Genomic DNA, 55,470 nt, shown 5'->3' on the forward strand with positions numbered 1-55,470 from the left:
TCTGACCTGCGGTTTCTTACTCCGGGGAGTGGCGGAGGATACGAGATTCGAACTCGTGAGGGGTTGCCCCCAACACGCTTTCCAAGCGTGCGCCCTAGGCCTCTAGGCGAATCCTCCAAGCGGAGAGGATACGCGAGACGGCTCGGGAACCTGAAATCGGGGGCGTGAACCTTGTGGGGGCGCCGCGCGACTGTGTGGGTGGGAGGTGAGCGTGGAGCGGGAGTGGGTGGCGGTGGTGGTGCGGGCTCAGGTGGGTGACCGGGAGGCGGTTGCCGAGCTGGTGCGGGGCTGGCACGAGCCGGTGTGGGGCTACGTACGCCGCATGCTCGCCCGGGACGACGTCGCGGACGACGTGTCGCAGGAGGTCTGGCTGGCCGTCGTACGCGGGCTGCCTCGGCTGAAGGAGCCGGAGCGGTTCGCGGCCTGGCTGTTCACCATTGCCCGCCGCGGCGTGGTCAACCAGCTCCGAGGCCAGTACGCCGACCCAGTGCAACAACCGCCGTACGACGAGCCGGACCCGGCGGATCAGGTGGTCGACAGGGTCGACGTACGGCGGCTGGTCGACCGGGTGCCCGTGGTCGAGCGGGAGGTGCTCGTGCTATTCCACCTGGAGGACCTGAGTCTGGAGGAGTGCGCCGAGGTGCTCGGCGTACCCGTCGGAACGGTGAAGTCTCGCCTGCACCGAGCCCGGCGGATGCTGCGGGAAGGAGCGGAGTCGTGATCTCAGCAGAGCAGACGATCGCCGGCCTGCAGGACGCCCTGTCACTCCGGCGCCGGGTCCGCTCGCTGGTGCAACTGACCGGCGTGGCGGCCGTGGTCACGCTCGTCACGATCCTCTGGTTGACCGAGGACGGCCTGCCGGTCCGGGCGCAGGTCGGATTCGCCGTCATCGTCGTCATCGGATTGCTGACGATGCTCGGAGCGGCGCGCACACTCCGCCGCCGAGGGCACCTCTTTGCCCGGGACCGCGTCATCGCCGGCTGGATCGCGGCTGGTTTCGCCGTCCTGCTCGCGGCCGGGCTGGGGCTCGCCGGCCGCGGCCTGCTCGGCCTGCCGATCGCGCTCGCCGCGCTCGGATTTCTAGCCCTCACCTTGCACGCCAGACGACGATTGGAGCGACGAGGATGAAACCGATCGGTCCCTTGGGGATTGCGCTGCGACGGTTCGGCACGAAGCGGGGAGCAGTGGTGGTCGCGGCGGCGCTGATCCTGCTGCTGGTGGTCGGGTTGCTCATCTAGGGTCGGTGTCAGTGGACGGAGCGCCGGATCCGAACGTCGTACACCCGATGCCCGACGTCGAGCGGGTGGTGCTGCTGAAGGCGGTGGTGAAGTCGCCGCTGATCGAGGTCGGGGACTACTCGTACTATGACGACCCCGAGGATCCGGCCGCGTTCGAGACCAGGAACGTGCTGTACCACTACGGTCCCGAGCGGCTCCGCATCGGCAAGTACGGCGCGCTCGGTGAGGGCACCACGTTCATCATGAACGGCGCCAACCACCGGATGGACGGCCCGTCGACGTTCCCGTTCCCGATCATGGGCGGCGCGTGGGCCGAGCACTTCGACCTGATCACCGATCTGCCGGGCCGTGGTGACACGGTGGTCGGCAACGACGTGTGGTTCGGGTACCGCAGTCTGGTGATGCCCGGCGTGACGATCGGGGACGGCGCGATCGTTGCATCCGGTGCGGTCGTAGTGGACGACGTACCGCCGTACGGGATCGTCGGCGGGAACCCGGCGAAGCTGATCCGCACCAGGTTCCCGGCGGCCGACGTGGAGCGCTTGCTGCGGATCGCCTGGTGGGACTGGCCCGTCGAGCGGGTCACTGCGAACGTCCGGGCCATCATGTCCGGCAGCATCGAGGAGTTACCCCAGTAGCGTGCTCGCTAGGGCTCGCCACTGCTCTACTGGCTGCGGTCCGGTGACGCCGGTGATCACGTTGATGGCTACGTGGTCGGCGCCGGCGGCCAGGTGCTCGCTCAGCTTCGCCTTGATGTCTGCTGGCGTGCCCCACGCGGCCAGTGCGTCGACCATGTGATCCGGCAGCTCGGCCTGCTCCTTGGCAGTGAACCCCTGCCGCTCGAGCGATGCGGCGTACCCAGGCAGTCGTGGGAAGAAGCTGATCGTGTCCCGCGCGATCGCCCGTGCCCGCTCCGGATCGCTCTCCATAACGACCAGGTGGCTGACTGCGAGCAGCTTGTCGGGGCCGAGCACCTTCCGTGCTTCGGCGGAGTACGACGGCGTGATCAGGAACGGGTATGCGCCGGCCGACCGGTCCCGCGCCAGTCCGAGCATCCGCGGCCCCAGCGCAGCGAGCAGGCGGTGCTCTACCGGTACGGCGTCCAGCGTGTCGAGGTAGGCGTTGAGTCTGGCGATCGGCTTGGGCCCGTGCGCGCCACCGAGGCCCACCGTGAACCGGCCCGGCGCGGACGCCTCCAGCGCGGAGTACGTCGTACTGACGTCGTCGGCGCCGTACTGGTCGACAGAGAGGATGCCGCTGACGAACTTGATCGACGAGGTCGCACCGACCAGGTCGACGACGGTCTGGAGCCCGGGCAGCGGACCGCCGGACAACCAGATCGCGGGGTATCCGAGCTCCTCGGCCGCAGCGGCGGCGGCCAACGACTCGGGGCTGCTGGTCAGGCCCGTGGTGATCCCGAAGGGACCGAATTGATGATTCGTCACCCAACCAGCGTAGGCCGCTCGATTTCGGACCGCACGCGGGCATCACGTACACTTCTGGCTGGTTCCCCGCGTGGCGGTATCTCGCCCAACTCCCCCAGGGCCGGAAGGCAGCAAGGGTAAGTGAGCTCTTCCGGGTGCGCGGGGAATCCTCATGTCTAGGCTGGTGCGCGAGACCCCAGCCCGTGAGGAGCCCGATGAGCGAGGAACGCCGCTACCTGCAGGAACTGATCATCGCCGAGCTCGGCGTCCCAGCGTCGTTCGACCCGGACACCGAGATCGAGCGCCGGGTCGAGTTCCTCGCCGACCAGCTCCGGCGGACCGGCGCGACGATGTACGTGCTGGGCATCAGCGGTGGCGTCGACTCCGGTACGGCGGGACGCCTTTGCCAGCTCGCGGTCGAGCGAGTCCGGGCCGAGGGCGGTCAGGCGACGTTCGTCGCGATGCGGCTCCCGTACGGCGTCCAGGCGGACGAGGCGGACGCACAGCGCTCGCTGGAGTTCATCAAGCCGGACGAGACGCTTGTGGTGGACGTGAAGCCGGCCACCGACGCGATGGTCGAGTCCGTCCGGCATGCAGGTCTCGGTGACCGCGAGGACTTCCACGTCGGCAACATCAAGGCCCGGCAGCGGATGATCGCGCAGTACGTCGTCGCCGGCGCCCGCAGCGGTCTGGTCGTCGGCACGGATCACGCCGCGGAGGCGGTGATGGGCTTCTTCACCAAGTACGGCGACGGCGCCTGCGACCTGACCCCGTTGTCAGGCCTGACCAAGCGCCGGGTCCGCGCGGTCGCCACCCGCCTGGGTGCGTCGGACGAGCTCACCGGCAAGGTCCCGACCGCCGACCTGGAGACCAACAAGCCCGGCCTCCCCGACGAGGTCGTCCTGGGCGTGACGTACGACGAGATCGACGACTTCCTCGAAGGCCACGAGGTCTCCGAGAAGGCCGCCGCCACCATCATCGCCACCCACCGTCGCACCGCCCACAAACGCGCCGTCCCACTGGCGGTCTGATCCTGCCTCAGTCGACCAGCCGGAGTTGACCGACACAGTCGGCCAGGCGCTCCAGCCGGACGGTCGCGATACCGCGGTAGGCGGTCCGCAGGAGTGCCGCGAGCGGTCCTGCCTGCGTGAAGCTGTGTCCGACCAGTCCGGCTTCGCCAATCGTCCAGGTCCCGGTCTCGCGGAAGCCCGGGACCTCCCACCGGAGCTCGATCCGGTCGGGCTCGATTGCCGTGTACTCCAGGCGGCCGCTGAGGCCCGGTCGGACGCGGAGGGTGTACTGCTGTCCCACTGCGGGATGCGGCGGCCCGTCGACGCCGAGGAACGCCTCGTTCCACAAGGGCAGCGCACGGGGGTCGAGAAGTACGGCGCGGATCCGGTTCGGGTCGGCTGGGATGACCAGGGTCGCTCGTTCCATGTCAGCTCTCCTTGGTGTCGGCGGGGCGGCGCCGGGCGAGGGCTTCGCCGGCGGGGAAGGCTGCAGCCAGCGCGCGCAGGGTTTCGATGGTCTGATCGACTGGCTGACCGGCGATGCGGTCGTCGATCGCCTCATGCAGCACGTTCTCCGCAGCGACGATCCGCCGGCTGACCTTGCGTCCTTCCGCGGTGAGGCCGAGGGTCAGATAGCGGCGGTCTGCCGGGTCGGTGTCGCGTTGGACCAGTCCTTGGGCCACCAGCCGTTCGACCAGCCGGCTCGGGCTGTTGCCGGTCTCGCAGACCAGCAGACCGCCGAGCGCGTTGAGGGTCAGCGGGCCGTGGTCCCGCAGTACGCGCAGCACCTCCGCCTGCGAGGGGGTCACTCCGATCGGCCGCAGTTCGGCGGCCAGCAGGCGGTTCCCCTCGCGCTGGATGGCGAGGATCAGGTACCGCAGCTCCTCCGCGGCCCTCATCGTGCGGCAGCCGTCGCCAGCGCCGACGCCGCGGCCGGGTCATGCGCGGCCAGTACGACGAGGCCCGGGTGGGCCGCTCGCAACTCGTTGACCTGGGCAATGGTTTGACGGAGCGCCGACGGGGAGCCGACCCCAGGGATCTCGCCGGCCGCCAGCAGTTCGGCGTCGTAGGTGAGGTCTCCGACCATCAGCAGCGGCGGCGCGTCCGGACGCCGTACCAGCAGGGACTGGGAGCCGGGGGTGTGGCCGGGCGTCGGCAGCAGGACCAGGCTGCCGTCTCCGAACAGATCGTGACCGCTGCCGAACGGCGCGAGGACCGGATCACCGAGGGGCTCCGGCCGGATGAGCTCCCAGCGCAGGCCGGGCAGCTCGATGTGTCGGCGCAGGAAGCCACGGGCGGCCGCCAGCGGCCGGCGCATCGACGTCCACTCAGGCTCGCTGATCACGATGCGCGCGTGCGTCAGCTCGGGCAGTCCGCCGATGTGGTCCTGGTGGAGGTGCGACAGGACTGCGGTGTGAACGTCGCGGATGTCGTACCCGTTCGCCGCGAGCTGCCGCGTCAGCGTCTGCTCCGGCCCGATCTCGAACTTCGCCAGTCGGTCGTAGACCAGACCGTTCAGTCCGCCGGGGAAGTAGTCGGCGTCGGTGACGGACGCGCGGTCCTGGCCGGTGTCGAACAACACCAGGCCCTCGGAGTGCTCCACGACGTACGCATTGATCGGCCGCGGGGCCGTCCACTGGCGCGAGGTCGCCAGCCAGACGTAGGTGTTCTTCTTCGTCGGCCCGACGTGCTCGGGCCGGATCTGAACGGTGCCGGTGCTCACCACGGACACTCGGGAGATGGTCGTCATGGGTAATACATTACACGACATGTATGTCGTGTCATCTGTCTGTCCGGAATGCGTGAAGAGTGCGTGAGAAAGTCCGGATGAGGTCATGGTCAAGGCGTCGTCGCGGCTGGCAGAGTGTCGGCATGAAGGGTCTGATGCAGGACTACCAGCTGTCCCTGGACACCATCTTCCTCCGGGCTGAGCAGTTCTACCCGGACAAGACCGTCTACACCGGCGGTCCGGCGCCGTCGAAACTGACGTACGCCGAGTGGGCCACGCGGACCAGACAACTGGGCGGTGTGCTGGACGCCCTCGGGATCAGCGCGGACGGCCGGGTGGCGACGTTCGCGTGGAACTCGGGGCGCCACCTCGAGCTGTACTTCGGTGCGCCCTGCACCGGCCGGGTCCTGCACACGCTGAACATCAGGCTCTTCCCCGACCAGGTCGTGTACATCGCGAACCACGCCGAGGACGAGGTCGTTTTCGTCGACCGTTCGCTGCTCGGTCTCTTCCTGCCGCTGCTCGACCGGTTGCCGCTGGTCAGGCACGTCGTCGTGATGGACGATCTGCCGGCCGGCGCGCCCGGGGCGGAGGTGCCGGACGATCCACGGTTCCACGACTACGAGGAGTTGCTGGCCGCGGCGGATCCGGTCGAGTTCCACGTCGAGGACGAGAACCAGGCCGCCGCGATGTGCTACACGAGCGGTACGACGGGGCATCCGAAGGGAGTGGTGTATTCACACCGGTCCACCTGGCTGCACTCCATCGGCGTCCTGACCAACGCGGGGATCGGGTTGGCGGAGACGGACACCGTGATGCCGGTCGTGCCGATGTTCCATGCGAACGCGTGGGGTCTCGCGCATGCGGCGCCGATGGCCGGTGCGTCGCTGGTGTTCCCGGGGCCGGACATGAGTCCGCAGGGGATTCTCAAGCTCTTGCAGGAGCAGGAGGTGACGCTGGCTGCGGGTGTGCCGACGATCTGGCAGGGATTGTTGCCGTTGCTGGACGGGGTCGAGTTGCCGAAGCTGCGGCGGGTTCCTTGTGGCGGGTCCGCCGTACCGATGGCGCTGTCCGAGGCGTTCCGGGAGAAGCTCGGCCGGCCGATCCTGCAGGCGTGGGGGATGACCGAAACCAGCCCGGTGGCGACGGCGGCGCACGTGCCGGCTCGGTACGAGGAGCTGGCCGAGGACAAGAAGGCCCGGCTGCGGGCACGGCAAGGTCAACCACTGCCCGGTGTCGAGGTGCGGATCGTCGAGCCCGGGTCGATCACGCCGTTGCCGTGGGACGACGAGGCGACGGGTGAGCTGCAGGTGCGCGGGCCGTGGATCGCGGCGGAGTACTACCGGCCCGATGCGGGTGTCCAGCTCAGCACGGAAGACGGCTGGATGAAGACGGGCGACGTGGCGGCGATCGACCAGTTCGGCTCGGTGCGACTGGTGGACCGCACCAAGGACCTGGTGAAGTCCGGAGGCGAATGGATCAGCTCGGTCGAGCTGGAGAACTTGCTGATGGCTCACCCGGCGGTGAAGGAGGCCGCCGTGATCGGTGTGCCGCACCCGAAGTGGGACGAGCGTCCACTGGCCTGCGTGGTCCTCGCCGAAGGCGAAACCGCCACCGCGGAAGACATCCTGGAGTACCTGCGACCTCGGGTAGCGAAGTGGTGGCTCCCCGACGCTGTCGAGTTCATCGACGAGGTCCCCAAGACCTCCGTCGGCAAGTTCTCCAAGAAGGACCTCCGCACCCGCTTCGCCGACTACCACCTCGACTAAACGGCTGCCTGGTGTCGTGGTCGAGGAGGTCCTCAGGCGATGCGCAACTCCTCCAGTCCGGCGGCGAAGGTCACGCAGGGCTGGTAGTCCAGATCGGTGCGGGCGTTGGAGATGTCGTAGCTGCGGTCGCGCCCCATGACCGCAACCAGCCAGTCGTACAGCGGCGGCGGAGTACGGCGACGCAGCAGTCTCCAGGTCCGGTCCAGAGTCCTGGCGACTGGCGAGGCGACGGCACGCGGAACGCTTCGGGCGCGGCTGACATCCGCGCCCATGGTCTCCAGGAGCGGGGTGAAGAAGGACCGGACCGTCATCGGAGCACCGTCGGTGACGTAGTAGACCCTGCGGTCGTAGCCGCGGCTCAGCGCGGCCGCCGTCGCGGCTGCGAGATTGTCGACGTGGACGAAGTCGATGACGTGCCGTCCGTTGTCGATCCAGGCCCATCGGCCGGCAGCGGCCGCGTTCGCAGCCTCGAGCATGGTCGCCATCCCTTGGCCCCAGATGAATGGCGGACGCAGCGTTATCAGCGTCATTCCGGGGGTGGCGATGTCTGCCAAGGCACGCTCGGTCGCAAGCTTCACCCGGGCGTAGGCGATGATCGGCCGACCGGTCGGCGTCGCCTCGTCGACCACGGCAGGCGTGCCGCCGCGGTCGGTCGACACAGCGGCGGCGCTGATCAGCACGAATCTCTTGACGCCGCCAGCCGCCGCGGCAGTGAACAGGGAAACCGTCGGCCGGTGGTTGTCCCGCTCGAATCCGGCGTCCGGTCCCCAGAACTCCATCCGGGCAGCCGAGTGGATCACCGCTTCGCATCGGTCCAGAACTGCCAACCAGGCCGGCGCCGGTCGCGATGCCGATGCCGATGCCGTGCCGACCGTCGTTCCCGTGTGCGTTTCGCCGGAGTGCGCGCTCAGTTCCGCGAGATCGCCGAGGACGGGCGTCGCTCCGGCTTGCTCCACCCGCCGGGCGGCCTCAGCACTGCGCGCCAGTGCCCACACCACGTTGCCGTCGGCCACCAGACGTGCAATGAGGTGTTGTCCGACGAAGCCGCTGCCGCCGGTGAGAAATATGTCCATGCCAGCTCCCAATGCCATCGATGACGGACGAGTCGATTCGGTGCCGCGGGCGGCAATCGCACCAGGACCGCGACTGAGCTCGATGGTCAGCCTGCGGGCAGCTCCCGGAGAAGCCACAGATCTTCCTGGTACAGCTGGTACCAGCCACGAGAGGCAGGCGCGCGGGAAGATGGCTCTATGAACGAACTCGGTGTCGCGTTGCGAGCCTGGCGAGACCGGCTCGACCCCGGCGCCGTCGGGCTGCCGCACTACTCCCCGCGCCGAGTCGCCGGCTTGCGGCGGGGTGAACTGGCGCAACTAGCGGGCATCTCGGCCGAGTACGTCGTACGGCTCGAACAAGGACGCGCATCGACGCCGTCGGCCCAGGTCTGCTCCGCCCTCGCCCGCGCGCTGCAACTGTCCGACGACGAGCAGGCCCATCTCCTCCGCCTGGCCGGCCATGCCGCGGATCCGGACCGGATCCCACGGTTGGTCCCCACCAGCGTGCACAGGATCGTGGATCAGCTCGCCGACATCCCGGTGGCGGTGTGCGACGCTGCGTGGCAGATGCTGCACTGGAACCCGCTGTTCGCCGCGACCTTCGGCGATCCCACCAGACGAGGCGACGACGAACGCAACGCACTGATCGCCCAGTTCGAGGACCAACCGACCCGAATCCGACAGACGACCGCGGAGCGGATCGCGTTCGAGGAGTCACTGGTCGCCGACCTTCGGGCGACGACGAGCCGGTACCCGGACGACCTCGATCTCAGAGCCTTGGTCTCGCGGCTGAACCGCGGTCCCCGGTTCCGTGGGCTCTGGGCGCTCCGGTCGGTGGGCGACCACCAGGGCGCGCACAAGATCGTCGTCCATCCGGACGTGGGAGACATCGCTGTCGACTCCAACGTGCTCACGACCCAGGGCACGGACCTCCGTCTCGTCGTGGACACGCCACGCGACTCGCACGCCAGGAGCAAACTCGATCTCCTGTCCGCCATCGGCATCCAGGAAATGACCTCGACGAGCTGACAGGCAGCGTAGGGGGCGTCGCGGTCGCCTCGATCAGTCGAAGTCCGCGCCGAAGTGCCGGCGCAGATGGTCAAGGGTCGCGTCGACGAACTCGGTCGGCCAGCCCTCGCCCGTCTGTTTCGCCAAGGCGGTTCCCCGGCGGATGAACTCGCGGCAAAGGTACTGGTTGGCCGCGATGATGTCGGCCGGCTCGGAACCGGCGGCCGGGATCGACTCGAGCGCGGTGCGTTGCTCGTCCGACAGGAGCGCGTTCAACCGCTTGGCTCCACCGGTCCGTCGTACGCCGCGCTCGGCGAGCATCACCGCGATCAGTTGGTCGCGGACCGCGCCGACGCCCTGGTTGCCGACGATTCGCTCGTCCCGGCCGAGCACGGTCACGAGGTTGCCCAGGAAGTAGAAGAAGAGGTTCACGGTCTGCTCGGGCCAGTACGGCGTACCAGGGCGACCGCCTGTCGCCGGCAGGTCGCCGTCGGGGAACAGCGTCCCGTCCCGGTCGAACAGCACCCGGACCCCGTCGTACTGGAAGCGATCGAAGGATCCGATCGGATGACAGAAGAGGTCGACATGCAACCAGTCCGGCGTGATGCCCAGCCCGCCGACCATCCCCGGCACCCGGTCAGCGAGCACGGTCGGTCCGGTCAGCACCCGCAGTACGTCGGGCCAGTGCTCTTCGAACCACGGCAGGCTCTCGTCGGTCACGACGCAGTGCACGTCGACATCGCTGAACCTGTCCGCCTCGCCGGTTCCGTAACTGCCGACCAGGTAGACACCGAGGATGCGATCGTCGTCCGGGAGCACGGCGCGGGCGCGCTCGATGACCTGCTGCTGCCTGTCGTCTCCGATTGTCACCCGCGCCAGCGTACTTACTCGCCGTACAACGGCAGCCCGTTGTAATCCGCCCACCGGAGGTCGACCGGGTCGCCGAACGCGCCGGGTACCTTGCCGAGCCCGCGGATGACTGTTGCGGTCCCGGCGGCCTGGCCGACGGTGTAGAGGTGGCCGGAGCCGGTGGCCTTGTCGATGCCGAGCAGCAGAGTCCCGGACTGCCCGCAGCGGCTGCTGATCAGGGACTCGAAGCCTTGCCAGGTGGAGCTGCGGACGACCTTCACCACCGGGCGCATCGGCGACGTCAACGGGATCCGCACGGTGTAGAGCGCCCTGCCGCGTGTCGTCATCAGCAGGGTGTCGTAGGTGCTAGTCCCCGCTCAAGCCGCGGTCGCAGCGCGTACAGTCGCCCGGTCGACGCCGCGGGGTCCGATGCGACCTGCTGTGAGCTGCTGAGCGCTACGAAGGGGTCCCGGCCACCGCCGATCCGGTCCAGGATCACGTCGTACGGCCGGTCGGTGCCGTCGAAGACCGGGTAGGTCAGCCGGTGCAGCGCCGAGCCGATGACCACGTGGCCGCTCATCACGGCGTAGCCCTGCGCAGCCCATGCCGCCACAACGCCGGGAACGGTCGCCAGGAGCCGGGTCATGTCGCTGTTGAGCCGCACCCGGTCGGGCGAGAAGACACCACGCCCGCGTACGACGTCGTGGACTTTGCTGACTGGCCTCGTACTCGCGAAGAGCTGCGACCTGTGGCTGCCGCTTGCAGTTACTGAACCGGCAGCGAGCTGGAATGCGGCTGCTGAACCGGTCGACGGCCGGCATGCATCCGTCGTACTCGTCGAGCTTGGGACGGCTGTGCCAGCCATAAGCAGCGTGGCGGCTGCGGCGGCGCTGATGATGGCGCGCTGGAGGATGTGCGTCGAATCCTTGTCCTGTCATGGTCCACCCCCGGTTGTTTGTCGTACGAACACGACTCCTGGCCCCGGGGTGAAGTTGCACCCGGCCGGGCGCGGGGAGGATTTGTCGGCGAGCGGCGCTAGGGTTGCGGGCGTGGAAGCACCCCTTGCGCTGTACCGCCGGTATCGCCCGGAGACGTTCGCCGAGGTGATCGGGCAGGACCATGTCACCGCGCCGCTGCGGAACGCGTTGAGCAACAACCGGGTCAACCACGCCTACCTGTTCTCCGGCCCGCGTGGGTGTGGCAAGACCACCAGCGCCCGAATCCTGGCCCGCGCGATCAACTGCGAGAAGGGCCCGATCGCGGAGCCGTGCGGGGTGTGCAAGTCGTGCACCGACCTGGCCCGCGGCGGACCCGGCAGCATCGACGTGATCGAGATCGACGCCGCCTCGCACGGCGGTGTCGACGACGCGCGCGACCTGCGCGAGCGGGCGTTCTTCGCGCCGGTGGAGAGCCGCTACAAGATCTACATCATCGACGAGGCGCACATGGTGACCACGCAGGGCTTCAACGCCCTGCTGAAGCTCGTCGAGGAGCCGCCGCCGCACCTGAAGTTCATCTTCGCCACCACCGAGCCGGACAAGGTAATCGGGACGATCCGGTCCCGGACCCACCACTACCCGTTCCGCCTGGTCCCGCCGAAGGTGCTCGGCGACTACATGGCTTCGCTGTGCGAGTCCGAGGGCGTCGCGATCGAGCCGGCGGCGCTGCCGCTGGTCGTGCGGGCCGGTGCCGGGTCTGTCCGTGACTCGCTGAGTGTGCTCGACCAGCTGATCGGTGGTGCGGGGCCGGACGGCGTCACCTACGAGCTGGCCGTCGCGCTGCTCGGGTTCACGCCGGACTCGCTGCTCGACGCGTGCGTCGACGGGTTCGCGGCGCACGACAGCAAGGCCGTGTTCGAGACGATCGAGAAGGTCATCGAGACCGGTCAGGACCCGAAGCGGTTCGCCGAGGACCTGCTCCGGCGGTTGCGTGATCTCGTCGTGCTGTCCGCCGTACCGAACGCCATCATCTCCGGCCTGATCGAGGCCGCGGAGGACCAGGGTGAGCGGCTGCAGACGCAGGCTGCCGGGATCGGGGCGGCGGAGCTGACGCGGGCGGCGGACATCGTTGCAGCCGGTCTGCTGGAGATGCGCGGGGCGACGGCGCCGCGGCTGCAGCTGGAGCTCATCTGCGCCAAGGTGCTGCTGCCGGGGGCCGACGACTCGACCAACGGCATCCAGGCCCGCCTCGACCGCATGGAGCGCCGCCTCACCATCGGAACACCCGCTGGCGCCCAACCGGCCGACTACGCGCCGGCCCCAGGCCCAGACGCCGCCACCAGCCGAGCCGCAGCCCGAGCCGCCGCCAGCACCGGTGGTACGGCGCCCGCCGGCACAACTGAGCCAGCTGGCGGAGCCGCTGGTGCCGCCCCCGCCGAAGCTGGTGGAGCGAGCGGTGCCGGTGGTCCGGGCGCTGGAGCTGGCGGTGCGGGGACTGAGACGGCCGGTGGGGGTGCGCGGCCAGCTGACAGTGCGCCCGCGGACAGCGGTCGTGGCGGGTCCGGAGATCGTGCTGCGGGCGGTGGCAGTGCTGCAGGTGGCGGTCGGTCTGCAGGCGGTGGTCGGTCTGGTGACGGCGCGGCTGCTGGCGCTGGCGCTCGTACTGGTTCCTGGTCGGACGAGTCGGCTGCGTCTTCGGCAACTGGCGGGGCTGCTTCGTCGCAGTCATCAGGCGCACCATCCAGCCAGACCGGTTCGGCGGCGGCGCAGGCACCGCTAGCTGGTGGCGCCGCGGCGGGAGGTGCGGCTGCGGCGGCTCCGTCTGCGGGGGCTGTGGGGCTGGCGGACATTCGGCGGTTGTGGCCTGAGGTGCTCGAGGCGGTGAAGAGCAAGCGGCGGTTCGCCTGGATCATGCTCAGCCAGAACGCACAGGTCATCGCCATCGACGACCAGACCCTGACCCTCGCCCTGGTGAACTCCGGCGCCCGCGACAGCTTCGCCCGCTCCGGCAGCGACGAGATCCTGCGCCAGGCGATGATCGACACCATCGGCCTCAACCGCCGCGTCGAGGCCGTAGTCGACCCCTCCACCGACCCAGGCGCCGGCGGCCCCACCCACAACACCGGCCCCCACCCTGGCGGCCCCCAAGGCGGCGGCTCAAGCGGCGGCCCCCAGGCCGGTGGTCCGGGCGGCGGGCCCCAGAGCGGCGGTCCGACCGGTGGAACCCACGGCGGTGATCCGGGTGGCGGATCCCCCGGCGCCCCCGGAGGCGAGTCCGCCGGCGGAGCTGCCAGTTCGGGCGCCGGCTGGGGTGACGCTGGCCCTGGCGGCGCAGCCGGTGGTCCCGCGGGCGCAGGCGGTGCGGCCGGCGGTGCCGGGAGCGCGAGTGGAGCGGTGCCGGGCTCGGGTGATCGTGATCCTGGCGGCGCGGCTGGTGGTTCCGCGAGTCGCGCGGCTGGTGGTAGCGGGAACGCGAGCGGAGTGGGGCCGGGTGCGGGCGCTGGCTGGGGTGATGGTGGTTCCGGTGGCGCGGTCGGTGGTTCCGCGGGCGCGAGTGGCGCGGCTGGTGGTAGCGGGAACCTGAGCGGTGCGGGTGGTGCTGCGAACTCGAGTGGTGCTGCTGGTGGTTTTGGGGACGTGAGCGGTGGTGGATCGGGCGCGGCTGCGGCCGGTGGGGCGGCGGTGAGTGGGCCTGCAGGTTCTCGGGCGCGTGCCGATGGCAGCCCTGGTGGGTCTGGTTCGGCGGCAGCGAGCGGGTCCGGTGGCGGCGCTGCGCACGGGCTGGCCGCGGGCCAGGGCGGCGGCGCGTCGGGACGAGGTGCCGCGGGTGGTGCCGGCAGCGATTCGGCGGGAGGTGCGGATCGGGCTGGGAACACCCCGGCCGGGAGCGGATCGACTGGGAGTGGGTCGGCCGGGAGCGGGTCGACTGGCAGTGGGGCGGGCGGGACCGGATCAGCCGGAAGCGGATCGGGCGGGACTGGGTCGGGCGGGGCGGCGCGTTCTGGGCAGTGGGACGAGGGGGTGGGGGCGGCGATTGCTTTGCAGGAGCCGCCGGATGAGTACGACGTACCGCCGGAGCCTGATCCGTGGGAGGACGGTCCCACCCGGCGCCCGACGCCAGAGGCCGGACGGGCGGCCGGAGCGGCGCCGGGTAAGGCGGCTGCGGCGGGGAAACGGCGGGAGCAGGCGGGGAGTAAGCGGCGGGCGGCGGAGGCGGCTGTGGCTGCTGAGCAGGCTCGACGGGCGGCGGCGAAGGCGGTGCCGGAGGTCCGGCTGACGCCTGAGGAGGAAGCCGACGCGATCGGCGAGGACGATGTGGTGCTGGAGGACGACTCCCGCTCGCACACCGACCTCCTGCGCGAAACCCTCGGCGCCCAGATCATCACCGAGGAACCCAATTAGTCCCACCCCACCCCACCGCCGCCCCCATGTGACCATTTCATGGGGCACCCCATCAAATGGCTCCTCCTCAGCTCGAATTTCATCGGAGGAGGAGCAAGCTCAGGGGGTACCCCATCAAATGGCGCGGGGTGGGGATAGGGAGATACGCCCTAGGCCTCGTCGAGGTATGTGATCGCGACGCCGTCCAGCAGGGCGGGGTCGGTGAGGATGTCGAGCGCCGTGACCCGGTCCGCCGCGACCGTGAAGAGTACGGCCGATGTTGGCACATGCTGGGTGAGAGCCACCGCACCGAGCGCGCCGTTGAGCAGCGCCGGTCGAGTGACTTCGGCCAGCCGAGCACAGGTCGCAGCACCCTCGGCCACCGCCCGCGCGCCTTCGACAACACCGGCCGGCCGAAGCGCGCCGTACGTGTGAACTACCACGTCCGGATCCAGCAGCCGGACCAGCGTCTCGAGATCGCCACCCCGAGCCGCAGCCAGGAACGCATCGACGACCGCCCGATCGGCCGCTGCCGGTGCGGACGGCGCACCACGGATCCGGCGCCGGGCCCGGCTGGCCAGCTGCCGGGTAGCGGTCGGAGTGCGGCCGACGACAGGCGCGATGTCGTCGAACGGCACCTCGAACAGATCGTGCAGAACGAATGCCAGCCGCTCCGCCGGCGCAAGAGTCTCCAGGACCTCGACCAACGCGACGCCGATCGAATCCGCCAGCATGGCCTCGGCCTCGGGGTCCGCGTCATCCACAGCGGAAAGCGAAGCGGGCTGGTAGGACGGCAACGGTTCCTCGCGGAGCCTGCCCCGGTCGCGCAGCATGGTGAGGCAGACGCGCCCGACCACCGTCGTCAGCCAGGCGCCGAGATCCTCCACCGTGGACGTGTCGGTGCGATGGAGCCGCAACCAGGTTTCCTGTACGGCGTCGTCGGCCTCAGTCGCCGAGCCGAGGATCCGCTGCGCGACCGCACGCAAATGCTCACGGTGCTTCTCGAATCGAAGCATCAGCACCTGCTCGGCGGGCAGCGGTTCGGGAAACTCGCCTTGGCTCATTGGTCACGTTCCTTCGTCGGTTGAGGGGTCAATGGACTGACCCGTGAGACCGCGCCGATGTGACAGCGGCGCCTTGTACTGCAGGAGGAAGACGACGACGGACCTGCGGATGAAGACCCCGGCACTCGTACTGCCGGACGGGATGAAAGGCATCCAGTACTTGCTCAAGGCCACCAATTCCGGAGGTGTGCCGCAGGAGGCGAAGAAGGCGGGGGAGACGGACGGGCGTCTGGCCGGGCGCGGCACGCGCCGTACCTAACCCCGGCGGAGCGGCCTTGGAGCTGACCGAGGTCGTCACCCGTCGCGCCCAGCGGCAGTTCATCGGGGCACAGTGGATTGTCGGTGGGCGGTGGCAGATTGCGGGGTATGGCGTTTCAAGGGTGGACTGACGCGGCGTACGACGTACTGGTCGATCTCGAAGGGGATCCGGGGCCGGCGCAGTTGGAGACGCATCGGGACGACCTGGAGCGGCATGTCCGTGGGCCGTTGCAGCTGTTGTGCGACGAGCTCAACGAGACGGGCGAGTTCGGGACGTTCTGGCTGAGTGGTCTGTCCGGGCACGCGGCTGGGTGGCAGTCCTCTCGCGCGACGTGGTGGATCGCGCGCCGGATCCGGATCACGTTCACGTTCGACCTCGATGGGTTCGCGCTCGGTGGGGGCTCAGCGAGCCCTGCCGGTGATCAGGTGGCGCTGTTCCGGCAGATGGTGGACGCGGAGCCCAGTGGCGGTGAGCTGGCCGCGGTCGTGAAGCGGCTCGGCCGGAATGGGTACGACGTGACCGGCCCGATCAGCCGCCGCGTGCCGGCCCAGTTCGCACCCGATCACCCCAGAGCCGACCTCCTCCGCCGTCGCGCCGTGTACGCCGAGAAGCCCCTCGACACCACCGACGTCAACCAGATCCGCAAGTCCCTCCGCCCGCTTGTGGAACTGACCACCTGGTACACCGACTACATCGCCCCGTCCGGTTGGGAAGTGCCCTAGTCCACAACCCCGCCCACACGCGCCCGGGGGATTCAGGGAGGGGCTTCCACAGCATCCACAGGGGTGTGGATAACGTTGTTCACAGGGTTGTGGACAACCTGGGGAGACTGGTCGGTTTCTGGTTCGTGGGTGGGGTTGTCCGGGGGACCGGATAGGGTTGAGGCTCGGTAACAGGTAGCGGCTCGACGAGGAGATCGCGGTGTTCGACGGTGGCGGTGCTGGCGGCTTCGACATGTCCGACCTGCTCGCGCAGGCGCAGGCGATGCAGAACCAGCTGATGGAAGCCCAGGCCAACCTGGAGAGCCAGGAGATCGAGGGCTCGGCCGGTGGTGGGCTGGTGACCGCGCTGGTGTCCGGGACCGGTGAGCTGCTCAGCCTGAACATCAAGCCGGAGGCCGTCGATCCGGACGACACCGAGACGCTGGCCGACCTGGTCGTCGCCGCCGTCCGGGACGCCTCGGAGAACGCGAAGCAGATCGCGGCCCAGGCGATGGGCCCGCTGGCCGGCGGGATCCCGGGCTTCGGGTCCGAGGGGCCCGGCTTCGGCGGTGGGTCGTCCGCGCCGGCCGGTTTCACGCTGCCGGGTGCAGCGCCGGGTGGGAGCATCACCGGCGGAGGTCCGACGATCGCCGCAGACACCCCGGATGAGGACGACTCCGGTCCGGACGGCTCAAGAGCAGACGGGCCGAGCGCGAGCGGATCCAGCGCCGCAGACAGCGCGAGTGGCTCCAGCGCGGCGGACAGCACGAGCGGCGTGAGCGCCGGCGAGAGCTCCGGTGCGCCCGGCGCTGGGCCGGGCGCGGGTGCCGGTGGGGTCGGGTTCGTGAACCCGGGTGGCGGGGCCGGGCTTTCCGGTCGGGACTCGGGCTGACGTGTACGAGGGGGCCGTACAGGACCTCATCGACGAGCTCGGCCGGTTGCCCGGCGTCGGTCCGAAGTCCGCACAGCGCATCGCGTTCCACCTGCTCGCTGCCGACGAGACCGACGTGCGACGACTCGCGCACGTGCTCGTGCAGGTGAAGGAGAAGGTCAAGTTCTGCGAGATCTGCGGCAACGTCGCGGAGGACACGCAGTGCCGGATCTGCCGGGACCGGCGCCGCGACCTGAGCCTGATCTGCGTGGTCGAGGAGGCCAAGGACGTGGTCGCGATCGAGCGGACCCGCGAGTTCCGCGGCCGCTACCACGTGCTCGGCGGGGCGATCTCGCCGATCGAGGGGATCGGGCCGGACGAGCTGCGGATCAAGGAGCTGATGCAGCGGCTGGCCAGTGGTGAGGTGACCGAGATCATTCTCGCCACCGACCCGAACCTGGAGGGTGAGGCGACCGCCACCTACCTGAGCCGGTTGCTCCGGCCCATGGGGTTGCGCGTCACCCGTTTGGCTAGTGGACTTCCAGTAGGCGGTGATCTCGAGTACGCCGACGAGGTCACCCTCGGACGGGCGTTTGAAGGGCGACGATCGATCGATGACTGAACCAACCGATATTGCAGAACGCGCGCTGGGCACGGACTCCGAGGACCTCACCGAGTTCGCCGAGCAGATCGCCGACCAGGTGCGAAGCTTCCTGATCTCGGTGCGCGACATCGCGGCGCAGCCGGACGAGGACGGCGTCGACGAGGGGCTCGCCTCGCTGCCGTACCTGCTGCTCGAGGTGAGCCAGTTGCTGCTCGCCGGCGGCCGGCTGGGCGCGTTCGAGGACTTCGTGCCGGAGGAGCGCTTCGAGAGCGACGCCGGCCCGGACCCGGACCTGGACGCGATGCGGGACCGGCTGGCGGTGCTGTTCGAGGGCCTGGACGAGTACGCCGAGGTCTTCGACCCGTACGCCGCCCCGCCCGAGATCACCGTGAACCGGTTGTCCGACGACCTCACCGCGATCGCCACCGACCTGGTGCACGGTCTCGCGCACTATGAGGACGGCCGGATCATCGAGGCGCTGTGGTGGTGGCAGTTCTCCTACGTGTCCACGTGGGGCGCCGCGGCGAGCGCCGTACTGCGGGCCATCCAGTCGCTGATCGCGCACGACCGGCTCGAGCCGGCCCACGACGCCGAGACCGAGGCCACCGACCGCGAGCTCGTCGAGGTCGCCGAAGAAGCCGTCCAGCGCCGCTGACGAGAGTTATCCACAGGCCAGCTCCTGACCGGCCCGCGAGGGGTCCTCAGCAACTACGTTGAGGGCTCCATCCCGGTCAGGAGGCCTGTGTGCAAGAACAATTGGATGTCGGCGCATCCTTCACCACTACCCGGCGACGCCCGGTCGTTGTCGGAGTGATCACCGCGTTGCTCGCCTACGCGCTGCTGCCCCGCGGGTTCTCGTACGACCGGGAGACTCTCGAGGTCGCGCTGTTCCTGAACCTGGTGGGCGTGGTCTGCCTGGTCACAGCGGTGCGCAACTGGCGGCTCGTCCTTCGGCGACCAGCTGAGCTGCGGTTGACGACTGCGGGGCTGACCGTCAAGCGAAGCGGTCGCGAGCTGAGTGTGCCCTGGCACGCGGTCGGCCAGATCCGGATCGACGGGGACCTGCGGCGGCCATGGGTGGTGGCTTGGCTCGATCCCGGCCAGGTGCAGAGTGGCGTGCCGGCAGCGCGGCGGCGGGACGGGGCCTACCTGCTCTTTCCGGTCGGGCACGGGCAGTCGGTGGTGCGGCGCAGTCGGAAGTTGCGTGGGCTCCGAGCGGCGATCATCGGGTACGGGCGGCGGTGGGTCGACGAGCTGGTCTAGGAGCGGTTGGATGGGGCGGTGTCTGTTTATGAGCTGCTGCCGCGGCTGCCCGACCTGCACACCACCAGGCGGGTCAGCCGGGCGCTCGCGGTGCTGGACCTGGTCCTGAACGACCTCGACGACCTGAACCACTTCTCGTTCGACGCGCGGTGGTCGGCGACGGAAGAGGCGGCGTTGATGAGGGACGGGTCGGGGAACGAGTACTCGATCGTGTTCTCGGCGGACGGCGCGTTCGGGTACGGGTTCGACCACGAGTCGCCGATGTCCCTGTACGTGAACGGGATGCGGACCTGGCCGGGATTGGTCGACGGGGTGCCGGAGGTGTTCCACGGCGCTCGGGACGACCGGGCGTTCCGGGATCCGGCGGGTGTGCCGCGGGCGACGGTCGCGTTCTGGCGTACGGCGGACGACAGCGAGTGGCGCTGTGGCCCGGTCGAAGGGGTCGAGAAGGACGGCGCCGACGAGCTGTTCGAGGTGCTCGCGGACGGTCGCCCCGAGGCGTACCTGACGTTCGCCGAGGACTACTACGAGGTGGCCCTCGACCTCGAGCCGGTCCGGCACGTGTACGCACTGATGCCACTCACCGAGTACGTCGTGACGTCGCTCAACCGCGGACGCCGGTTGCAGGACCTCGCCGAAGGGATCGCCGAGATCGGCTACCCGCGCTCCTGAACCCGGGTTAGCCTGACTCCCCGATGACAACGCACCCAGGGGATCCGGCGACGATCGGGTCGTTCGCGATCGAGGCCCGGCTCGGCCGTGGTGCGATGGGTGCGGTGTACCTGGCGCGGTCGCCCGGCGGTCGCTTGGTCGCGGTCAAGGTGGTCCGCGACGAACTCGCCGGCGACGACGGGTTCCGGGCCCGGTTCGCCCGCGAGATCGAGGCTGCTCGCCGGGTCAGTGGCGCGTTCACGGCGGCGGTCGTCGACGCCGATCCGGACGCGGAGCGTCCGTGGCTCGCGACCGAGTACCTGCCGGGACCGACGCTGCAGAAGGCGATCGACACGTCCGGTCCGTTGACGCCCGGCGGGGTTCGCTCACTCGCGGGCGGGCTGGCCGAGGCGCTGGTCGCGATCCACGCGTGTGGGTTGATCCATCGTGATCTCAAGCCGTCGAACATCGTCCTCACCGACAACGGTCCGCGGGTGATCGACTTCGGCATCGCCCGCGCGCTGGAGGACGCGAGCCTGACGGCGACCGGGGTGGTGATCGGTACGCCGGGCTATCTGTCGCCTGAGCAGATCACGGGTTCGGCGATCGCGCCGTCGAGCGACATGTTTGCGCTGGGCGCCGTACTGGTGTTCGCGGCGTCCGGCCGTGGCCCGTTCGCAACCGGCAACCCGGCGTCGCTGCTGCACCGAATCGTCCACGAGCAACCACACATCCCACCGCTACCCGAGCCCCTGCACGATCTCGTACGACGTTGCCTCGCACGAGATCCCGCCCACCGCCCAACCCCACAACAGCTCCTGCACGCCGTCGGCTCCCCGGCGAACACCGCACTACTAACCCCACCCACTCCGACGATCGCGAACCCCACCAAACTCCTCCCGGAGTCGGCCGCATCCACGCAGCCGACGTGGCCGGGGCAAGAGGCGTCGGCGGGGCAGGTGCCGCCGGGGCAGTCCCCAGCCGCGGTGCACCAAGCGGTGCCGGGGCATCAAGCGGCAGGGCAGTCCGCGCCGGTGCAGCACGTGGCGGGGCCGCTCACGCCAGCGCGGACCGGGGCTACCTTCTCGACCACCAGAACGCGACCTGTGGTTATCGCGCTGCTGACCACGCTGCTCGTGCTCGGGTTCTGGCCGCGGCAGAGTGCAGCGCAGGATCCAGCGGCGGCCGTCATCGGGACGACCGTGTCTGCGATCAGTCTGTATTTTGCGGTTCGGAGTTGGCGGTTGGTGGTCCGGCGTCGCGTCGTGCTCCGGCTGACTCCAGAAGGGCTCTCGGTCGAGCGCGGCTACCAGCAAGCCGCCGTGCCCTGGTCTGCCGTGACCCGCCTCCGCCTGGTCGGGGACCTCAAACGACCCTGGCTGATCGCCTGGCTGGACGCCGCGCACCAAAGCACCCTGCCGACCCCACGTCGCCGGCACCACGGCGGCGTCAAGCTCTACCCCGTCGCCCACGAACGCACCGCCAAACACCGCGCCCACCAGCTCAACGAGCTCCAAGCAGCCCTCAACTGGTACGCCGGTCGCCTGCACGACAACTCGTACTAGTCCGGCAGCATCGGCACCGTCAGCCCCTGGTCGCGGCCGAGCAATATCCCGCGGGTGATCGCGTTCGTGCCGAACTTGTCCTTGACCGAGTCCAGCGCCGAGTCGAGCTCGTCGTTCGACGCCTTGTCGAACGGCAGGGCGAGTTGCATGGCCGCCTCGTTCTCCAGGTTGCCGACCGAGATGCCGATCATCGTGATCCCCTGCGCGGTGATCAGCGGCCGGGCCGCCGACAGCAACGCCCGCGCGGTGACTAGGATCGCCCGCGTCTGATCGGTTGCCTGGGGCAAAGTATGCGACCGGGTCGCCCGGCTGAAGTCGTCGAACCGCAGCCGCAGGGTGACCGTCCGCCCGGCCCGCCCCGCCGTCCGCATCCGTCGCGTGACCCGGTCCACCAACCCGGCCAGCACGGCATCCAACGTCGCCGGCGACTTCGGCGACCGACCCAGCGCGCGTTGCGAACCGATCGACCGCCGCCGCCGACCGACCTCGATCGGCCGTGGGTCGCGGTTGTGGGCCAGCGCATGCAGATGCCGCCCCGAGGCCCGCCCGAGCATCGCCACCAGCGCGGCCTCGGGCAGCATCGCGACGTCACCGACCTTGGTCAGCCCGCGGGTCCGCAGCTTCTCCGCAGTCACCTCGCCGACACCCCAGAGCCGCTCGACGTCCAGTGGATGCAGGAACTCCAGCTCCCGCTCCGGCTGCACCTCGAGCAGCCCGTCCGGCTTCGCGACCCCGCTCGCCACCTTGGCCAGGAACTTCGTCCGCGCCACCCCGACCGTGATCGGCAGCCCCACCTGCGACAGCACGTCCGCCCGCAGCCGCTGCGCGATCTCCAGCGGCGTCCCGGAGATCTTCCGCAGCCCACCGACGTCGAGGAACGCCTCGTCGATCGACAGCCCCTCGACCAGCGGCGTGGTGTTCTCGAAGACCTTGAACACGGCCTTGCTGGCTTCGGAGTACGCCGACATCCGCGGGTCGACCACGATCGCGCCGGGGCAGCGGCGCAGCGCCTGTCCACCGTTCATCGCGGTCCGGACGCCGTACGCCTTGGCCTCGTAGCTGCAGGCCAGCACCACGCCGGCGCCGACGATCACCGGGCGGCCGCGCAGGCGCGGGTCGTCCCGCTGCTCGACCGACGCGTAGAAGGCGTCCAGGTCGGCATGCAGGATGCTCGCCGTACCGTTCGACACGAACATATGTTCGCATACCCGCAGGCTGTCCGGATAGGGAGAATTCCCGAGGCGCCGAACCGGTTTGTCAGGACAGAATGCCCGTCATGGACCTGACGGCGTACCGCGATCTCTGGAAGACCCACGGGGTGATGGCGCTGCTGGCGTCGGCCCTGATCGCGCGGATGCCGGTGATGGCGACGATGGTCCCGCTGGCCTACCTGGCCAAAGATGCCGCCGGCAACTTCGGCTGGGCCGGTGTGGTGGCCGGCGCCTACTCCGTCGGTACGGCGCTGGCCAGCGTCGTGTGGTCGCGCAGGGCGGACCGCAAGGGCGCCCGCTGGGTGGTGATCGGTACCGGGATGGCGTGGGGTGTCCTGATGGCCGTGGTCGCCCTGCTGCCGGACAGCTGGTACCGGGCGCTGCCGATCGCCGCCGCCCTGGCCGGGATGTTCGTCGCGCCGGTCACCTCGGCGCTGCGGGCCAGCTGGCCGCGGCTGGTCCAGGGCGCGCGGCTGCGGGCGATCTACGCGCTCGACGCGACCGCGCAGGAGCTTCTGTTCGTCGTCGGCCCCATGCTCGGCGCGGTGATCGTCAGCTTCGCCAGCCCGCGTGCTGGTCTGCTGGCCTGTGCCGTCACGGCCGCCGGGGCCATCTGGTGGTTCGGCCTCAAGCAGCGGCCGGGCACGCATCATGAGGAAAGCGACGAGCCTCGGCCGACTGCTCGGCAGCTCGTGTTCCATCGCTACCGGTTCGGGCTGCTCCTCGCCTTCGCGTGCCTGGTGACGGGCTTCGCATCGATGTCGCTCGGCATCGTCGCGTTCGCCGACGAGCACGGCAACCGGCTGATCGCCGGCGTACTCGAAACGGTCGCCGCGCTCGGCAGCCTGATCGGCGGACTGGTCGGCGGCGCGCTGCCCGGGCGGCGCAACTCGTACGTCTGGCGCCGGATGCTCGCGATGACGGTGCTCGTCACCGGTTGCGTCTTCGCCACGTCGTCCGTGGTCGCGCTCGCGCTGATGCTGTTCGCGGCAGGGTGCCTGATCGCCCCGACCGTCGGGGCGATCTACGAACGGCTCGGCGTGATGACGCCGGCCTCGGCACGGACCGAGATCTTCGGCTGGATGATCAGCGGCGGCATGATCGGCGCCGCGGTCGGTTCGGCCGTCGCCGGCGCCGTGGTCGAGGCCTTCGGCGTCCGCTACGCGTGGGTCCTGATGGCCGTGCTCGCGCTCCTGGCCACGCTGTCGGTGCTCCACGTCCCGCCCCACCGTCCGGCCGAGGCCGACGTGGAAGAGGTCGCGATCGCTGCGTAGTCCACGCGGTAGTTGGCCTCCAGCGCGCCGGAGTCACTCGCACACATCGAGATCAGCCGCAGCGCACGCCGGTCCGGGAACAGAGGCGAGCCGAAGCCGGCCTGGACCGGTTGGATGAGCAGGGACACCTCGTCGAGCAACCGCCACCGCAGCAGCGACCGGACCAGCTTCACGCTGCCCACCACGTGCAGGTCGGCGCCCGGCACGTGCTTCAGTGCGCGCAGCACCCGGTGCGGGTCACCCTGCAACACCTCGGTGTGCGGTCGCGCGATCACCGGCCGGGACGCGATCACCAGCTTGCGCACCCGGTCCAGCGGTACGGCGGCATCGTGGAACCGCGCCACAGACGCGGCGTACTGCTCGAACGTGCTCCGCCCGAGCAACACCGTCTCGGCGCCGGTCACCAGCCGATCAAGACTGGGCTCCGGAAGCCAGTACTCCGGCCGGTCCACGATGCCGTCCTCCGACATCCACAGCCTGGCCACGATATTGCGCATCCACTGCTCCTCTGGGTCTCCTTACTTACCCAGATGCGCCGGCCGACCCGAAGGTTACCGGCGGCCCCGGTGGATCTCGGTCTCCAGGGCGTCGAGTCGGTTGATCCAGAACTTGCGGTACCGGTCCAGCCAGCTGTCGATCTCGCGCAGCGGTCCGGGGTCGACGGCGTACAACCGCCGGGTGCCGTCGATCGTGACGGTGGCGAAGCCGTTGTCGCGCAGCACCTTGAGGTGCTGGGAGACGGCCGGCTGGCTGATCCCGAACTCGTCGCCGATGGTGGCGGCGATACTGCCGGCCGGCAGCTCGCCCTCGGCCAGCAGCTCCAGGATCCGGCGCCGGACCGGGTCGCCGAGGATGTCGAACGCGTGCACGGACCGAGTATTTCAGTGATGACTTATATGAACAAGGCCCGGGGCAGACCGGACGGTTTCCGGCCGCTCCGGAGCGTCGCCGTGGAACCTTCCGGCGCCCCGACGATCGGCCGGACGGTCGGCCCGGCTGCTGGTCAACGGGTAGGCAACGAACGAGTCACGGCTAGAATGAGGCCCGAGACTACGCCTGGTGCAACGCCGCACGGCGTACCGCAACCAGTGGTTTGAGGAGACACACCTGTGGGACGCGTCGTGCACAAGTACGGCGGTTCTTCGGTCGCCGACGCCGAAAGCATCAAGCGCGTGGCCCAACGGATCGTCGCGACGAAGAAGGCCGGGAACGACGTCGTGGTGGTTATTTCGGCCATGGGCGACACCACCGACGAGCTGATGGACCTGGCCCAGCAGGTCTCCCCGCTGCCGCCGCCGCGCGAGCTGGACATGCTGCTCACCTCGGGCGAGCGGATCTCGGCCGCCCTGCTGGCGATGGCGATCGCGAACCTGGGCTACGAAGGCCGCTCGTTCACCGGCTCGCAGGCCGGCGTGATCACCACCTCGGCGCACGGCAACGCGCGCATCATCGACATCACGCCGGGCCGGATCGAGGAGGCCCTCGGCGAGGGCCACATCGCGATCGTGGCCGGGTTCCAGGGCGTCGCCCAGGACACCAAGGACATCACCACGATGGGCCGCGGCGCCTCCGACACCACCGCAGTCGCGCTGGCCGCCGCGCTGGAGGCGGACTACTGCGAGATCTACACCGACGTGGACGGCATCTTCACCGCGGACCCGCGGATCGTGCCGGCCGCGAAGCAGATCCCGAAGATCTCCTACGAGGAGATGCTCGAGATGGCCGCCTGCGGCGCGAAGGTGCTGCACCTGCGCTGCGTGGAGTACGCGCGGCGCTACAACGTCCCTGTCCATGTGCGCTCCTCCTTCTCGCAGAAGGAAGGCACCTGGGTCGTCGATGCGAAGGAACTGAATCAGATGGAACAGGCGATCATCTCCGGCGTGGCCCACGACCGCGGCGAGGCCAAGATCACCGTGGTCGGTGTGCCCGACAAGCCCGGTGAGGCCGCCCGGATCTTCGAGACGGTCGCCGGCGCCGAGACCAACATCGACATGATCGTGCAGAACGTGTCGGCGGTCGCCACCAACCGCACCGACATCTCGTTCACGCTGCCCCGCGCCGACGGCGCCCGGGCGATGTCCGCGCTGGCGCGGATGAAGGACGAGGTCGGCTACGAGCAGCTGCTGTACGACGACCAGATCGGCAAGGTCTCGGTGGTCGGTGTCGGAATGCGCTCGCACCCGGGCGTGTCCGCGAAATTCTTCTCCGCGCTGGCCGACGCCGGCGTGAACATCGAGATGATCTCCACCTCGGAGATCCGGATCTCGGTGGTCGTGGACGAGAACCTGGTGGACGCCGCCGTGACCGCGGCGCACACTGCATTCGACCTGGACGACGAGCACACCCAAGCTGTCGTGTACGGAGGAACTGGACGGTGACCCCTGTGAGCGCTTTGGACAACCAGACCGACGACCGGACGGGCCTGCCCTCGCTGGCGGTGGTCGGCGCCACCGGCGCCGTCGGGACGGTGATGCTGGCCCTGCTCTCCACCCGCGAGAACGTGTGGGGAGAGATCCGGCTGATCGCGTCCGAGCGCTCCGCAGGCAAGAAACTCAAGGTCCGCGGCGAGGAGGTCGAGGTCGTCGCGATCAGCGAGTCCGCCTTCGAGGGCATCGACGTGGCGATGTTCGACGTACCGGACGACGTGTCCGCGCACTGGGCCCCGATCGCGGCTGCCAAGGGCGCCGTCGTGGTGGACAACTCCGGCGCGTTCCGGATGGACGACGACGTGCCGCTGGTGGTGCCCGAGGTGAACGCCGAGGCGGCCCGGAACCGGCCGAAGGGCATCATCTCGAACCCGAACTGCACGACGCTGTCGATGATCGTGGCGATGGGCGCGCTGCACCACCGCTACGAGCTCGAGCAGCTGGTGGTGGCGTCGTACCAGGCTGCCTCCGGCGCCGGGCAGGACGGCATCGACGCGCTCTACGACCAGCTGATGAAGGTGGCCGGCAATCGCGACCTGGGTACCACGCCGGGTGACGTGCGGCGGGTGATCGGCAACGCGCTCGGCCCGTTCCCGGCTCCGCTGGCGCTGAACGTCGTACCGTGGGCCGGCTCGCTGAAGGACGAGGGCTGGTCGTCGGAGGAACTGAAGGTCCGCAACGAGTCGCGCAAGATCCTCGGCCTGCCGAGCCTGAAGGTGTCCGCGACCTGCGTCCGGGTGCCGGTGATCACCACCCACTCGCTGTCGGTCCACGCCCGGTTCGCCCACGAGGTGGACGCCGACGAGGCCCGGGAGGTACTGCGGGACGCGCCGGGGGTGCTGCTGTTCGACAACCCGGCCGAGGGCGAGTTCCCGACCCCGGCCGACGTGGTCGGCACCGACCCGACCTGGGTCGGCCGGATCCGCAAGTCGCTGGACGACCCGAACGCCCTCGAGCTGTTCGTCTGCGGTGACAACCTGCGCAAGGGCGCGGCCCTGAACACCGCTCAGATCGCCGAGGTCGTGGCCAAGGAGTTCACCACCGCGGCGTCCTGAAAACGTTGGAACAAAGGGCTCCCGGCGATCGCCGGGAGCCCTTTGTTGTGCTGGGCAACGGGTTAGAGCCAGTTCTCCCGGGCCGCGTGCAGGGCGAGCTGGAAGCGGGTGCTGGCGCCGGTGCGGTTCATCAGCCGTTCGAGGTAGCGGAAGAAGGTACGGCGGCTGATGCCGAGCGTGCGCGCGATCGTGTCGTCGGCGGCGCCGGTCGCGAGCAGCGCCAGCAGGCGACGCTCGATCGGCTCCAGCCGGTCGTCCTCGGCGCCGACCGAGGCGTGCAGCGGCAGCGCGTTGCGCCAGCACAGCTCGAACATGCCGATCAGCGCGGTGAGCAGGCTGCTCGGCCGGATGATCAGCAGTGACCGGTTCACGTCGGTGTCGCGCACCGACATCGACACGAACGCGATCGAGCCGTCGATGATGGTCAGCTTAGCCGGTACGTCGGGCAGCACCCGGGCCTGCTCACCGGCCTCCACGCACGGCAGGATGTTCTCGGTCAGGTAGCCCGGCACCTCGACCGACTCCGGGGAGTACACCACCCGGTAGGAGACCCCGCGCTTGAGGTGGTCGATCTCCTCCTGGTTCGGGCCGCCGATGTAGTACGGCGGGGAGTCGATGGCCAGGATCTCGCGCTGCGCGCCGCCCTTGATCTGCCGGATCCGCTCCACGATCGCGGCTCCGGTGACGACCTCGATCAGGTGCGTGGTCGACTCGTTGTGCACGGTCCGGCGGAACTCGTCGTACGCGTTCAGGACCTCGATCCGGGCCTGTTTCAGCTCGGACTCCCGGCGCAGCGTCATCGCCTCGAGGCCGGCGTCCGGTGGCACCGGGAGGTAGCGGGAGTGGTCCGAGCCGGACCGCCGGGCCAGGCCGGCCTGGACCAGCCCGCCGAGGGTCGCGTCGATGGTGGCCTCGCGGTCGGGCACCGCGTCGTCCAGTTCGGTGATCGACGACGGGCCGGTCCGCAGCAGGTGCTGGTAGACCTTGATCTCGTCGTCGCTGAGTCCGAGGACGCGTAGGTGGTCGGCACGCTCCGTGTCGGTGGTGCTCACAACCCTTCCCTCCCTTCCGAGTGCTGTCACTGTCCGCTACCGCCCCTCCAGGGTAAAGGGGTCCGGTCAAGGCTACGGCCAGCGCAGTATGCACTGTCCGTGGTGAGGTGTATGCACCCAGCGATATTTGTTGTCCTGTCAGCATTCTTGTGCCGTGTCACCATCTGGCCACCATTTCTGCGCAGTCGTGAGCGAGAATTGAGGTCCAGCAGCCCGGCGACGGACCACCTGAGCGCCGCCGGGCTGCTGTTCCAATTCTGGCCCGAGTTCGCTGTCACGTCAGCGGAGCCCGTTTCGGTTGGGTCTCGATCCCGGCGCATCGGTGCCCTCGCACTTCCGTGCCATCACCGGCTGTGCTGGAGGGTGTACAAACTGTGCATCTCCATCGTGAGGCCGATGAGGAGGAGAGTCCGATGCGACCGGTTCTGCATCCCGCCGCCGCTCGCTTCGGTGCTGCCGTCCCCGGTGTGAGTTCGCACCAGTCCTCCTCCGCCGGCCTTGGGCCTGTCCCCACATCCCCTGCGTGCTGCGCGGCACTCGGCGGCGCACCTCGCCGCACTGGTGCAAAGGCCACAATGCTCCGCATCGAGACCTTCGCCCCAGCACGCCGAGCCACACCACCGAGCACCTGCTCGCGACTGCAGGGGATGTGGGGACAGGCCCATGGTGCGATGACCGCCGCCCTGGTCATCGTGCCCGTCGATCCGGTGTGTGCCAGGCCCGCTTCCGCCCATGGCGGGCAGGCCCCCGGATCCAGGGTGGACCCCAGGGAGGTGCTGAGCGGAGCTCCGTGGATGGTGAGGCTGTCCATGGGGAGCGGGGACACGACGTGCCCCGCCCGGCTCGCCCCGGCCAGGAAGCGCCCCCTGGGGTCCCACCGGTAACAGCAGCCCGCACAGTTCACACGCGCGGTGGGCCACGTCACGCCGGCGCTCCGAACTTCCGGCGTACGGCGGACGTCGTATCTCTGAACACCGTCCCGGCCGCAGCCGAATTGACCGCGATTTTTCGTGCTGTGGAAGGCGTTTTGGCCGTCCGAGGGCGTCAAATGTATATTCCAGATAACGATCGGCGAGGGCGACCACGGCGGAGCCGGAAGTCGGCGCGTCGCTGCCGGGCACGACGTTGGTAGCCGTCTGTACGTCGTTGCTCACTATGGAGGACCACTGTGTCGTCGGTATTGACGCCGATCCGCTACTCTGCTTCCCGGTCTGCGTGGCCCGCCGTCGTACCGGGCGGCAGCCGCCGAGCCCCAGTCGGATACCGGGCAGAGAGAGGCGTCGCCTGAATGAACGCGACTAGCGTCGACGAGGAGTTCAACCCGTCGGTGCACGTGTACGAACCGCACAAGGTCGGCCTGCCGGCGCTGCGTCCTTACTTCAAGGCGCTGTGGCAGCGCCGGGAGTTCGCGGCCGAGATGTCCCGGACGAACATCCGGGCGGCCAACACCAACACCTTCTTCGGTCAGGTGTGGCTGGTCCTGAACCCGCTGCTGCTGGCCGCGGTGTACTACCTGCTGGTCGACATCATCGCCGGCGGTAGCTCGAAGGTGGACGCCTCGGAGCGGTTCGCCCACATGTGCGGCGGGCTGTTCGCCTTCTACTACTTCTCCGGTGCGATGACCGCCGGTGCGGCCAGCGTGGTCGGCGGCGGCAAGCTGCTGATGAACATGTCGTTCCCGCGGATGCTGCTGCCCCTGTCCGCAGTCCGTACGGCGTTCTTCCGCTTCCTGCCGACCCTGATCGTGTACCTGGTCATCCACGTGGTGATGCGGCAACCCCTGAAGTGGGAGATGCTGCTGGCCCCGACGTTCCTGGCCATGCTGACGGTCTTCGCGGCCGGGATGGGCATGATCTTCGCCGCCCTGCAGGTGTACTTCCGCGACACCACCAGCTTCCTGCCGTACTTCGTGCGGATCTGGCTGTACCTGTCCCCGGTGCTCTGGTTCGCCGAGCAGGCGCCGGAGAAGTTCAGGGGCTTCATCCAGTACAACCCGCTGTACTCGCTGATCGGCGGCTGGACCGACCTGCTGGTCCGCGGTGACATCCCGGACAAGATGATGTGGATCGGCGCGGCGTTCTGGGCTGTCGCTGCGTTCGTGATCGGCTCGTTGTTCTTCATGTCGAGGGAGCGTGAGTTCGTTGTCCGTCTCTGAGACCGAGAAGAAGCCGATGCAGAAGACCCCGTCGGGCATGCCGGCCGTCAAGGTGCAGGATGTGTCCATCACCTACCGGACCACGTTCGAGCGGGTGCCCACGTTCAAGAGCGCGATCGTCCGGTTCGGCCGCGGCGAGCGGGCCGTGCGCGAGGTCAAGGCCGTGCAGAACGTGTCCTTCGACGTCGACCACGGCACCACGATCGGCATCATCGGCGCGAACGGCGCCGGCAAGTCGACGCTGATGCGCTCGATCGCCGGCATCCTGCCGCCGACCAGCGGCCGGATCGAGGTGCACGGCCGGGTCTCCACCCTGCTGTCCCTCGGCGTCGGCTTCAACGCGGCGCTGTCCGGCCGCGAGAACGTCGTCCTGGGCGGCCTGGCCGCCGGCCTGAGCCGCAAGGAGATCCAGGCCCGGTACGAGGAGATCGCCGAGTTCGCCGAGCTCGGTGACTTCATGGAGATGCCGATGCGGACGTACTCGTCCGGCATGTTCAGCCGGCTGGCGTTCTCCGTCGCGGTGCACATGGACCCGGACATCCTGCTGATCGACGAGGCGCTGTCCGCCGGTGACGCGAAGTTCAAGACCAAGGCCGCGGCCAAGATGCAGGACCTGGTCACCAACAGCCGGACCATGTTCCTGGTCAGCCACGCGATGAGCAGCGTCCGCGAACTCTGCAACGACTGCATCTGGCTGCACAAGGGCAAGCTGATGATGCGCGGGCAGCCGGACGAGGTGATTGCGGCGTACACCAAGTTCCTGCAGGTCGGCGAAGCGGAATCCGTCTCACTCGAGGACCTCTGACCGATGGCACGCAGCACGGCGCCGGACGTGGGGATCATCACGACCGGTCACGACGTGGCGGACGCGCGCCTGCACAAGATCACCGCGGCCCTGCAGCGCCGGCAGCTCAGTGTCGAGCTCTGGGGCCTGGGTGAGGCCGAGGGCGGGCCGTCCGGCGCGTCCGTGCACGCCGGTCCGCGCGGCAACCTGGTCCAGCGGCTGGCCCGGACCGCGGTGCTGCCGTGGCGGACCAAGGCCAAGGTGGTGATGACGGTCGACCCGGACATGATCCCGGTCACCCGCCTGGTCACCACCGTGCGGCGCCGCAAGATGGTCGCCGACGTGCACGAGGACTACGGCCGGCTGCTCGCCGACCGGGCCTGGGCGAAGGGGCCGGCCGGGCTGCCGGCCCGGCTGATCGTCCGGGCCAGCTCCAAGCTGGCCGCCCGCGCCGACCTGACCGTCGTCGCGGACTCGCACCTCGCTCCGCACGAGGCCAAGCGGCGGCTGGTCGTCCAGAACCTCCCCTACGTCCCGTTCCTGGCCCCGACACCGCCGTCCGGCACGCCGCGGGCCGTGTACGTCGGGGACCTGCGGGCCAGCCGGGGTCTGTTCGACATGGTCGAGACCGTCGCCGCCGCGGCGGACTGGTCACTCGACCTGATCGGCCCGGTCGCACCCTCGGACCGGGACCAGCTCGAAGCCCGGATCGGGCAGCCCGATCTGGCCGGCCGGGTCCGGCTGCACGGGCGCCAGCCACCGGCCGACTCGTGGCGGCTCACCCAGGGCGCCTGGGCCGGCCTGGCCATGCTGCAGCCGACTCCGGCCTTCGTGGAAGCGATGCCGTCCAAGATCTACGAGTACCTCGCCAGCGGCCTTCCCGTGCTGTCCACCCGGCTGCCGCGGCAGTCCAGGGTGATCGAGGAGTCCGGTGGCGGAGTACTGGTGGACTCGGTGCCGGAGGCGGCCGAGACCCTGCGGCGCTGGTCCGCGGATCCCGGCGAGCTGGAGAAACTGCGCGACCACGCGCTGCAGTGGGCGGCCGGCCATCTGCCCACGACCACGCCGTACGACGAACTGGCCGACGCGATTCTCGACTTGCTACGAGGCTGAACTTGCCTGAGAGGAAGGGCATGACCGACCGCCCACATCTGCTGTACGTCGCCTGGGGCTTCCCGCCCTGCCGGGGCGGCGGTGTCTACCGGGCCCTGGCCACGGCCAACCGGTTCGCCGCGCTCGGCTGGAAGGTGACCGTGCTGACGGCCGAACGTGAGACCTTCCACCGGTTCACCGGCGCCGACCTGACCCTCGAGGAGCGGGTCGACCCGTCCGTCGAGGTCGTCCGGGTCCCGTTCGAGTGGCCGATCCTGGAAGCCGACCTGCGCAAGTGGTCCAAGCGCCGCGCCGCGAACCCGAAGCTGTGGAGCAAGTGGCGCACCAAGCAGGACCAGATCCCGTTCCCGGAGACCGGGTACGGGCCGTGGCGCTCGATCATCGAGAAGGCCGCGGAGCGGATCCACGCCGCGCACAAGGTCGACCTGACCGTCGCCACCGCGAACCCGCACGTCGCGTTCACCGCCGCGTACCGGCTGAACCAGAAGCACGGCGTGCCGTACGTGATGGACTACCGCGACGCCTGGCTGCTGGACGTCTTCACCGGTGACCGGCTGCACGAGCCGAACAGCCGGGCGGCCAAGTGGGAGAAGAAGCTGGTCGAGTCCGCGCGCGAGGTCTGGTTCGTGAACGACCCGATCAAGGACTGGCACGAGCAGCTCTACCCGGCGCACGCCGCGAAGATGCACACCGTTGCCAACGGCTTCGACCCGGACCTGGTGCCGGACACCGACGACCGCGGCGCCGTGACGGACCGCCCGCTGGTGTTCGGGTACGTCGGCACGGTGTCGCCGAAGGTGCCGCTGGCCGAGTTCGTCGAGGGCTGGCAGATCGCCCGGTCGTCGTCGGAGGAGCTGGCCGGCGCGAAGGCGAAGATCCACGGCTACCTCGGGTACTACGCCCAGCCGCGCGCCGACATGCTCGCGACCATCAACAACGCCAACGACGACGGGGTCAGCTACGAGGGCCCGGTCGGCAAGGCGGAGATCGCCAAGGCGTACGACGAGTTCGACGTCCAGCTGCTGATGCTGGGCAAGGGCCGGTACGTGACCAGCGGCAAGGTGTTCGAGTACCTCGCGACCGGGTTGCCGATCGTGTCGGTGCACGACCCGGAGAACGCGGCGTCCGACGTGCTGCGCGGGCACCCGTTGTGGTTCCCGGTGGCGGACGTCACCCCGGAGGCGATCGCGGCCGCGCTGACCGAGGCCGCGCACGCTGCCCGGACGGCGGACGAGGGGATCCGGGCCAAGGCGCGCGAGTTCGGCGCGTCCTACCGGCGGGACCTGCAGCTGGACCCGCGGATCGAGTCGCTGGCCGCTGCCGTGAAGGGAGTCCGGGCGTGAAGAACGTCGTACTGCTGAGCACCCGCCGGCTGCCTCCGGCGTACTTCGACACCGTCCGCGAGGACCTCGGTGACCCGAACGTCGTCCTCGACGTCGTCGGCTGGGTCGCGCCGGGCGGCTGGGTGGCCGAGAAGGTCAACTCCTTCACCCTCATCGGTCCCGGCCGCATGCCCGCCGCTCCCGAGCCGGAGCCGGTTGTCGACCCGACGGAAGAAGCCCCCGACGCAGTCATCGCCCCCGAGGCAGTCGCCGAGCCGGAAGCTGTTGTCGGCAACGCCGAAGTCGCTCCGGCCGCAGCTGAGGTCCCTGCCGATGCTGCCCCCACCACTCCGGCGGCTGCGGCGAAGCCGCGGCCGACCGGCGCCAAGCGGGTTGTCAAGGCTGCTGCCTGGCGCTACCGGAAGGCCCGCAAGGTTGCCGGGCGGATGTTGCCTAAGGCAATTAAGACCTCGGCGCCGGTGAAGTTCCTGCGCGGGAACCGGGCCAGCAAGGATCTGGGGAAGACCTACTGGGGCCGGGTGCTGAGTCGCCGGGACGTGATGGCGACGATCGACCAGGCCGACGTCGTGGTCGCCCTGGACGCCGGTGCGATCTGGGCCGGCTGGAACCTCGGCCAGCGGAAGGCGAGCACCCCGGTGGTGCTCGGCATCCCGGCCGCCCGCCGCGAGTTGGACATGCTGAAGGCACCGGCAGGTAATGGGTGATTCGATGACGGTGTCGCGTTCGATCCGCGAGCACCTGCCGGCGCCACTCGCCCGGACCGCGGGAGCGGTCCGGCGGCGCCTGCGCGGCTTGCGGTACTCGTACGCGCAGCTACCGGCGTTCCCGCCGGTGGCGACGACCCCGGTGCGGATGCTGGTCGGCCCGACCAACTCCGCCGGGCAGGGCTATGCCTGGGCACAGGCCGCCAAGACCCTGCCCGAGGTCAGCGCCGTCTCGTTCTCCCTGCACCGCAAGGGGCAGTTCCAGTTCACGACCGACTACGGCGTCCCGCTCGCGTGGTTCGGCCAGCCCCGCTGGCAGCGCGCCCAGGAGCAGTACGTCGGTTCGCACACCCACGTCCTGGTGGAGTCGCTGCGCCCGATCTTCGGCGCGCGCGGCTTCCCGGACGCCGCCGCCGACATCGCCGCGCTGCGTGCCGCCGGCGTCAACGTCGGTCTGCTGTTCCACGGCTCCGACATCCGCCTGCCCAGCCGGCACGCGAAGCGCGAGCGCTGGTCGCCGTTCACCCCGGGCGACGACCTGACCGAGCGCCTGGAGACGCAGGCCCGCCGGCACGCCGAGCTCGTCGAGAGCCTCGGTCTGCCGGTCTTCGTGTCCACGGTCGACCTGCTGGACGACGTACCTGACGCACACTGGTTGCCGGTTGCGATCGACCCGGCGCCGTGGGCGCAGGCGGCGCGTCCGCTGTTCGCCGGCGAGCGTCCGGTCGTCGTACACGTCCCGTCGAACGCGCAACTCAAGGGCACCGACCGGATCGACGCCGTCCTGACCGACCTGCACGACCGCGGGGTCCTGGAGTACCGGCGGATCACCGGCGTACCGCACAGCGGGATGCCGGGCGTGATCGGCGCCGCTGACATCGTTGTAGACCAACTCAGAATGGGTCTGTACGGCGTGGCGGCGGCCGAGGCGCTCGCCGCCGGGCGGATCGTCGTGTCATACGTCGGTGAAAGTGTGCGCCACCGGGTGCGTACTCTGACTGGGCGAGAGGTGCCGATCGTGGAGGCGGATCCCGACACTCTGGGTGATGTTGTCACCGGCCTGATCGCCGATCGTGACGCCGCCGCCGAGCGGGCGGCCGCCGGACCCGCCTTCGTGGCGGAGCTGCACGACGGACGCCGCTCGGCCGAAGCACTCACCAGCTGGCTCAGTTCGAAGGAGATCCTGTGACGTCCCGCATCGCGCCGTCCGCCGACGTCGACGACCGCGCCCAGATCGGCGACGGTTCGTCGGTCTGGCACCTGGCCCAGATCCGCGAGAACGCGGTGCTGGGGAAGAACTGCATCGTCGGCCGCGGCGCCTACGTCGGGACCGGGGTCCGGATGGGCGACAACTGCAAGATCCAGAACTACGCCCTGGTCTACGAGCCGGCCGTGCTCGAGGACGGCGTGTTCATCGGCCCGGCCGTGGTGCTCACCAACGACTACTTCCCGCGCGCGGTCAACCCGGACGGGTCGCCGAAGAGCGGCCACGACTGGGAGCCGGTCGGCGTGACGATGAAGGAAGGCTGCTCGATCGGGGCGCGCAGCGTCTGCGTGGCGCCGGTCACCATCGGCCGCTGGGCCACCGTCGCCGCGGGTGCGGTGGTGACCAAGGACGTGCCAGACTTCGCGCTGGTCGCCGGCGTCCCGGCCCGCCGGATCAAGTGGGTCGGCAAGGCCGGCGTTCCGCTGCTCGCCGTCGGTGACGGCGAGTGGAAGTGCCCGAACACGGGCGAGATGTACATCGAAACCGACGGGCGGCTGCGGCCGGCCGGTGAAGACATGGAGGAGAACTGATGGTGCAGCCGATTCCGGCCGCGAAGCCGATCATCGGGAAGGAGGAGCGCGAAGCCGTCGACCGGGTCATGCAGTCCGGGATGCTGGCCCAGGGCCCCGAGGTGGCGGCGTTCGAGCAGGAGTTCGGCGCAGCGCTGGTCTCCGGCCGTGCGTGCGTCGCGACGAACTCCGGTACGTCGGGTCTCCACCTCGGTCTACTGGCCGCGGGTGTCGGCCCGGGCGACGAGGTCATCGTCCCGTCCTTCACCTTCGCCGCGACCGCGAACAGCGTCGCGCTGACCGGCGCCACCCCGGTGTTCGCCGACGTCGAGCCGACGTACTTCTGCCTGGACCCGGCCGCGGTCGAGGCCGCGATCACCGAGAAGACCAAGGCCGTCATGCCGGTGCACCTGTTCGGTCACCCGGCGAACATGACCGCGCTGCAGGCGATCGGCGACAAGCACGGCATCCAGATCTACGAGGACGCCGCGCAGGCGCACGGTGCGACCTGGAACGGCGCGCAGGTCGGCACCTTCGGCGAGTTCGCGATGTTCAGCCTGTACCCGACCAAGAACATGACCTCGGGTGAGGGCGGCATGAACTCGGTGGCGAACGCCGACATCGAGCGCCGGATGCGGCTGCTGCGCAACCAGGGCATGCTCAAGCAGTACGAGAACGAGCTGGTCGGCCTGAACAACCGGATGACCGATCTGCACGCCGCGATCGGCCGGGTGCAGCTGACCAAGCTGGCCGGCTGGACCAAGCAGCGGCAGGAGAACGCGGCCTTCCTGGACGCGAACCTGCAGGGTGTCGCCGTTCCGGCGGTGGCCGCCGAGGCGACCCACGTGTACCACCAGTACACGATCCGGGTGACCGAGGACCGCGACGGCTTCGCCGACGCGCTGCGCAACGAGCACGGCGTCGGCTGCGGCGTGTACTACCCGATCCCGAACCACCGGCTGCCGTCGTTCCAGCGCGAGCTGGACCTGCCGGAGACCGAGAAGGCCGCGGCCGAGGTGCTCTCGCTGCCGGTCCACCCCTCGCTGTCCGAGGAAGACCTGAACCGGATCGTGGCCGCGGTGAACACCGTGGCGAAGGCTGGTGCGTGAGATGGCGAACCTGCGAGCGGGCCTGATCGGCCTGGGCATGATGGGGCGGCACCACGCCCGTGTCCTCGCGTCCCTGGACGGCGTCGACCTGGTCGCTGTCGCCGACCCGGGCGGTGACAAGTTCAACGTCGCCGCCGGCCGTCCGGTGCACGAGAACATCGAGCAGCTGATCGCCGAGGGCATCGACTACTGCATGGTCGCGGTGCCGACCCAGTACCACGCGGAGATCGCCAAGGCGCTGGCCGAGGCCGGCGTGCACGCGATGATCGAGAAGCCGCTGGCCGGGTCCTCGGCCGAGGCGACCGAGATCGCCAAGGCGTTCGAGGCGGCCGGCGTGATCGGCGCGGTCGGTCACATCGAGCGGTACAACCCGGCGCTGCAGGCGCTGCGGGTGCGGCTGGAGAACGGTGAGCTGGGCGACATCTACCAGATCACCACCCGCCGCCAGGGCCCGTTCCCGGCCCGGATCGCCGACGTCGGCGTGGTGCTCGACCTGGCCACCCACGACATCGACCTGACCGCGTGGGTGACCCAGTCGCCGTTCGTCACGGTGTCCGCCCAGAGCGCGCACAAGTCCGGCCGGCAGTACGAGGACCTGATCGCGGTGACCGGCAAGCTCGAGGACGGCACCGTGACCAGCCACCTGGTCAACTGGCTGTCCCCGATGAAGGAGCGGCTCACCGTCGTCACCGGTGAGAAGGGCGCGTTCATCGCCGACACGCTGCTGGCCGACCTGTCCTTCCACGCCAACGGCACCGTGCAGACCGCCTGGGACGACGTCGCGCACTTCCGCGGGGTCAGCGAGGGCGACATGATCCGGTACGCGATCAGCAAGCCGGAGCCGCTGCGCACCGAGCACGAGGCGTTCCGGGACGCGGTGCTGGGCAAGGAAGCCGACATCGTCACGCTGCAGCAGGGTCTGACCACCGTCCGGGTGGCCGAGGCAGTGATCCAGTCTGCTGGTGAAGACCGCACCATCAAGGTTGCCGGGGAGTCCGCCGAGTCATGAAGGTCCTGAGCGTCGTCGGGGCGCGACCGCAGTTCGTCAAGCTGGCGCCGGTGGCGGAGGCGTTCGCCGCCACCGAGCACCAGCACGTCATCGTGCACACCGGCCAGCACTACGACAAGAACATGTCCGACGTGTTCTTCGCCGACCTGCGGATCCCGGACCCGGACGTGCACCTGGGCGTCGGGTCCGGCAGCCACGGGGTCCAGACCGGCTCGATGCTGTCGGCGATGGACGCCGTACTGGACGAGCACAAGCCGGACTGGGTGCTCGTGTACGGCGACACCAACTCGACGCTGGCCGGGACGCTGTCGGCGGTGAAGATGCACCTGCCGGTGGCGCACCTGGAGGCCGGGCTGCGGTCGTTCAACCGGCGGATGCCGGAGGAGCACAACCGGGTCCTGACCGACCACGCGGCCGACATCCTGCTGGCCCCGACCCAGGTGGCGATGGACCACCTGGCCAACGAGGGCCTGAAGGACCGGGCCCGCCTGGTCGGCGACGTGATGACGGACGTGTGCTTCCGGGTCCGCGACGCGGTGACGGACGACTCGTTCCAGCTGCCCGAGGGCCTGAAGCGCGGTGAGTACGTCGTGTCGACGATCCACCGGGCCGAGAACACCGACGACCCGGCCCGGCTGGCCGCGATCGTCGACGGCCTCGCCGACGCCGGTTATCCGGTGCTACTGCTGGCGCACCCGCGCCTGGTCGCGAAGTGCGCGGAGCACGGCATCAAGCTGGAGCGCCCGGACGGTTCGCTGCACGTCCGGGAGCCGCTGGCGTACCCGGAGATGGTCGCGGCCGTGCTCGGCTCGTCCGGTGTGGTCACCGACTCCGGCGGCCTGCAGAAGGAGGCCTTCCTGCTCGGCCGGGTGTGCACCACGCTGCGCACCGAGACCGAGTGGGTCGAGACCCTGGAGGACGGCTGGAACGTCCTCACGTCCGACGTGAGCAAGCTGCCCGAGCTGGCCGCCCGGCCGGTACCGGCAGCCGACCGCCCCATGCCCTACGGAGACGGGCACGCCGCCGAGCGTGTCGTCACCGCACTCACGGAGTAACTACGTGACCAAAGCCGCCGAAGAACAGAGCCAGCCGCCCACCCCGGGCTCTCCGGGGCCGGCGGCTTCGGCCGTTTCGTCCACCGACACGGTCACGCCGCCGCCGGGTGCTCCGGTCAGTGGTTTCCCGGGTGAGTCCGGGCCGCCGCCGGCCGAGCCCCGCAAGCGGCTGCCACGGGTCGAGTCGCTGACCGGGCTGCGCTGGTGGGCCGCCTTCTTCGTGTTCGCGCACCACATGACCAACCTGGCGCCGCTGCCGATCTACAAGTTCCTGAAGTACGGGACGTCCGGCGTGACGTTCTTCTTCGTGCTGTCCGGTTTCGTGCTGACCTGGTCGGCCCAGCCGGGGACGAAGATCCGCACCTTCTACCGGCGCCGGTTCGCCCGGATCTTCCCGCTGTACTTCCTCACTCTGATCGCGGCGATCTTCGTCTTCTACCGGTTCGACCCGCCGACCGGGATGTCGTGGATCAAGCCGGTCTCGGTCACCGTGCTGGTGCTGTCGGCGTTCCTGCTGCAGGGTTGGTCGAACAACCCGGTCGTGCTGTACGGCGGCAACCCGGCCGGCTGGACGCTTTCGGTCGAGGCGTTCTTCTACGCGTACTTCCCGTTCGTCTGGCGGGCCACGAAGAAACTCAAGGTGGCCGGCGGCCTGATCCTCTGCGTCGCGGTGATCGTCCTTGGCGGGGCCTACCGACTGGCGCTGTTCCACTACCCGGACGTCGTACCGGTGCTGCCGCAGCCGATCCTGCACTCGGTCGCGTTCCTGTTCGGCATCGGCCTGGCGATCGCGCTGCGGACCGGCTGGAAGCCGCGGATCCCGGTCTGGTTCGCCTTCCTGGTCACCTCCGGCGGCCTGTACACGCTGTACTACTCCGGTTTGCACCCGACCCAGGTGCCGTTCGCCACCACCATGGGCCTGTGCCAGAAGGAAGTCCTGACCCTGCTGTATGGCTTCCTGATCTTCGCGGTCGCCGCCCGGGACACCCGCGGTGGCCGGTCCTGGCTGCGCAGCAAGCCGCTGGTCGCGCTCGGCCAGTGGTCGTACGCGTTCTATCTGGTGCACGCCACCATCCTGTACGCGATCAAGGAGTACCACGGCGTGGCCGGGCCGATCGGCTGGTCCAACCTGACCTGGTACGCCGGTGTCCTTGTCCTCTCGATCATCGCCTCGTGGCTGCTCTACAAGTTCGTCGAGCACCCGCTGGAACGGAAGCTCCGAGGCCCCCGATGAAGAATCACTACCTAGTGGAGTTCCTGTGCGTGTCAGTGTTGTTGCCTTAGGCAAGATCGGGCTGCCGTTGGCGGTCCAGTTCGCGGCCAAGGGCCATCAGGTCGTCGGCGTCGACATCAACCCGAAGACGGTCGAGCAGGTGAACGCCGGGCAGGAGCCGTTCCCGGGGGAGGCGCACCTGGCCGAGCTGCTCGCCGAGACCGTGGCCGACGGACGCCTGCGGGCGACCACGGACTACGCCGACGCGATCCCCGGCAGCGACGCCGTCGTACTGGTGGTGCCGCTGTTCGTCGACGAGAAGACCGGCGAGCCGGAGTTCGGCTGGATGGAGAGCGCGACCCGGTCGCTGGCCGAGCACCTGAGCCCGGGCACCCTGGTCAGCTACGAGACCACCCTGCCGGTCGGCACCACCCGGAACCGGTGGAAGCCGCTGCTGGAAGAGGTCTCCGGCCTGACCGAGGGCCAGGACTTCCACCTGGTGTTCTCGCCGGAGCGGGTGCTCACCGGCCGCGTCTTCGCGGACCTGCGCAAGTACCCGAAGCTGGTCGGCGGCCTGTCCGAGGAGGGCGCCAAGCGCGCCACCGCGTTCTACGAGGCGGTGCTCGACTTCGACGACCGCCCGGACCTGGAGCGCGGCAACGGCGTCTGGGACCTGGGGTCGGCCGAGGCAGCCGAGCTGGCGAAGCTGGCCGAGACCACCTACCGCGACGTGAACATCGGGCTGGCCAACCAGTTCGCCCGGTTCGCCGGTGAGCACGGGATCGACGTGCACCAGGTGATCGAGGCGTCGAACTCGCAGCCGTACAGCCACATCCACCGGCCCGGTATCGCGGTCGGCGGCCACTGCATCCCGGTCTACCCGCGGCTCTACCTGTGGACCGACCCGGAGGCCACCGTGGTCCGGGCCGCCCGTGAGGCGAACCTCGGCATGCCCGACTACACCGTCGGCCTGCTCGAGGGCGCGTACGGCGACCTGGCCGGAGCCAAGGTGGTCGTGCTCGGCGCGGCGTACCGTGGTGGTGTCAAGGAGACCGCGTTCTCCGGGGTCTTCCCGGCCGTGGAGGCGCTGAAGGCCCGTGGTGCGGAGGTGTCCGTGCACGACCCGCTGTACACCGACGAGGAGCTCCAGCAGCTCGGCTTCACGCCGTACGCGCTGGGCGCGCCGGTGGACGCGGCCGTCCTGCAGGCGGACCACCCGGAGTACGCGCAGCTGACCCCGGCCGAGCTGCCGGGTGTGCAGGTGCTCGTCGACGGCCGTGACCGCACCGACCCGGCTCGTTGGGCGGGCGTGCGCCGGATCGTGATCGGAAGGTCGGTCAGCCAGTGACACATGCCGGCCTGCGGGTCGTGATGATGGTCGCAAACGACGTCACCAACGACAGTCGGGTCCGCAAGGAGGCCGCAGCACTGGCCGAGACCGGAGCAGAGGTGACTGTGCTCGGGGTCTCGGCCAGCGGCCTGCCGTCGAGGGAGATGCTCGACGGCGCGCTGATCGTCCGGGTGGCGGTTCCGTTCAGCCTCCAGGAGGAGCGGAAGCGGAGCCGCAAGGCCCGCCGGGACTGGCGGCCGCCCTTGGTGGGGTACAAGAACCGGTCGACGTACGTCGCCCGCAGTCAGCGGATCCAGGCCGAGCTGAAGGAGCTGAAGTCCGACTCCGGGCACGCCATCGCGCGGGCGAAGGCGGGGCAGGGCAATCCGCTCAAGTTCAAGGCCGGCGTGGCCACGCGGCTGCTGCGGCGGTCGCGCTGGCAGACGGCGAAGAAGGTCACCTGGGTCCGCAAGGGCGTCGGGAACAAGGCCGACGCGCCGTTCAAGTTCGGCTGGCGTGCGTACGACGGGGTGATCCACCGGCTGCCGTGGCCGGCGCCGTGGCGCAAGCTGCACCCCGAGGCACTGGACCTCGAGATCGCGTTCGGTGATTTGATCGATCGACTCGAGCCGGACGTGGTGCACGCGCACGACATGCACGTGATCGGCGTCGCCACCCGCGCCGCCGGCCGGGCCAAGCTGCGCGGCAAGGACCTGAAGGTCGTCTACGACGCGCACGAGTACGTGGCCGGCCTGTCCCGGTACGGCGCCCGGACCCGGCGCTCGATCGCGGCCTGGGCCAACCACGAGGCCGAGTACATCCGCGACGCGGACCGGGTGATCACGGTCAGCCCGGCGATCGCCCGGACGCTGCAGCAGGACCACGACCTCGATCACGAGCCCGCGGTGATCATGAACACGCCGAACCCGGCGGACGTGTCGGTCGAGGTGTCCGACATCCGCAGCCGGATCGGCCTGCGCCCGGAGGTTCCGCTGCTGGTCTACAGCGGCGGCGTCACCCGGGCCCGTGGGATCGAGACCGCGGTCCAGGCTTTGGTGGACCTGCCGGACGCGCACCTGGCCGTCGTGTGTGTCCCGGGTGTCGCGACGGACGCCGTACGAGAGCTGCAGGCCCAGGCCGCGGCCCTCGAGGTGCAGGACCGGCTGCACTGCCTCGACCCGGTGAAGCCGGACGAGGTGGTCGCCTTCCTGCGGACGGCGGATGTCGGGCTGATCCCGATCCTGCGCTACCCGAGCCACGAGATGGCGCTGCCGAACAAGCTGTTCGAGTACGCCTTCGCCGGACTGCCGGTGGTGGTCAGCGACATGCCGAGCATGAAGGAGTTCGTCGACCGGATCCGGATCGGCGAGGTCTTCGTCGCGGCCGACGCGCACGACCTGGCGTCGAAGGTGCGCACGGTCCTCGGCGACCTCGACACCTACCGCGAGCGCGTCGCCGACCCGGTGTACCAGCAGGAGGTCTCCTGGGCCGGGCAGGCGGACAAGCTGCGCGGCCTGTACGGCGAGCTCGTCGGACAGCAGCTCGAGGTCGTCCAGCCGGGTGGCCGGGCGATCAAGAAGGAGCGCCGGCTGCTGCTCGGTCCGGTCAACAGCGCCGGACAGGCGTGGCTGTGGGCGACCGCGCTCGAGCGTGAGGTGCCGAACCTCAAGGCCGAGTCGCTGACCACGGGCAGCGGCGCGTTCGACTTCCGCGTGCACCGGACCGGCACCTACCGCCAGTACCGGTCGGACCTGCGCTGGCAGCTCGAGCTGACGGCGTACGCCTTGCGCGAGGTGACCCACGTGCTGTTCGAGGCCGGCCGGCCGATGTTCGGGCAGCAACGCGGGCAGATGTGGACGAACGACGTACCGATGCTGGACCAGGCGGGCATCAAGCACGGCCTGGTCTTCCACGGGTCGGAGATCCGCGACCCGGCGCAGCACCGGGCGCGGTACCAGTGGTCGCCGTTCCGGAACGCCGACGACGAGCTGACGACCCGCCTGCAGGCCGCGAACGACCTGATGCGGACGCACCTGGAGGGTTACGAGGGGACGATCTTCGTCACCACGCCGGACCTGCTGGAGTTCGTCGACAACGGCATCTGGTTGCCGCTGACGGTCGACATCGAGGAGTTCGCGTCGACCGCTCCGGTGCTGGAGCGGGAGGTGCCGGTGGTGCTGCACGCGCCGTCGGCCAGCGCGTTGAAGGGGTCGGTGTACGTCGACCCGGTGCTCACGGACCTGGATGCGCGAGGCCTGATCAAGTACCAGCGGGTCCAGGGCGTCCCGCACTCGGAGCTCGCCGAGATGGTGCGCAACGCCGACATCGTGGTCGACCAGCTGCTGCTCGGCTCGTACGGCGTCTTCGCCTGCGAGGCGATGGCGGCCGGCCGGGTCACCGTCGGGCACATCGCGGACCCGGTCCGCGACCTGCTGCCGACCGACCTGCCGATCGCGGAGGCGACCCCGGACAACCTGTCCGAGGTGATCGAGCGGCTGGTCGCCGAGCGCGACACGGCCCGCAAGATCGCCGACGCCGGTCCGGAGTACGTCCGTGAGCTGCACGACGGGCGCAGGTCGGTAGAGGTTCTTTTGCCCTTCCTGGGCGGAAGGTGACATGCGGGTACTGATGATCGCGCAGTCCCCGATCGCCGGGGACTCGCGGATCCTGCGGGAGGCGACCGCTCTGGTCGCGGCCGGTCACGAGATTCACGTGATCGGCCGCGATGTCCCGGACGGCTTCGAGGTCGGCCCGGGGGTGACGGTCGAGTCCGTTTCCCGTTCGGCCGGTCTGCGCGGCAACAACGGCGGTCCCGCAGTCGGGCATGGGCTCAACGGGCCGAAGGTGCTGGTCCAGCGGTTCGGCCGGTGGCTGCTGCTGCCGGAGCACCGGAACCGGACCGAGAAGCAGTGGCGAACCGCGGCGGCCCCTCGAGTGGCCGCCGCGGGGCCGTTCGACGTGGTGCACGCGCACGACTTCAACACGTTGGAGCTTGCTGCCTCGTTTGCTTCGCAGTGGTCGGCGGACCTGGTCTACGACACGCACGAGCTGTGGTTCGACCGGGCGTTGCCTGGGCGGCCAACGCCGTTGTGGCGGGCGCGCGGGCGGCGGTTCGAGGTTTCGCTGGCGTCGAAGGCGCGGTTCGTCATCACGGTGTCGGACGGGATCGCGCGGCGACTGCGCGAACGCGGGCTGGCTGACGTTCGCGTCGTACGGAACACGTTCCCGCGGGCGGACGACGTACCGCCGGCGCCGGATCGGCCGGAAGGTTTGCTGTACGCCGGACGCGTCGGGGCGGGTCGTGATCTGCCGACGGTGGTGGCGGCTGCGCGTCAGCTCGCGCCATTCCGGACGGTGCTGATGGGGTCGGTGGATCCCAACTACCGCTTGGATCTCGGGCCGGTGGAGACCGTTGCCGAGCGCTCGATCGACGAGGTCGACGACACGCTCCGCTCGTACGGCATCTCGCTGGTGACGCTCACCAACACCTGCGAGAACCACCGCCTGGCCCTCCCCAACAAGCTCTTCCACGCCGTCCGCGCCGGCGTCCCGGTCGTCGCCGCCGACCTCCCCGAAATGCGCGCCGTAGTGACCCAGTACAAACTGGGCACCCTCTATACCCCAGGCAACCCAGCCTCCCTGACCACCGCCGTCCGCGACCTGATCGACAACTACCCGACGTACGCCGACGGAGTCCGCTCAGCCGCCACAGACCTCAACTGGGAACGCGACTCCGCCACCCTGGTAGCCGCCTACACCGAACTCCCCGCCCGACCCTGACGCATTTGACTGGCTGACCAGCCGCGTTGGGGGTTTGCCACCCTGGTTCCGGGTGGCAAACCCCGCATTTCGCTGGCCAGCCAGCGAAATGGGTGTCAGCGGGATGCCTCCACCATTTGGCGCATGAGTTCGGCCGGGTCCTTTTCCGGCTCGGGTTGGGCCAGGCGGGTGTAGTGCCCGACGTCGGCCAGCGTCCGCACCACCACCGACGTGTCCGACACCGCTGTGTTGACCTTCGTCTAGGCGTAGCAGCCGGTGTCGAGCGCGTTCCCGTCACCCCAGTACACCGACGTGTTCGGCACGTTCGTGACATTGGTGTAGCGGTTCGCCGTACCGTAGTCCACCAACCGAGCCTTGATGCCTGTGGCAATCTTGTTGCTCTTGACCCGCACCGTCACCTTTCCGGTCCCGGTGACCCGAACAGCCTTCTCCAGCTCGTCGCTCAGGAACACCGCCCGATCCGGCCGGGCAGTCGTCGGGTCGAGTACGACGGTGTCCACCGACGGGTCGTCCGTCCCGGTGAAGCTGACCGGGTCGCTCGACGCCGCGGCGATCGACAGCCCACCGGTCTTGGCGTCTGCCGCCTTGCTCAACTTCAGCGTGGTCTGACGAGCACCGACTGCCGGCCAGCGCGGTACGTCGTACCGCTGCAGCTGGTCCCACCACTCGCCGAAGTGCCGGGTCTTCACGTTCTCGTCGCCGAGACCGTGCACGACGTACACACTGGCGTGCACGTTGCGCGCGTCCAGGTTGTAGTTCCGCGGGTCCCACCACCTGCTGTAGGAGCCTGTGCGAGTGTCGGAGTCCTGCTCGATCTCGTCGGTCAGCTCCACACAGCGCGGTGACGCGTCATTGCTGACGTAGTCGGCGTTGTAGCCGGGCACCCGGTTGTTCAGCCAGTCGATCACGGCCTTGGTGCCGAGGACCTCCAGGTCGGCGCCGACGTCACTGCAGCCGGTCGACCGGAAGGTCCCCGGCATGTCGACGAACGCGACGGCGTACCCGCGCGGCACGTAGGTGGACACCATTCTGTGCACAGATCCCACCCGAGTGGTCACTTCCTGTGCACAGCAGGGGAAATACTTCGCGCCGCAACTTCTCGGCGACCGCGCGCATCGAGTGAGCGAGACGGGTAGACCGAGGGAGAACCGAATATGTGGCAACGGATGCTGGGTGCGAGCTTCGGGGCGGTCCTGGCGCTGGGGCTGGCGTCGCCGGTCGCGCAGGCGACGGGCGCGAGTGCGACTGAAGCCTGTACGGCGGGAGTCGGCGGCGTGACTGCTGCCGGGGGACACACCAGCCGGACCGTCACTGCGACGGCGCCGCCGGCCATCAACACCGGCGGCACGACGGCAGGTGCGTTCACGCCGGGCAAGGTGCGGCTCACGAGTCACTGGGAGAGCTACCCGAAGTCCGGCGCCGGCAGTGTGAACACGGGCTACGTGATCATCGGGGACTCGCTGTACAGCGCCGGCTACGCCACCAACGGGCTCGACGAGCTCGAGGGTCCCGTGCACTACACCCGGATCGGCGGTGGCTGGTCGAAGTTCAGCCTGATCGAATGGGCGACGTACGACACCGTCGAAGCCGGCGACGTGGCGCGGACCGAGTTCTACGCGTTGCGCAACGACGGCGTGCTGTTCCGCTGGCACGTCACCGGGAAGGGGTGGCAGGCCACCGGCTCGTACGCCGGGTTCTCGGCGGTGAAGACGATGGCGGTGATCAGCAAGCGGCCGACGTACGACACCTTCCTGGCGAACACCAAGGGCGGCGCGCTCTACACGATCCGGATCCCGGTGACCTCGCCGATGAAGCCGGTCGTCAAGCAGGTCCGCACCCGCAGCTGGCAGGGCTTCGAGACGCTCGTCGCGAACCGCTGCGGTCAGTACGGCACGGTGCTGCTGGGCATCGACAAGGACACGAAGACGGGCTACCTGTACGCCGTCGGTCACGCGAACGGCACGTCGACCGTCATCAACAGCCTCGGCAAGGTCGAGGGCGGCACGTTCGGTGACCCGGTCGACTTCCGGTGGTCCGGGGTCTCGTACTACGACTACTTGAACGGGGAGTGATCCAGATGGTGCGACGGGCGGTCGGGCTCGCGTGTGGCGCCGTACTCGCGCTGGGGCTGGTGCCGCAGACCGCTGAGGCCTCAAGGGCCTGGGCCAGGTTGCCACCACCTTCCCCGACCCGGTCTACTTCCGCTGGGCACCGCCGGCCCAGTCCGATCCCCTCAACGGGGATCGAGTGGCGAGGAGGGTTTCCAGGGCTGCTTGGGTGGAGGGATTGGTGGGGGTGTAGGTGAGGACGTACTGGGGGTTGTCGCCGGGGACCTGGAGGGATTCGAGGGAGAAGGTGAGCTGGCCGGCGGTGGGGTGGTTGAGGGTCTTCGGGCAGTGGGAGCGGGCGGTGACGTCCTGGGATGTCCAGAAGCGATCGAAGTCGGGGCTGGCGGTGCGGAGCTCGTCGACGAGCGCGGTCAGCTCCGGGTCGGCGGCGTACTCGGCCGAGGTGCGCCGGAGTAGTGCGACGGCGTCTCGCGCGACTGTCTCCCAGTCCGCGTAGAACTCCCGAGCGTGTGGGTCGAGGAAGTAGAGCCGGGCCAGGTTCCGGTTCCGCGGGTCGTCGAAGTCCGCGATCACCGCCGTGGCCCCGCGGTTCCACGCCAGCACGGTGCTCAGCCGATCGACCACGATCGCCGGTACGTCGCGCATCGCCTGGATCATCGCCTCCAGCTCCGGCCGTACGGCGGTCCGCGCCGGCACTGCTGGTGGAGCGGCACACGTCAGCGTCCGCAGGTGATCGCGCTCGGCTGGACTGAGCCGCAACGCATCCGCGACCGCGGTCAGCACCGCCACGGACGGGTTCTCGGCCCGTCCCTGCTCGAGGCGGATGTAGTAGTCGACGCTGACGTTGGCCAGCAGCGCGACCTCTTCGCGACGGAGACCGGAGACTCTCCGATCGCGACCGGGCGGCATCCCGACGTCCGCCGGTCGCAGTCGGGCCCGGCGGGTCTGCAGGAACTCTCCCAGCTGTGGTCGCGCGCTCACCCGACCAGTGTCCCCGGCCCTTCAACGGCCTGGGTGGTACTGCCAGACCTAGGTTGAAGCGACCCTTCTGAGGTGATGCCGACCGCCGGAAGGTGGGCGCATGACAAATACTTCACGCACTGCGCTCGTGACCGGAGCCGCCAGCGGGATCGGCGCCGCCGTCGCCACTCGCCTTGCCGCGGACGGCGCCTCCGTCGCCCTACTCGCCCGGCGCCGCGACCGCCTGGAGAAGGTCGCCGCCCAGATCTCCGAAGCCGGCGGTACTGCGCTCGTCGTGCCGGCCGATGTGACCGACGCAGGGGCGGTTGCCCAGGCAGCTCAGCTAGTCCACGAGCACTTCGGCGACATCGATCTGCTGGTCAACAACGCCGGGGTGATGCAGGTGGTCCCGTTCGGCGACGCGCCGGCCGACGACTGGCGCCGTACCGTCGACGTCAATCTGACCGGCGTACTGACCGTCACCCACGCCTTCCTGCCGGCGTTGAAGCGCTCGGCCGCGACGAGGACGACCGACCTGATCAACGTGTCGTCGCTGGCTGCCGACCGTTTTATGCCAGGGATGGCGACGTACGGGGCTTCGAAGGCCGGCGTGAGCTACCTGTCCCGTGCGCTGCGGCTGGAGCTCGCCGGCGAAGGGATCCGGGTAACCAACGTCGAGCCGGGCATGATCGACGGCACTGAGTTGGCCGACCAATTCCCGGCCGAGCTGCGGAGCATGGTCGATGAGCTCCGGACCAGTCTGCCCGCCGTGCCACCGTCCGAGGTCGCCGAGCTCATCGCGTACGTCGTGAGCCGGCCTCGCGAGGTGAATCTCCCGGAGCTGATCATCCAGCCGTCGAAGGAGGTCTAGCCGCAGTTCACCCGATCGACCTACGGTCGTGCGCATGCTCACGACGCGACGCTCCGTTCTGAAGGCCGGTGCCCTGGGCATCGGGTTGGCTGCGACTCCCGGGCTGTCGTTCGCGGCCCGGCCCCGGCAGACCTACTGGTCGTCAACGGCGCCGAGGCCTGGCCGGCCGACTGTGCGGCCGCGCTGAAGCACTTGCCGCTGGTGGCGAGTTCGCTGGCCTACCTGAAGCCGGTGGAAGCGCCGCGCGCCAAGGAGTTCCGGTCGCGGCTCGAGCTGGTGACCGCAGCGTCTCCGGCTGAGTCCGACGTCAACGGTCTTCCCGATCGTCGCGGCGGTCGGCGTACCGCTGGTGGGTTGCGTCGACCCGAGGCTGCAAGTGCCGGACTACATCCTGGACGTCTGCTCGTCGACGATCGACAAGCCGGAGCTCGCGGTGGAAGCGGCCGAGAACGCGCGGCCGGCCAGCCGTGGCGCTGTCTTCGCAGCAGTCGGCCCGATCGGCGGATCAGCGCGGCGCTCGTACTCCGCCTGGCAGGCAGCCATCACCTGCGGTCGAACGAACGTCAGACAACCAGATGCAGCTTGACCGGGGCGACGCCGACCTCGACGCGCTGACCCCAGCCGATCGCCAGCGTGTCCGACTCCATGCCGTCGCCGAAGACCACGAGGTCCGACTCGGCGGTGATGGTCAGTACGTCCGGTGCCTTCACCAGGCCCTCGGTGTTGTCGGTCCCGGTCGCCGGCGACGGCCAGGCCTCGCGGACGAACCAGCACAGCGTCGGGTCGGTCGGTGACGGCAAGGCCAGCGGACTGCGCCGTTCCTGCCAGGCCGATCGGCACCAGCCGGTCGACCCGGTGCCCGTGCCGACCAGGATCCCGGACGACGACTGCCGCTCCGGCAGGCCGTCCGGCGAGGACAAACGGTAGCGCGCGGACTGATGACTGCGGTGCCCGATGTAGACCTCGTTCAGGGCGATCAGCTGCTGCCCGTCGTCCGTGCTCGCGGCCACCATCGTGCGCTCCACGACGTTCCGCTCATGCAGCAGCTCGGCGATCGCGGCCGGCTCGTGCGGCACGAGTACGCCGGGATTGCGAGCCGGCTCGGGGTTGATCCCGATCACCGGCTGTCCGTCGAGGTACTTCGCCACGTTCGCGACCAGGCCGTCCTGACCGACCGCGATCACCACATCCTCCGGCCCGAACCCGAACCGGTCCAGATCGTTGCGCTCGGCAACAGCGCGCCGCCAGTCCAGCGGGATCGCGGCCGACACCGTCGCGAGCGCGTCCTGCTGAGCCTGGTGCCGGGCGTCGAGCTCGGCCAGGTCCCGGCCGCGGCCGGCCAGGAAGAAGCCGGCCTGCTGACGGGTCCCGTGCCGGGCAACCAGCTCGGTGAGCTCGGTTGCCCGGTGCACCAGCACTGCCCTGGGTGGGAGGCTCATCTCAGGCCCGCTCTCCGGCGGTCAGCTTGGCCAGCAGCGGAGTCAGCAGGTCCGGCGTGAGGTTCAGCGTGCCGATGTCGGGCAGCGAGCCCTGCTTGATCGCCATCGCCAGGATCGTTCCCTGGTCCAGCTCGGCGTACGCGTCCAGCATCGCCTTCTCCGCGGCCGCCTCGGCAGCGCCGATCACCCGCTTGGCATCCGCCTCGGCCTCGCTCAGCGCCCGCTTGCGACCCGCCGCGGCCGTGGTCTCGATCTGGCCGGCTGCTGCTGCCTCGGTCGCCCGGAGCCGCTCGTTCTGACCGCGCTGATTGACCAACTGCTCCTCGCGCCGGGCCAGCTCGATCTGGTTCTGCAGCTCGTTCTCCGCGATCGACCGCTCCCGCTCGACGGCCATCGCGCGGCGCTCGTACGTCGCCTTGTCCGCCGCCTGCTGCACCATCTCCCGGGTGGGCGTCTGCAGCGCCTTCTCGACATCCCGCTCAGCCCGTACGGCGACCACGCGGACGTCCTCGATGCCGATACCGAGACCGGTCAACCGCTGATCCTCGCGCAGCCCCGTGCTCATCGCTCGGCGAAGCCCGGTCATCCCCTCGGACAGCGCCTCGGTCAGGCTCATCCGGGCCAGCAGGTCGAGCGCGGTCTGCTGCGCCAACTCGGTCAGCAGACCGCCGAGCTGCTCCAGCGGGGTCGAGCGCCACAACCCGCTGTCCGGGTCGATGCCGAAGTCCAGCCGGGCAGCGGCCAGCCCGGGGTCGGTGACCCGGTAGGTCACGGTCGCCTGCACGGCCACGTCCTGGAAGTCCTGCGTCCGGCCGTGGAACAGCAGCGGTTGCTCGCGGTCGTCGACCGGGATCTCGCTCAGCGACGAGTTCAGCGCGCGGAACCAGAATGCCTGGCCGGCGCCGTCGTGCACCAGCTTGCCGTTGCGCAGGTGCCGCACGTGGGTGGTCGGGTTGGCCCGCAGGTGGCTGATGAAGCGGAACCGGGTGATGTCTGCCATCTCGTCATCTCTCCTTGTCGTCACCTTGACGATAAGGGTCGGGGTGACTTTTCGTCAAGATGACGATTAGAGTGTGCCGTCATGGAATTCGTACCGCTCGGCGTGGCCGCCGACCTGGTCATCCTGACCGTCCGCGACGGCGCCTTGCAGGTGTTGCTGATCCGGCGGGGGATCGCGCCTTACCGAGGCCGTTGGGCGTTGCCGGGCGGGTTCGTACGCCCGGACGAGGACCTCGAGCGGACTGCCCGCCGCGAGCTCGCCGAGGAGACCGGCCTGTCCTCGGACCGGATCCACCTCGAGCAGGTCGCGACGTACGGCGCTCCGGACCGAGACCCCCGGGGTCGCGTGGTCAGCGTCGCCTACCTGGCGCTCGTGCCCGATCTGCCCGCGCCGGTCGCCGGGACGGACGCGGCGTCGGCGAGCTGGGTCGGTGTCGCCGAGGTGCTGGACGATCCGGGTCGGCTGGCGTTCGACCACCACCGGATCCTCACCGACGGGGTCGAGCGCGCCCGCGCCAAACTCGAGTACTCACCGCTGGCGACCGCGTTCTGCCCACCCGAGTTCACCATCTCCGAGCTCCGCGGCGTCTACGAAGCGGTCTGGGGCACGCCGCTCGACCCCCGCAACTTCCACCGCAAAGTCACCAAGACCCCCGACTTCGTCACCCCCGTCGGCGCCACCACCACCCGAGACGGCGGCCGCCCCGCCCAACTCTTCCACCGCGGCACCGCCACCACCCTCCACCCCCCGATGACGCGCTAGTTGACTTCGAGTGAGGTTGAAGTGCTTTCATCCGGCGCATGAGTTTGAGCGGAGCGCACCTTCTTGTCACCGGGGCCGGTCGTGATACCGGCCGGAAGCTGGCGCTGGCCTTCGCGGCTCGCGGTGCCCACGTGCTCGCCACCGCGCGCACCCGCGAGGCCGCCGAGGAAACCGTCGACCTCATCCACGCGGCAGGTGGCAGCGCGACGGCCGCCGTACTGGATCTGGCCGATCCGGAGTCGATCGAGCAAGTCCAAGTCGACCGGCTCGACGTGCTGGTGAACAACGGTGCCCGCTACCTGGCAGGGGAGCCAGGGCCCGCGGACATCGTCGACACGATGGCCGGGGTCGCGACCGGGACCGTCCTCCTGACCGAGCGGCTACTGCCGTTGCTGAGGGCATCCAAGCGACCTGACATCGTCAACCTCGTGTCCGCGGCCGGGGAGGTCGGACAGCATCGGTCGTCAGCGCACCCGGCGTACTACGCGGCCAAGCACGCACAGGCCGGGTACGGCGAGATCCTGTCGGAGCGACTGCGTCCGGACGGGATCCGGGTCATCTCCCTGTTCCCGCCGGACTTCGTGCAGGACGGCCCGCGCGAGACCGGCGCCGCGCTGACCGCGGACTCGGTGGTCGACTGCGTGCTGTTCGCCGTCGGTCAGGCGCGGGACTGCTTCATCCGAGCGTTCTACTTCGAACAGCTAGATCCTCGGCCGTGATCAGGTCGGTGTGCGTGCCGGGCGAGCCGCAGGCCCACGCCCCGGCGACCGAGCCGGCGTGCGCGGCGTCGTACCAGCTGACGCCGTCGAGGCGGCGCGCCAAGAACGCGGCGACGTAGGCATCACCGGCACCGTTGGTGTCGACGACCGGCCGGTCAGGGAGCTCGACGGCCGGGAGGTGCTCCGGCTCCTCGCCCCGGACGTGCAGGTAGCTGCCGTCGGCGCCGGCCATCGCGACCACCACCTCGGCCCGCCCGTTGTCGAAGATCCACTCGACGGCGTCGTCCGGCAGTGCGCTGGTGGAGACGAACACGATGTCGGCCGCGGTCGCGAAGTCCTTGTGGTAGTCGTTGCGCCCGTCCCAGTCGTGCAGGTCGGTGGAGATCGTGCAGTCGGCGGCGAGCGCGTCGGACAGGGCGTCCCGGGCGAAGTCCATGATCGAGACGTGCACGTGCCTCGCGCGTACGACGTTCGTCCGCCAGAGGTCCGGGTCGACGCGGAGACCGGCCGGCTGGCGGGCGTCGTACAGGGCCACGCGGCGGCCGTCGAGGTCGACCAGGTTTACCGATCGTCGGGTGCCGCTCGGGTGGAGTACGACGTGCAGCGGCATCCGGAGGTCGTCGTACAGCTGCCGGATCCGGCGGCCCTCGGCGTCGTCGCCGATCACGTCCGCGAGACCGGCCTGCAGCCCGAGCAGGTGGCAGCCGAGCGCGACGCCGTGCCCGGTGTGGCCGACATACGTCTCGACCGGCTCGACGTGAATCGTCTCCGTCTCCGGTAGCGGCAACCCCGGCACCCGCACAATCGTGTCGACGCCGACCCCACCGATCACGAACACGTCCAGCTCCATGCCCCCGTCATACCCGAATTCGGAGCGAAGTGTCAGCTGCCTTTAACGCAATGTGGACAATCCGGTGGCGGCCAGGCGAGCCACAGGGCTCGCCTGGCCGCCGGGTTCTACCGGGAGGTCTCGACGAACTGGCGGATCAGCTCGGCCGGGTCCTTCTCGGGCTCGGGATGTGCCTTCTGGCGGGCTGTCACGGTCTCAGCCGGCCCGGGAGTGCGAAGCGTCGACGTCGCGCCGGTCAGCGGCAGAGTGAGTGCCGACCCGGCCGGGTCGAGCGTCAGGGCCCGGCGCGCGTCGGCGTCGTCCGGGTTGCCGGGCTCGACAGTCAGCACGAGACCGATCCGGTGCCCCGCGGCGAACACCGCGTCGTCGGCGTTGAGCTCGAAGGTCAGGTCATACCACACCCCGCGCTGCAGTGGCTCCCGTTGAGTCAGCGACCGGTAGTGACCGATGCTCGCCATCGTGCGGGCCACCACGTTGAGATCGGACTGCGCGGTCGCGATCCCGGTGTCGGCGTAGCAGCCGGTGTCGGTCGCGTTCCCGTCACCCCAGCAGGTCGACGTCGGCTTGTTGAAGTACGACGTGTAGCGCGTGGCCGGACCGTAGTCGACCAGACGCGCCTTGATCGCCGCCGACGGCACGGACGACTGGACGCGTACCTTGACCGTGCCGGTGCCGGACAGGCGCACCGCACTGGTCAGCTCGTTCGTCAGGAACACCGCGCGGTCGGACCGCAGCGTCGTCGGGTCGAGCACGTAGTCGTCATCGGAGTCCTTCCGGTCCGCGAACCCGACGGTGGCCGACCCTGTCACCGCATCCGTCGTCAGCGTGCCCGCTGTCCGTCCGGACGGCGCGGCCAGCGACAGCTTCGTCTGCTGGGTGCCTGCCGCCGGCCAAGTCGCCTCGGTCGCGAACGTGCCGTCCTCTCGCTGGATCGTCGCCATCGGGGTGTCCATGACGCCGTTGTCCAGGCCCTGCAGCCAGTGGTCGAACCACGGGTGCAGCCGCTGCACCCAGGTGTCGCGGTAGCTGAACGAG

At 69.6% G+C, this 55,470-nt stretch carries 58 protein-coding genes, 1 tRNA gene, 1 other RNA gene and 1 pseudogene (1 of these 61 only partly in view); 38 read left to right on the forward strand and 23 right to left on the reverse strand.

Annotation, left to right across the window (positions count from 1 at the left end; all coding sequences use genetic code 11):
* Positions 1–29: 29 nt before the first annotated feature.
* Positions 30–117: transfer RNA gene (locus ACIBL3_RS05365), tRNA-Ser, on the reverse strand.
* A gap of 88 nt (positions 118–205) precedes the next feature.
* Between ACIBL3_RS05365 and ACIBL3_RS05370 the strand changes: the two genes are divergently transcribed.
* The 3 genes from ACIBL3_RS05370 (at position 206) to ACIBL3_RS05380 (ending at position 1,876) form a co-directional block, all read left to right on the forward strand.
* On the forward strand, positions 206–721 hold the full coding sequence (locus tag ACIBL3_RS05370) for an RNA polymerase sigma factor (RefSeq protein ID WP_396351926.1): 516 nt from the start codon (positions 206–208) through the stop codon (positions 719–721).
* A complete protein-coding gene (locus ACIBL3_RS05375; RefSeq protein ID WP_396351927.1) occupies positions 718–1,128 on the forward strand; it encodes a hypothetical protein in 411 nt (136 codons plus the stop codon). Before ACIBL3_RS05370 ends, ACIBL3_RS05375 begins: the two co-directional genes overlap by 4 nt.
* A gap of 157 nt (positions 1,129–1,285) precedes the next feature.
* Complete coding sequence (locus ACIBL3_RS05380; RefSeq protein WP_396352306.1) at positions 1,286–1,876, forward strand: CatB-related O-acetyltransferase; 591 nt, start codon at positions 1,286–1,288, stop codon at positions 1,874–1,876.
* Here the strand turns inward: ACIBL3_RS05380 and ACIBL3_RS05385 are convergent.
* Positions 1,865–2,683 (reverse strand): TIGR03620 family F420-dependent LLM class oxidoreductase, encoded by an 819-nt coding sequence (locus ACIBL3_RS05385; RefSeq protein WP_396351928.1) that lies wholly within the window; start codon positions 2,681–2,683, stop codon positions 1,865–1,867. The genes ACIBL3_RS05380 and ACIBL3_RS05385 overlap by 12 nt on opposite strands.
* 57 nt (positions 2,684–2,740) lie before the next feature.
* Between ACIBL3_RS05385 and ffs the strand changes: the two genes are divergently transcribed.
* Both ffs and nadE read left to right on the forward strand, forming a co-directional pair.
* Positions 2,741–2,837: signal recognition particle sRNA small type (ffs, locus tag ACIBL3_RS05390), an RNA gene on the forward strand.
* A 40-nt stretch (positions 2,838–2,877) separates the two neighbouring features.
* Positions 2,878–3,693: an ammonia-dependent NAD(+) synthetase gene (gene nadE, locus ACIBL3_RS05395; RefSeq protein WP_396351929.1), complete on the forward strand. Its 816-nt coding sequence runs from the start codon at positions 2,878–2,880 to the stop codon at positions 3,691–3,693.
* 7 nt (positions 3,694–3,700) lie between these two features.
* Here the strand turns inward: nadE and ACIBL3_RS05400 are convergent, their stop codons facing one another.
* Genes ACIBL3_RS05400 through ACIBL3_RS05410 form a run of 3 tightly spaced genes read right to left on the reverse strand, consistent with a single transcriptional unit; the run spans position 3,701 to position 5,422 of the window.
* Complete coding sequence (locus ACIBL3_RS05400; protein ID WP_396351930.1) at positions 3,701–4,099, reverse strand: SRPBCC family protein; 399 nt, start codon at positions 4,097–4,099, stop codon at positions 3,701–3,703.
* A 1-nt stretch (position 4,100) separates the two neighbouring features.
* The gene (locus ACIBL3_RS05405; RefSeq protein WP_396351931.1) at positions 4,101–4,571 is read right to left on the reverse strand and encodes a MarR family winged helix-turn-helix transcriptional regulator; all 471 of its coding nucleotides are present in this window, start codon (positions 4,569–4,571) and stop codon (positions 4,101–4,103) included.
* On the reverse strand, positions 4,568–5,422 hold the full coding sequence (locus tag ACIBL3_RS05410) for an N-acyl homoserine lactonase family protein (RefSeq protein ID WP_396351932.1): 855 nt from the start codon (positions 5,420–5,422) through the stop codon (positions 4,568–4,570). The genes ACIBL3_RS05405 and ACIBL3_RS05410 overlap by 4 nt, the downstream gene beginning before the upstream one ends.
* Positions 5,423–5,544: 122 nt before the next feature.
* On the opposite strand from ACIBL3_RS05410, the gene ACIBL3_RS05415 reads away from it, so the two are divergent.
* Positions 5,545–7,170, forward strand: coding sequence for a long-chain fatty acid--CoA ligase (locus tag ACIBL3_RS05415; protein ID WP_396351933.1), 1,626 nt, complete (start codon positions 5,545–5,547; stop codon positions 7,168–7,170).
* 32 nt (positions 7,171–7,202) lie between these two features.
* Here the strand turns inward: ACIBL3_RS05415 and ACIBL3_RS05420 are convergent, their stop codons facing one another.
* Positions 7,203–8,243 (reverse strand): NAD-dependent epimerase/dehydratase family protein, encoded by a 1,041-nt coding sequence (locus tag ACIBL3_RS05420; protein WP_396351934.1) that lies wholly within the window; start codon positions 8,241–8,243, stop codon positions 7,203–7,205.
* 177 nt (positions 8,244–8,420) lie between these two features.
* Between ACIBL3_RS05420 and ACIBL3_RS05425 the strand changes: the two genes are divergently transcribed.
* The gene (locus ACIBL3_RS05425) at positions 8,421–9,251 is read left to right on the forward strand and encodes a helix-turn-helix transcriptional regulator (RefSeq protein ID WP_396351935.1); all 831 of its coding nucleotides are present in this window, start codon (positions 8,421–8,423) and stop codon (positions 9,249–9,251) included.
* 33 nt (positions 9,252–9,284) lie between these two features.
* Here ACIBL3_RS05425 and ACIBL3_RS05430 read toward each other — a convergent pair whose 3' ends face one another.
* Genes ACIBL3_RS05430 through ACIBL3_RS05440 form a run of 3 tightly spaced genes read right to left on the reverse strand, consistent with a single transcriptional unit; the run spans position 9,285 to position 10,725 of the window.
* A complete protein-coding gene (locus ACIBL3_RS05430; protein ID WP_396351936.1) occupies positions 9,285–10,100 on the reverse strand; it encodes a nucleotidyltransferase domain-containing protein in 816 nt (271 codons plus the stop codon).
* Between the two features lie 14 nt (positions 10,101–10,114).
* Entirely contained in the window at positions 10,115–10,426 is a 312-nt protein-coding gene (locus tag ACIBL3_RS05435) for a hypothetical protein (protein ID WP_396351937.1), read from the reverse strand.
* Positions 10,426–10,725, reverse strand: a complete 300-nt coding sequence (locus ACIBL3_RS05440) for a hypothetical protein (RefSeq protein ID WP_396351938.1) — start codon at positions 10,723–10,725, stop codon at positions 10,426–10,428. The genes ACIBL3_RS05435 and ACIBL3_RS05440 overlap by 1 nt, the downstream gene beginning before the upstream one ends.
* 346 nt (positions 10,726–11,071) lie before the next feature.
* Between ACIBL3_RS05440 and ACIBL3_RS05445 the strand changes: the two are divergent.
* Positions 11,072–13,363, forward strand: a pseudogene (locus ACIBL3_RS05445) (DNA polymerase III subunit gamma and tau); the annotation flags it as partial.
* A gap of 1,205 nt (positions 13,364–14,568) precedes the next feature.
* Here the strand turns inward: ACIBL3_RS05445 and ACIBL3_RS05450 are convergent.
* Positions 14,569–15,462, reverse strand: a complete 894-nt coding sequence (locus ACIBL3_RS05450) for a sigma-70 family RNA polymerase sigma factor (RefSeq protein WP_396351939.1) — start codon at positions 15,460–15,462, stop codon at positions 14,569–14,571.
* Positions 15,463–15,571: 109 nt separating this feature from the next.
* On the opposite strand from ACIBL3_RS05450, the gene ACIBL3_RS05455 reads away from it, so the two are divergent.
* The 8 genes from ACIBL3_RS05455 (at position 15,572) to ACIBL3_RS05490 (ending at position 21,376) form a co-directional block, all read left to right on the forward strand.
* A complete protein-coding gene (locus tag ACIBL3_RS05455; RefSeq protein ID WP_396351940.1) occupies positions 15,572–15,721 on the forward strand; it encodes a hypothetical protein in 150 nt (49 codons plus the stop codon).
* A 107-nt stretch (positions 15,722–15,828) separates the two neighbouring features.
* Complete coding sequence (locus ACIBL3_RS05460) at positions 15,829–16,443, forward strand: DUF2461 family protein (RefSeq protein ID WP_396351941.1); 615 nt, start codon at positions 15,829–15,831, stop codon at positions 16,441–16,443.
* Between the two features lie 199 nt (positions 16,444–16,642).
* Positions 16,643–17,314, forward strand: coding sequence for a YbaB/EbfC family nucleoid-associated protein (locus tag ACIBL3_RS05465; RefSeq protein ID WP_396351942.1), 672 nt, complete (start codon positions 16,643–16,645; stop codon positions 17,312–17,314).
* Position 17,315: 1 nt separating this feature from the next.
* On the forward strand, positions 17,316–17,915 hold the full coding sequence (recR, locus tag ACIBL3_RS05470; RefSeq protein ID WP_396351943.1) for a recombination mediator RecR: 600 nt from the start codon (positions 17,316–17,318) through the stop codon (positions 17,913–17,915).
* Positions 17,908–18,552, forward strand: coding sequence for a DUF5063 domain-containing protein (locus tag ACIBL3_RS05475; protein ID WP_396351944.1), 645 nt, complete (start codon positions 17,908–17,910; stop codon positions 18,550–18,552). Before recR ends, ACIBL3_RS05475 begins: the two co-directional genes overlap by 8 nt.
* A gap of 89 nt (positions 18,553–18,641) precedes the next feature.
* Entirely contained in the window at positions 18,642–19,160 is a 519-nt protein-coding gene (locus tag ACIBL3_RS05480; RefSeq protein WP_396351945.1) for a hypothetical protein, read from the forward strand.
* A gap of 18 nt (positions 19,161–19,178) precedes the next feature.
* Positions 19,179–19,832 (forward strand): hypothetical protein, encoded by a 654-nt coding sequence (locus ACIBL3_RS05485; protein ID WP_396351946.1) that lies wholly within the window; start codon positions 19,179–19,181, stop codon positions 19,830–19,832.
* Positions 19,833–19,855: 23 nt separating this feature from the next.
* Entirely contained in the window at positions 19,856–21,376 is a 1,521-nt protein-coding gene (locus ACIBL3_RS05490) for a protein kinase (protein WP_396351947.1), read from the forward strand.
* Here the strand turns inward: ACIBL3_RS05490 and dinB are convergent.
* On the reverse strand, positions 21,373–22,572 hold the full coding sequence (gene dinB / locus ACIBL3_RS05495) for a DNA polymerase IV (RefSeq protein ID WP_396351948.1): 1,200 nt from the start codon (positions 22,570–22,572) through the stop codon (positions 21,373–21,375). The genes ACIBL3_RS05490 and dinB overlap by 4 nt on opposite strands.
* Positions 22,573–22,652: 80 nt before the next feature.
* Here dinB and ACIBL3_RS05500 point away from each other — a divergent pair, with 80 nt between their 5' ends.
* On the forward strand, positions 22,653–23,861 hold the full coding sequence (locus ACIBL3_RS05500; protein WP_396351949.1) for an MFS transporter: 1,209 nt from the start codon (positions 22,653–22,655) through the stop codon (positions 23,859–23,861).
* On the opposite strand, the gene ACIBL3_RS05505 is transcribed toward ACIBL3_RS05500, so the two are convergent.
* Together ACIBL3_RS05505 and ACIBL3_RS05510 are read right to left on the reverse strand one after the other, a co-directional pair.
* On the reverse strand, positions 23,747–24,358 hold the full coding sequence (locus ACIBL3_RS05505; protein ID WP_396351950.1) for a dihydrofolate reductase family protein: 612 nt from the start codon (positions 24,356–24,358) through the stop codon (positions 23,747–23,749). The genes ACIBL3_RS05500 and ACIBL3_RS05505 overlap by 115 nt on opposite strands.
* Positions 24,359–24,412: 54 nt before the next feature.
* Entirely contained in the window at positions 24,413–24,730 is a 318-nt protein-coding gene (locus tag ACIBL3_RS05510; protein ID WP_396351951.1) for an ArsR/SmtB family transcription factor, read from the reverse strand.
* Between the two features lie 240 nt (positions 24,731–24,970).
* Here ACIBL3_RS05510 and ACIBL3_RS05515 point away from each other — a divergent pair, with 240 nt between their 5' ends.
* Both ACIBL3_RS05515 and ACIBL3_RS05520 read left to right on the forward strand, forming a co-directional pair.
* Positions 24,971–26,239, forward strand: coding sequence for an aspartate kinase (locus ACIBL3_RS05515; RefSeq protein WP_360519098.1), 1,269 nt, complete (start codon positions 24,971–24,973; stop codon positions 26,237–26,239).
* 5 nt (positions 26,240–26,244) lie between these two features.
* Positions 26,245–27,342 (forward strand): aspartate-semialdehyde dehydrogenase, encoded by a 1,098-nt coding sequence (locus tag ACIBL3_RS05520; protein WP_396351952.1) that lies wholly within the window; start codon positions 26,245–26,247, stop codon positions 27,340–27,342.
* A 62-nt stretch (positions 27,343–27,404) separates the two neighbouring features.
* On the opposite strand, the gene ACIBL3_RS05525 is transcribed toward ACIBL3_RS05520, so the two are convergent.
* Complete coding sequence (locus ACIBL3_RS05525; RefSeq protein ID WP_396351953.1) at positions 27,405–28,394, reverse strand: helix-turn-helix domain-containing protein; 990 nt, start codon at positions 28,392–28,394, stop codon at positions 27,405–27,407.
* 344 nt (positions 28,395–28,738) lie between these two features.
* The gene (locus tag ACIBL3_RS05530; RefSeq protein WP_396351954.1) at positions 28,739–28,873 is read right to left on the reverse strand and encodes a hypothetical protein; all 135 of its coding nucleotides are present in this window, start codon (positions 28,871–28,873) and stop codon (positions 28,739–28,741) included.
* A gap of 809 nt (positions 28,874–29,682) precedes the next feature.
* On the opposite strand from ACIBL3_RS05530, the gene ACIBL3_RS05535 reads away from it, so the two are divergent.
* Genes ACIBL3_RS05535 through ACIBL3_RS05600 form a run of 14 tightly spaced genes read left to right on the forward strand, consistent with a single transcriptional unit; the run spans position 29,683 to position 45,765 of the window.
* The gene (locus ACIBL3_RS05535; protein ID WP_396351955.1) at positions 29,683–30,549 is read left to right on the forward strand and encodes an ABC transporter permease; all 867 of its coding nucleotides are present in this window, start codon (positions 29,683–29,685) and stop codon (positions 30,547–30,549) included.
* Complete coding sequence (locus ACIBL3_RS05540) at positions 30,536–31,354, forward strand: ABC transporter ATP-binding protein (RefSeq protein WP_396351956.1); 819 nt, start codon at positions 30,536–30,538, stop codon at positions 31,352–31,354. Before ACIBL3_RS05535 ends, ACIBL3_RS05540 begins: the two co-directional genes overlap by 14 nt.
* Positions 31,355–31,357: 3 nt before the next feature.
* Positions 31,358–32,446, forward strand: coding sequence for a glycosyltransferase (locus tag ACIBL3_RS05545; RefSeq protein ID WP_396351957.1), 1,089 nt, complete (start codon positions 31,358–31,360; stop codon positions 32,444–32,446).
* 20 nt (positions 32,447–32,466) lie between these two features.
* Positions 32,467–33,789 (forward strand): glycosyltransferase, encoded by a 1,323-nt coding sequence (locus ACIBL3_RS05550; protein WP_396351958.1) that lies wholly within the window; start codon positions 32,467–32,469, stop codon positions 33,787–33,789.
* Positions 33,786–34,493: a hypothetical protein gene (locus ACIBL3_RS05555; RefSeq protein ID WP_396351959.1), complete on the forward strand. Its 708-nt coding sequence runs from the start codon at positions 33,786–33,788 to the stop codon at positions 34,491–34,493. Before ACIBL3_RS05550 ends, ACIBL3_RS05555 begins: the two co-directional genes overlap by 4 nt.
* Before the next feature lie 4 nt (positions 34,494–34,497).
* On the forward strand, positions 34,498–35,682 hold the full coding sequence (locus tag ACIBL3_RS05560; protein ID WP_396351960.1) for a hypothetical protein: 1,185 nt from the start codon (positions 34,498–34,500) through the stop codon (positions 35,680–35,682).
* Positions 35,679–36,290, forward strand: coding sequence for an acyltransferase (locus tag ACIBL3_RS05565; RefSeq protein WP_396351961.1), 612 nt, complete (start codon positions 35,679–35,681; stop codon positions 36,288–36,290). The genes ACIBL3_RS05560 and ACIBL3_RS05565 overlap by 4 nt, the downstream gene beginning before the upstream one ends.
* On the forward strand, positions 36,287–37,378 hold the full coding sequence (locus ACIBL3_RS05570) for a DegT/DnrJ/EryC1/StrS family aminotransferase (RefSeq protein ID WP_396352307.1): 1,092 nt from the start codon (positions 36,287–36,289) through the stop codon (positions 37,376–37,378). The genes ACIBL3_RS05565 and ACIBL3_RS05570 overlap by 4 nt, the downstream gene beginning before the upstream one ends.
* Before the next feature lies 1 nt (position 37,379).
* The gene (locus ACIBL3_RS05575) at positions 37,380–38,387 is read left to right on the forward strand and encodes a Gfo/Idh/MocA family protein (RefSeq protein WP_396351962.1); all 1,008 of its coding nucleotides are present in this window, start codon (positions 37,380–37,382) and stop codon (positions 38,385–38,387) included.
* Positions 38,384–39,442 carry a non-hydrolyzing UDP-N-acetylglucosamine 2-epimerase gene (wecB, locus tag ACIBL3_RS05580; RefSeq protein WP_396351963.1) on the forward strand — a complete coding sequence of 353 codons (1,059 nt, stop codon included), beginning with the start codon at positions 38,384–38,386 and terminating at the stop codon, positions 39,440–39,442. Before ACIBL3_RS05575 ends, wecB begins: the two co-directional genes overlap by 4 nt.
* Positions 39,443–39,446: 4 nt before the next feature.
* Positions 39,447–40,676 (forward strand): acyltransferase family protein, encoded by a 1,230-nt coding sequence (locus ACIBL3_RS05585; RefSeq protein WP_396351964.1) that lies wholly within the window; start codon positions 39,447–39,449, stop codon positions 40,674–40,676.
* Between the two features lie 25 nt (positions 40,677–40,701).
* Entirely contained in the window at positions 40,702–42,003 is a 1,302-nt protein-coding gene (locus tag ACIBL3_RS05590) for a nucleotide sugar dehydrogenase (RefSeq protein WP_396351965.1), read from the forward strand.
* A complete protein-coding gene (locus ACIBL3_RS05595) occupies positions 42,000–44,600 on the forward strand; it encodes a glycosyltransferase family 4 protein (protein ID WP_396351966.1) in 2,601 nt (866 codons plus the stop codon). The genes ACIBL3_RS05590 and ACIBL3_RS05595 overlap by 4 nt, the downstream gene beginning before the upstream one ends.
* 1 nt (position 44,601) lies before the next feature.
* A complete protein-coding gene (locus ACIBL3_RS05600) occupies positions 44,602–45,765 on the forward strand; it encodes a glycosyltransferase (RefSeq protein ID WP_396351967.1) in 1,164 nt (387 codons plus the stop codon).
* Positions 45,766–45,860: 95 nt separating this feature from the next.
* On the opposite strand, the gene ACIBL3_RS05605 is transcribed toward ACIBL3_RS05600, so the two are convergent.
* Positions 45,861–45,986, reverse strand: coding sequence for a hypothetical protein (locus tag ACIBL3_RS05605; protein WP_396351968.1), 126 nt, complete (start codon positions 45,984–45,986; stop codon positions 45,861–45,863).
* A gap of 18 nt (positions 45,987–46,004) precedes the next feature.
* The gene (locus ACIBL3_RS05610) at positions 46,005–46,802 is read right to left on the reverse strand and encodes a CocE/NonD family hydrolase (RefSeq protein WP_396351969.1); all 798 of its coding nucleotides are present in this window, start codon (positions 46,800–46,802) and stop codon (positions 46,005–46,007) included.
* Positions 46,803–46,919: 117 nt separating this feature from the next.
* Between ACIBL3_RS05610 and ACIBL3_RS05615 the strand changes: the two genes are divergently transcribed.
* On the forward strand, positions 46,920–47,837 hold the full coding sequence (locus ACIBL3_RS05615) for a hypothetical protein (RefSeq protein ID WP_396351970.1): 918 nt from the start codon (positions 46,920–46,922) through the stop codon (positions 47,835–47,837).
* A 123-nt stretch (positions 47,838–47,960) separates the two neighbouring features.
* Here the strand turns inward: ACIBL3_RS05615 and ACIBL3_RS05620 are convergent, their stop codons facing one another.
* Positions 47,961–48,815 (reverse strand): helix-turn-helix transcriptional regulator, encoded by an 855-nt coding sequence (locus ACIBL3_RS05620; RefSeq protein WP_396351971.1) that lies wholly within the window; start codon positions 48,813–48,815, stop codon positions 47,961–47,963.
* 100 nt (positions 48,816–48,915) lie between these two features.
* On the opposite strand from ACIBL3_RS05620, the gene ACIBL3_RS05625 reads away from it, so the two are divergent.
* Complete coding sequence (locus ACIBL3_RS05625; protein ID WP_396351972.1) at positions 48,916–49,665, forward strand: SDR family oxidoreductase; 750 nt, start codon at positions 48,916–48,918, stop codon at positions 49,663–49,665.
* A gap of 34 nt (positions 49,666–49,699) precedes the next feature.
* Positions 49,700–49,852: a hypothetical protein gene (locus ACIBL3_RS05630; RefSeq protein WP_396351973.1), complete on the forward strand. Its 153-nt coding sequence runs from the start codon at positions 49,700–49,702 to the stop codon at positions 49,850–49,852.
* A gap of 197 nt (positions 49,853–50,049) precedes the next feature.
* Here ACIBL3_RS05630 and ACIBL3_RS05635 read toward each other — a convergent pair whose 3' ends face one another.
* Genes ACIBL3_RS05635 through ACIBL3_RS05645 form a run of 3 tightly spaced genes read right to left on the reverse strand, consistent with a single transcriptional unit; the run spans position 50,050 to position 52,104 of the window.
* Positions 50,050–50,208, reverse strand: a complete 159-nt coding sequence (locus ACIBL3_RS05635) for a hypothetical protein (protein ID WP_396351974.1) — start codon at positions 50,206–50,208, stop codon at positions 50,050–50,052.
* Between the two features lie 20 nt (positions 50,209–50,228).
* Positions 50,229–51,104 carry a hypothetical protein gene (locus tag ACIBL3_RS05640; protein ID WP_396351975.1) on the reverse strand — a complete coding sequence of 292 codons (876 nt, stop codon included), beginning with the start codon at positions 51,102–51,104 and terminating at the stop codon, positions 50,229–50,231.
* 1 nt (position 51,105) lies between these two features.
* On the reverse strand, positions 51,106–52,104 hold the full coding sequence (locus tag ACIBL3_RS05645) for an SPFH domain-containing protein (RefSeq protein ID WP_396351976.1): 999 nt from the start codon (positions 52,102–52,104) through the stop codon (positions 51,106–51,108).
* Positions 52,105–52,185: 81 nt separating this feature from the next.
* Here ACIBL3_RS05645 and ACIBL3_RS05650 point away from each other — a divergent pair, with 81 nt between their 5' ends.
* Complete coding sequence (locus ACIBL3_RS05650) at positions 52,186–52,866, forward strand: NUDIX hydrolase (RefSeq protein WP_396351977.1); 681 nt, start codon at positions 52,186–52,188, stop codon at positions 52,864–52,866.
* Positions 52,867–52,904: 38 nt separating this feature from the next.
* Positions 52,905–53,585: an SDR family NAD(P)-dependent oxidoreductase gene (locus ACIBL3_RS05655; protein WP_396351978.1), complete on the forward strand. Its 681-nt coding sequence runs from the start codon at positions 52,905–52,907 to the stop codon at positions 53,583–53,585.
* Here ACIBL3_RS05655 and ACIBL3_RS05660 read toward each other — a convergent pair.
* Both ACIBL3_RS05660 and ACIBL3_RS05665 read right to left on the reverse strand, forming a co-directional pair.
* Entirely contained in the window at positions 53,542–54,435 is an 894-nt protein-coding gene (locus tag ACIBL3_RS05660) for a carbohydrate kinase family protein (RefSeq protein ID WP_396351979.1), read from the reverse strand. The two genes, ACIBL3_RS05655 and ACIBL3_RS05660, sit on opposite strands and share 44 nt — an antisense overlap.
* Positions 54,436–54,542: 107 nt before the next feature.
* On the reverse strand, positions 54,543–55,470 hold the final stretch of the coding sequence (locus tag ACIBL3_RS05665) for a CocE/NonD family hydrolase (RefSeq protein WP_396351980.1). It continues 1,028 nt past the right edge of the window; the window shows 928 of its 1,956 coding nt (coding positions 1,029–1,956); its start codon lies beyond the right edge, outside the window — the gene reads right to left on this strand; the stop codon is at positions 54,543–54,545.

This window comes from Kribbella sp. NPDC050124, from assembly GCF_044460355.1.
Lineage (GTDB): Bacteria > Actinomycetota > Actinomycetes > Propionibacteriales > Kribbellaceae > Kribbella.

Bases quoted from the DNA above. Each gene is read 5' to 3' on its own strand.
- ACIBL3_RS05630 (WP_396351973.1), top strand. From the start codon at position 49,700: ATGCTCACGACGCGACGCTCCGTTCTGAAGGCCGGTGCCCTGGGCATC.
- ACIBL3_RS05450 (WP_396351939.1), bottom strand. From the start codon at position 15,462: ATGAGCCAAGGCGAGTTTCCCGAACCGCTGCCCGCCGAGCAGGTGCTG.
- ACIBL3_RS05505 (WP_396351950.1), bottom strand. From the start codon at position 24,358: ATGCGCAATATCGTGGCCAGGCTGTGGATGTCGGAGGACGGCATCGTG.
- ACIBL3_RS05640 (WP_396351975.1), bottom strand. From the start codon at position 51,104: ATGAGCCTCCCACCCAGGGCAGTGCTGGTGCACCGGGCAACCGAGCTC.
- ACIBL3_RS05455 (WP_396351940.1), top strand. From the start codon at position 15,572: ATGAAGACCCCGGCACTCGTACTGCCGGACGGGATGAAAGGCATCCAG.
- ACIBL3_RS05560 (WP_396351960.1), top strand. From the start codon at position 34,498: ATGACGGTGTCGCGTTCGATCCGCGAGCACCTGCCGGCGCCACTCGCC.
- ACIBL3_RS05400 (WP_396351930.1), bottom strand. From the start codon at position 4,099: ATGGAACGAGCGACCCTGGTCATCCCAGCCGACCCGAACCGGATCCGC.
- ACIBL3_RS05535 (WP_396351955.1), top strand. From the start codon at position 29,683: ATGAACGCGACTAGCGTCGACGAGGAGTTCAACCCGTCGGTGCACGTG.
- ACIBL3_RS05410 (WP_396351932.1), bottom strand. From the start codon at position 5,422: ATGACGACCATCTCCCGAGTGTCCGTGGTGAGCACCGGCACCGTTCAG.
- ACIBL3_RS05575 (WP_396351962.1), top strand. From the start codon at position 37,380: ATGGCGAACCTGCGAGCGGGCCTGATCGGCCTGGGCATGATGGGGCGG.
- ACIBL3_RS05550 (WP_396351958.1), top strand. From the start codon at position 32,467: ATGACCGACCGCCCACATCTGCTGTACGTCGCCTGGGGCTTCCCGCCC.
- ACIBL3_RS05440 (WP_396351938.1), bottom strand. From the start codon at position 10,725: ATGACCCGGCTCCTGGCGACCGTTCCCGGCGTTGTGGCGGCATGGGCT.
- ACIBL3_RS05415 (WP_396351933.1), top strand. From the start codon at position 5,545: ATGAAGGGTCTGATGCAGGACTACCAGCTGTCCCTGGACACCATCTTC.
- ACIBL3_RS05435 (WP_396351937.1), bottom strand. From the start codon at position 10,426: ATGACGACACGCGGCAGGGCGCTCTACACCGTGCGGATCCCGTTGACG.
- ACIBL3_RS05420 (WP_396351934.1), bottom strand. From the start codon at position 8,243: ATGGACATATTTCTCACCGGCGGCAGCGGCTTCGTCGGACAACACCTC.
- ACIBL3_RS05490 (WP_396351947.1), top strand. From the start codon at position 19,856: ATGACAACGCACCCAGGGGATCCGGCGACGATCGGGTCGTTCGCGATC.
- ACIBL3_RS05635 (WP_396351974.1), bottom strand. From the start codon at position 50,208: ATGGCTGCCTGCCAGGCGGAGTACGAGCGCCGCGCTGATCCGCCGATC.
- ACIBL3_RS05615 (WP_396351970.1), top strand. From the start codon at position 46,920: ATGTGGCAACGGATGCTGGGTGCGAGCTTCGGGGCGGTCCTGGCGCTG.
- ACIBL3_RS05475 (WP_396351944.1), top strand. From the start codon at position 17,908: ATGACTGAACCAACCGATATTGCAGAACGCGCGCTGGGCACGGACTCC.
- ACIBL3_RS05655 (WP_396351978.1), top strand. From the start codon at position 52,905: ATGAGTTTGAGCGGAGCGCACCTTCTTGTCACCGGGGCCGGTCGTGAT.
- ACIBL3_RS05660 (WP_396351979.1), bottom strand. From the start codon at position 54,435: ATGGAGCTGGACGTGTTCGTGATCGGTGGGGTCGGCGTCGACACGATT.
- ACIBL3_RS05545 (WP_396351957.1), top strand. From the start codon at position 31,358: ATGGCACGCAGCACGGCGCCGGACGTGGGGATCATCACGACCGGTCAC.
- ACIBL3_RS05425 (WP_396351935.1), top strand. From the start codon at position 8,421: ATGAACGAACTCGGTGTCGCGTTGCGAGCCTGGCGAGACCGGCTCGAC.
- wecB (WP_396351963.1), top strand. From the start codon at position 38,384: ATGAAGGTCCTGAGCGTCGTCGGGGCGCGACCGCAGTTCGTCAAGCTG.
- ACIBL3_RS05650 (WP_396351977.1), top strand. From the start codon at position 52,186: ATGGAATTCGTACCGCTCGGCGTGGCCGCCGACCTGGTCATCCTGACC.
- ACIBL3_RS05645 (WP_396351976.1), bottom strand. From the start codon at position 52,104: ATGGCAGACATCACCCGGTTCCGCTTCATCAGCCACCTGCGGGCCAAC.
- nadE (WP_396351929.1), top strand. From the start codon at position 2,878: ATGAGCGAGGAACGCCGCTACCTGCAGGAACTGATCATCGCCGAGCTC.
- dinB (WP_396351948.1), bottom strand. From the start codon at position 22,572: ATGTTCGTGTCGAACGGTACGGCGAGCATCCTGCATGCCGACCTGGAC.
- ACIBL3_RS05600 (WP_396351967.1), top strand. From the start codon at position 44,602: ATGCGGGTACTGATGATCGCGCAGTCCCCGATCGCCGGGGACTCGCGG.
- ACIBL3_RS05625 (WP_396351972.1), top strand. From the start codon at position 48,916: ATGACAAATACTTCACGCACTGCGCTCGTGACCGGAGCCGCCAGCGGG.
- ACIBL3_RS05460 (WP_396351941.1), top strand. From the start codon at position 15,829: ATGGCGTTTCAAGGGTGGACTGACGCGGCGTACGACGTACTGGTCGAT.
- ACIBL3_RS05500 (WP_396351949.1), top strand. From the start codon at position 22,653: ATGGACCTGACGGCGTACCGCGATCTCTGGAAGACCCACGGGGTGATG.
- ACIBL3_RS05405 (WP_396351931.1), bottom strand. From the start codon at position 4,571: ATGAGGGCCGCGGAGGAGCTGCGGTACCTGATCCTCGCCATCCAGCGC.
- ACIBL3_RS05380 (WP_396352306.1), top strand. From the start codon at position 1,286: ATGCCCGACGTCGAGCGGGTGGTGCTGCTGAAGGCGGTGGTGAAGTCG.